Source organism: Acidovorax sp. LjRoot129, assembly GCF_964253765.1.
Classification (GTDB): domain Bacteria; phylum Pseudomonadota; class Gammaproteobacteria; order Burkholderiales; family Burkholderiaceae_C; genus Acidovorax.
On the sequence record NZ_CAXUSE020000001.1, the window covers coordinates 110,840 to 164,719 of the forward strand.

The window sequence follows — 53,880 nt, forward strand, 5'->3', positions numbered from 1 at the left end:
GAGATCCAGCCGATGGGGCGCGGCCCGACGATGGAGTTGAACGGGTCGTGCGGCAGCCCGTGGCCCTGCCGGGGCTGGTAGCTGTGGATGTCATCGCGGCGGGGTGGGGCGGTGTTCATGGGGGCGCAGGGGGGTGGATGGGGATGTGCACGCTGCAGCGGGTGGTTCTTCGCCGCGCAGCCGCCAGTTTGCACATTACCGGTGGTTTCTGCGGGAGGCAGTCGCCGGGTCTTCAAGGATGCTACAAAAACAATAGCTGAAGACGCTTATTGGTCAAGCGCTAGGCAGCTATTTCTATCAAAAATAGGCGGCCCCCACTGTTGCGGGGGCTTTGGCGGTGGTCGGGCGACCGGAGCACGGGCCGTCGGCCGCCGCCATGCCCAGGCGGCGGGGCCAACAAACATGTCCTCGCCGCGGCGAAGCAATCGAGGTAGCGGCTCCAAAAAAAAATGGACCCGCGAGGGTCCATTGGCAATCTAGCGATGTCCGGTCGCCGGCTAGGCGTCGGCAGCGCCTTATTTCTGGAACAGCACCAGCTGGGTCTCTGTCGCCACCATGCCGCCCCTTTCGGCGGTCATCGTCACTTCGTAGCGGGTGCCGGGCAGCGGGACCTGCGAGGAGAAGCTGAACGAGAAGTCACCGTTGCCATCCGCCTGGACACGCTGCGACAGCAATTCCTGGTTCAGGCCAAACACGCCAACGAGCGTGCCGACCGCATTCACCCTGGCATCCACCACCGCGCCAGGCACGGTGCGGCCGCGCACGACCACGGGGCCTCTTTCCACCGTGGCATGGTTGGCATGGCTGGTGACCTGCAGCTGCACCGTGGTGGGCGCGGCGTTCACTTGCGAAGCGACGTTGAAGGTCCAGTTCTGGCGCATGCCATTGCCCACCATGTCGCGGGCGGTCACGTCCACCGGATACCGGCCGGCGGGCAGGTCCGCGCGGTAGGTGAAAAACTGCGGAGTGATCTGCGAGGCGGACGTGACATCGCGACCCGCAATCACGATGCGGACGCTTTTGGGGTCCACACCCACACCGCCGACGTCATCAAACGTCCCGGACACCGAGGTGCCCGCGCTGCGCGGGATCGTCTCGCCGTCGCGCGGCGACACATGGCGAATCACCGGCGGCTTGGCATCGGCAATCAACGGCTGGGTCAGGGTTGAGGAAACCGTGCGGTCTCCCACACGCAAGGTGGCCACCGTGGGGCGCGACGGCGCCAGGTTGTCCATGCGGCGGATGGTGTACGCACCCTCATACACGCCCGGCGATACCTCGCGCATCGGCACGTTGTCGATGACACCGGGAATGTCGAAATCCGCCCTGCCGTCAGGTGCGCCGTTCAGCGTAAAGCGCAATTCGGCGCCGGGCTCCATCTTGTCGATGGGGGCGACCGAGAAACGGTCGATCTTCAGGCCGGTTGGCGGTGCTGCCACCACGTTCCGGCCACCAATGCCGGCCGGAAGCGCGTAGTTGCTGGTGATGGTGCGGTTGCGCACCTTGAGCGTGGCGCGCACGGCGCTGCCTTCATTGAGCCGGTCCTGGCGGCGGACGGTGTAGCTCCCCGTGTACACACCCCGCTCGGTTTCCTGCAGCACGATGGCGCGGGGTATGCCGGCCACCTGGAGCTGGACCCGGCCCCGCGGTGTGCCTTCAATCGTGAACCGCAGGTCGGCGCCGGCCCGCAGGCCGTCGTCTGTCACCACCTGCAGTGATTGCAATTCAGGGGCAGCGGGCTGCGCCATGACCGTGCCGGGAACGACCATCAGGGCGCTGGCGACGGGAAGAAGCAGGAAAAGGGCTGCCACATGGTGGCGAATCTGTTTTGTCATGGTGTTCAAACCTGGTGCTAGGGGATGAAGCCAGTCTGAGTGCAACAAATGTTTCTAAACGTAGGCGGTCTGCGCCAAGTTCGAAGGACAAGACGCCGTGGGCGTGTGAGGCTTACGCACTGTCTGGCCAGTTCCCGCGGCTGCTGTGGCCGCGGTGCAGTGTGGGAAATCTGCCTGCCTCACCGGGCGGAACCCGCTGGCGGAGTGGTTTCGCACGGAACGGCGCCGGGTACGGCTGCCCCAGGTGTCCGCATTTCCCTGCGATTGCGCTCCCCCTACTGCGCAGGCGCCGGCTGCTGCAGGCCCAAAAAACGCCGGGGCGACTGTCCCATTGCCGCCTTGAACATCGCTGAAAACGCGCTTTCGCTCGCGTAGCCACTGCCTGCCGCCACCTGCCCCACGGGCTCGCCGCGGGCCAGGCGGGGCAGGGCGTGGGCCAGCACCGCCTGGCGCCGCCACTGCGCAAACCCCATGCCGAACTGCGCGCGGAACAGGCGTGCCAGCGTCCGTTCGCTGGCGCCGCTGTCAGCCGCCCAAGTTTGCAGCGTGGCGTAGCGGCCGGGCTCGTGCAGCACGGCCTGGCACAGCGCACGCAGGCGCTTGTCGCTGTGGGGGCCGGGCAGGGGCACGCCCAGCGCCAAGCGCTCGGCCTGGCCGATCTCGTCGAGCACCAGCGCAGTCAGCGCGGCCTCACGCGCCGCGCCCGGGTGGGGGCCGCCCACCGGGTCCAGCGCCGAGACCAGCTCGCGCAGCAGCGGCGTGACGGCCAGCACGCGGCAGCTGGCACCGTCGGCCGGCACCACGCCCGGGTCGATGTACAGCGTGCGGAACGCCGCGGCCTCCAGCACCGCCACGGCGTGCAGCGCGCCGGGCGCGATCCACACCGCGCGCGAGGGCGGCACGATGTACGCCGTGGCCGCATCGGGCGCGTGCACGCTCACCTGGATGACCCCGCTGGCGCAGTACGCCAGCTGCCCCCAGGCGTGGCGGTGCGGCTCGAAATGCGTGTCGGCCGGCATGTCGCGCGCGCGCACCCGCACGGGGCTGGCGGGTGTGGGGGTGAACGGGTCGGTGTCGCCAAGCGGGGCGGCTTGGCTGGTGCGGGTGGCCATGGCTGTGGGGTGGATGAAAGTGGGGACCGGGAAATCACATGGGGTACTGACCGGTCGAAGCCGGGTCCAGGGGCTGGTTCTCAACAGCTGGGGGTGATGGCGGCACTGGGGCCGAGAGGCTAGCCCTGCTAGCCCCTGATGCCGATCAAGCATTTGGCGCAAATTCGCCGAAACCTGTCCTTCCGTCGCATTCCAGAAACACGGGCCCAATACTACGATGCCCGCATGACCTCCGCCCATGCCCCAAGCCTCCCGCCCGCCCCCACCCCGCTGCGCGCCGACGCCAGCGTCATCGGGCTGGTTGGCATCGCCCACCTGATCAGCCACTACAGCCAGCTGCTGCTGGCGCCGCTGTTCCCATGGCTCAAGGACGCATTCCAGGTCGGCTACACCGAGCTGGGTTTCCTCATGACCATCTTCTTTGTGGTCTCGTGTGCGGTGCAGGCGGGTTCGGGCTTTGTGGTCGACCGCTTCGGCCCCCGGCCCATCCTGTTCGGCGGCCTGGCGCTGCTCGGCCTGGCGGCCTTCGGCTTTGCGGCCAGTACCAGTTACGCCATGCTCGCCGCGTTCTCGGTGCTGGCGGGCATGGGCAACGGCGTGTTCCACCCGGTGGACTACACACTGCTCAACCGCCGCGTGAGCGCGCCGCGCCTGGGCCATGCCTACAGCGTGCACGGCATCACCGGCAGCCTGGGCTGGGCATTGGCGCCCGCGATGCTGGTGCCGATTGCCATTGCCACATCGTGGCGCGTGGCGCTGGTGTGCGCGGGCGTGCTGGCGTTCTCGGTGCTGCTGGTACTGCTGGTCAGCCGCCGCCACCTGGCGCTGGCGCCATTGCCCGCGCCCAGCGCGGCAGCGAAGTCTGCCGCAGCAGGCGCAGCGGGGCAGGGCGGCAACTTCGCCTTCCTGCGCATCCCGGCCGTGTGGATGTGTTTTGCGTTCTTCTTCTTCTACGCCGTGGCCCTCAATGTGGTGCAGGCCTTTGCGCCCGAAGCCGCACGCCAGCTGCACGCCGTGCCCGTGGCGCTGGCGGCGATGTGCCTCACGGTCTACATGGTGGCCAGCGCGGGCGGCATGGTGCTGGGCGGCTTCCTGGCGGCCGACCCGAGCCGCTGCGAGCGCATCGTGGGCGTGGGCTTTGGCCTCGCGGCCTGCGTGGCCGTGGTGCTGGCCCTGGCGCACCCGCCCGGCGTCCTGGTGCCGGTGCTGTTCGGCGTGATGGGCTTTTGCGCTGGTATTGCCGGCCCCTCGCGCGACCTGCTGGTCAAGCGCTCCACGCCCGAGGGCTCCACCGGCCGCGTCTACGGCATCGTGTACTCGGGCCTCGACATCGGCCAGGCGCTGTCGCCGCTGCTGTTCGGCGTGCTGCTGGACCAGGGCCGCTTCAGCGCCGTACTGCTGGGGCTGGCCGTGGTGCAGGGGGTGCTGATTGCCAGCGCGTTCAATGTGCGGCGGGTGCGCCGTACCGCGCTGGTGGGGGCCTGATCCTTGCCCCGCGCCGAGCTGCCACGGGCGGCCATTGAATCGATCGTCGCGGGCACGGTGGGGGCTCTGGCGATGATGCCGTTCGGCGCAGTGTTTCGCGCGCTGGAAATGCGGGTCGGCCACTACGGCCCCAAGTTTGCGGCGCTGTACCTGGCGGACCCGGGGCCCGTCGCGCTGTTCGTGCAGCATCTGGTGCTGGGCTGGGTTTCGGCGGTGGTGCTGGTGCTCCTGCCGTTGCACCGCATGTCAGCGGCCGTTGGGCTGGTGGTCGGGTTGGCGTACGGCGCGCTGTACTACGCCGCCGTCAACGCGCTGGCGCTGCCGCTGTACTTTGGCGACCCGCTGCCCTGGAATCTTGGCCCGGCCGTGGTGCTGCCCAGCCTGGTGGTGCACCTTGTCTTTGGCGCGGCGGTGGCGGTGGCGATCCAGGTGCTGCGGCGCAGGCGGGCCCGGGGCGCGCGCGGGCTCTGACACCGTGCTGCCCACCCGCGGGGCGGCCAGCGCGATCCAGGGCACCGGGCGTGCGCCAGCAAGGCCTTGGGCAATGTGTTGCAATGCGCCGGCAGCACCTCTCCCGCCCGCGCGGTAACGGCGGCAGGACGGGCCTGCACCCTTTTCTACCCAGCTCGCCGACCTCCGGCGCAACACCCATGACCTACCCCCTCTACAACGCCAGCGTCCCCGTTCTTCGCCAGATGCTGGGATCGCTCAAAGACATCCTGGCCAAGACCGAAGCGCACGCCACCGCGCGCAAGATCGAACCCGACGCATTGCTGCAGGCGCGGCTGTTCCCCGACATGTTCCCCCTGGCGCGCCAGGTGCTGATCGCCTGCGACTTCGCCAAGGGCGTGGCCGCACGGCTGGCGGGCGTGGACGTGCCCTCGTTCCCGGATGCCGAGCGTCCCGGCTTTGCCGATCTGAACAAGCGCATCGACGCGGTGCTGGGCTTCATCGAAGGCCTGCCCGCCGACGCCTTTGCCGAGGCCGCCACACGCACCATCGTCCTGCAGCCCGGCACACCGAAAGAGAAGCAGTTTGTGGGCGAGCATTACCTGCTGCACTACGGCCTGCCGCAGTTTTTCTTCCACGTGACCACGGCCTATGCGCTGGCCCGCCACAACGGCGTGGAACTGGGCAAGCGGGACTACATGGGCAAGCTGTAAGCCCCCTGAGCGGCTGCGCCGCTTCCCCCGCGGGGGAAGCACCCGATGGCCCGGCAAAGCCGGTTCCATGGGTGCACTGGCGTGGGCCGCGTCTGTGGCGAAACGGGGCTCTGGTCGGTGTCCCCCAGCCGTTCGGGCTGAGCCTGTCGAAGCCGCTGCGCAAACGTCGCACCACCCGGCCGGGGCCCGCGTGAACTGTGCGCTGCGGCTTTATCCGGCCGTGCCAGCGGGACTGGGCCGCACCCACGCCACCAGCACTGCTAGCACGCGGGGCCACCACGACAGCGTGAACGCGATGGTGAGCGCCGCACCCGCGAGTGCCATGAACCACACCAGCGAAGCCATGGATGCGTGGTCCACCGCCAGGCACAGGGCCAGCGCCACCACCAGGCCCGTGGCGCCCATCCAGCGCAGCGTGCGCACGGTGCTGCGCTGCAGCGGCTCGGCACCGCGCACTTGTTCCCAGTGCGCGTCCATCGACAAAGCCAGCCAGCCCAGGCTGATGACATTGACGGCAATGGCGGCGGTCAGCAGCACAACATCAGGCACTGGCGGTCTCCAGGGCCGCAGCTGTGCCCGCGTCCTCGCCCGCAGCTGTGCGCTGACCTTGGGCGCGCTGCTTGAGTTTGCGGGCGGCCAGCACGGCGATGGCGCTGCTTGCCAGCATGGCAAGGTCCACACCCGCCACGGGCCAGTAGCCGTTGCTGAGGGTGCGCAGCAGGTGGTCGCCCGTGGTCACCCCGTTGAGCAGCACCGCGGCCACGCCCAGCACCGCAATCGCCCAGCACTGTTCGGCCCAGGCCGGTGCCATGCGTGCGCTGACCACGGGCGCAGTGCGCCAGATGCCGTGCAAAAACGCCAGGGCCCACGCGCCCCAGAAGATGTTTTGTTCCCAGTCTCCACGGCCCGCCAGATCGGTGGGCAGCAGGCGGTTGCCAATCAGCATGGTCAGCGCGGCGATGACGATGCCGGTCACGGTGGACACCGCAAATGCGTCCACCCAGCGCGCGCCGCTCACGCCCTGCTTGGCGTGCTGGCGCTTGCGCTTTTCCACAAAGAAGATGAAGCCCGTGGCAATGCACACGCAGCCCGACAGGCCGCCCAGCACATACAGCCAGCGCAGCAGCCAGTGGCGAAAGTGCTGCAGGTGCAGGCCGGTGAGAAAGGTGTTGACGCTGGCCACCGCGGTCTGGGGCGGGTCTTCGCGCAGCAATTCGCCGGTGCTGGCCTTGAAGTGAATGCCATTGCCCACCAGCGCGATGCGGTCGGTGCCGGCGCGGTACACGCTCACATAGGCATTGGCGTCGCCCACGTGGTTCACGGTCAGAAAGCCCACGTCGCCCGCCATGCCCTGCGCAGCCCAGCGGCGTTGGGCTTCGGCCACCATCGCATCGACCGACGCGAGACTGCCGGCCACGCCGGCGCGCTCGTGCGGCAAGCCCGTCTCTGCAGCCTCGTGTTTTTCATGCAGCGCATGCAGGGGCGCAAGCTGCGTATGCGTCACCGGGAAGTAGGTGCCCCCAAAAATCACCAGGCCCGAGAACGCGAAGATGAAGTGAAACGGCAGCGCCACCACGCCCGTGAGGTTGTGCAGGTCGAGCGCGCTGCGCTGCGTGTGTTTCTTCGGCCGGAAGGTAAACAGCTCGCGAAAGATCTTGCGGTGCATCACCACGCCGCTGACCAGCGCCACCAGCATCATCAGCGCCGCAAAGCCCACGATCCAGGTGCCCAGGTCCTTCCATTTCCAGTTGAGGCTGTAGTGCAGCGGGTAGAAGAACTGGCTGCCGATCTTGAGGTGGTCGTCGGGCAGCGATGCGCCCGTGCGCGGGTCGATGGTGCGGGTGCCCCAGAGGGTGTCCTCGGGGTCCTTGGCGTTGGGCAGCTCGTAGCCGGTAAAGAGGCCCAGCACCGGGTCGCGGTGGGTGGTGTAGGCGCCCCAGCTCTTGGTGACAGGAAAGCTCTGCGCGATGGGGCCGTTCACACGGCTCTTGGCGGCTTCAATGTTTTCTGCGCTGGGCTTCATGTCCTCAAAGACCGGCTTGAGGATCTTGTCGAACGACGGCATGGGCTGCGGCGCAAATCGCGTCGAAGGAATCGCCCAGCGGTCGATCTCGCGGTCGAACACCGACAGCGAGCCGAAGAAAAAAACGACCATCAGCACAAAGCCCAGCACCAGGCCAAACCAGGTGTGCAGCCAGGCCATGGTGAGCCGGAAGTTTTGGAACATGGGGACCTATCTCCTCAATGCGTGCAGGTCACAGGATGGCGCGCTGCACCAGCCAGGCCGCGCCCGTCATCAGTGCACCACCGCCGGCGAGCACCAGCCACACGCGCCGCACGCTCGCCGCTGCAAACGCCCACAGAAACGCCACCAGGAAAACGATGAACCCCACGATGAAGCCCAGCGCCTCGGCATCGTGAAACTCCATCTGCGCCGCAAACAGCAGGCCAACAGCCAGGGCGATGAAGCCCCACGTGAAGGCGTACCCGCCCAGCACTCCCGCGGCAATGCGCGAAGCGATGTTCAAGCGGGAGACAGTGCTGGTGGCCATGGCAAAAAGATGAACGCAACTGTGGATGAGAGTGATTCGTAATTATGCAGTCCTTTTCCATCCGACCCCATGGGATGCAAGGGGATGGGGGTCCCGGACGGAGTAGGGAAAGGGGGAGCAGGGCTCGGGGGCGTGGCCGGCGGGCTGAAACAAGGAGCCCGGGTGAGAACGCAGGCCTCCGCGGCGCGGTGTCGGCGCAGTGCGCGCATGGTCCCGCCGAGCACGCCTTGTCAATTGAAACAAAAAACAGGCTAAGCAACGAAACGTGCGGCCTTGCAAACGCTTGTCCTCGATAGAGCGGTGAATGACCGAACGAACAGTTACACGCACTTTCACACGCAATCGAGAACGTTTCCGCGATAGTTGTACGACATCATCAAACCACGCCGAAGTGGTTATCTCGGGCCTTGTGATTGCCGGCCCCACCCCACCCACGATTTCTCCGCATGAGTGCCGCCCTCTGTCCACTGCAAGCGTTTTCGGGATATTTCACAGGCCATGAAATTTCACCCCAAAGCTCCTTCTTTCACGCCGCGCAAGCGCTCCGCTACCAGGTCTACTGCGAAGAGTGCGGCTTTCTCGCGCCCGGGGATTTCCCCGACCGGCGCGAACGCGACGAACACGACATTCACGCAGCCCACTTTGTTGCCTTGAATCGCAGCGATGAGATTGCCGGTTATGTCCGCCTGGTCCTGCCGGACGCCATTCGTACCTTTCCTTTTCAAACCCATTGCGTCACCTTGCTGGACGGTGTGGTCCTGCCGCCGCCGTCGCTCTCGGCCGAGATCAGTCGCCTGATCGTGCGACAAGACTATCGCCGGCGCCATGGCGAGCGCGCGCCCACGGGCGTTCCGACCGAACACAACCCGACGGCCGTGCCGCGGGAGATGCGAAACCCGTCGCCGCAGATTCTTTTGAACCTGTACCGCGAGATGTATGCCTACAGCCTGCAGCACGGCATTCGCTACTGGTACGCCGCCATGGAGCGCTCACTGGCCCGGATGTTGGCGCGCATGAATTTCGGTTTTCAGCAGATCGGGCCCGCCATCGACTACTACGGGCCGGTCGCACCCTATGTCGCAGACCTGCGGGTTCTGGAGCAGCAACTGGGCCGGCATGACCCCCGACTGTTCGCCTGGATGCGCAGTGTGCTCGACAGGCCCTGAACTGCCATGGGACTGCTATCCCTTCTGCCCGCGCCCGCACTGCGGGGCCTTCGCAAGCTGCTATTGCGCCAAGGCCGGCGTCTGGGCATCGGCCACATGCTGGCGCAATCGAAGCGCCGTGCATGGAAAGCCAGCGCCACTGCGGCGCAGCACAGCGCGGCCTACAGAACCCTGCTGGAGGAACGCGGCGTTTCGCTGGCAGAGCTCCCACAGCAAGGCGATTGGAGCCGGCTGCCCGTCCTGACCAAGGCCAACACCTTCGAGCGCTTTGCGCTGGCGCAGCTGTCCCGGCCCCTGCCCACGTCCGAGCTGGCCGACGTGCTCACCAGCTCGGGCCGCGACGGGCGCAGCTATGGCTTTCGGCTCACTTCGCGTGCGCAACATGCCGAGTCCTGGTTCTCCATCGACCTGGGCCTTCAGGATGTCTTCGCGGTGGATGAGCGGCCCACACTGCTCGTCAACTGCTTGCCAATGGGCGTGGTCTTCCACTCGCGCGCCGTGACCGTGGCGAACGTCAGCGTGCGCGAGGACATGGCCTGCTCCATCCTGCGCGACGTGGGGTCGGGTTTTGCGCAAACCGTGCTGTGCACCGACCCCTTGTTCATCCGGCGGCTGCTGGACGAAGCCGACCGTGCGCGCGTGGACTGGCGCCAGCTCAACACCAGTGTGATCGTGGGCGAGGAGGTGCTGGTCGAAGCGCAGCGCGACTACATCGCCGCGCGCATGGGCATCGACATCGAGCGCGACCCGCACCGGTTTATCGGCAGCTCCTTCGGAGTCGGCGAGCTGGGCCTGAACCTGCTGTTTGAGTCGCGCGAGACCCTTCGCATCCGCCGCGCCATGCGCAACCAGCCCGCACTCATGGCCGTGGTTTGCGGCTCAGCGGCGGTGGATGCCCTGCCGTCCGTCTTTTGCTACAACCCGCTGCGCAGTTACGTGGAAATCCTGAACCCCGGCCCGGATGGTTTCGGCGAGCTGTGCATCACCCTGCTCGACGACCGCGCCGTGATTGCGCTGCCGCGCTACGCCACCGGCGACCTGGCTCGGCTCCTCTCGCCCGAGGAGATGGCGAGTGCCGCCGAGATGGCGGGCACTGCCACCCCGTGGCTGCCCATGATTGCGGTGCAGGGGCGCATCAAGGACCGCCCCGCGGGGTGGCCTTCGGTCGAAAGCATCAAGGAGTTGATCTACGTGGACCACGGCGTCGCCGACCGGCTGACCGGGGCTTTCCGCCAGCAGGCCCACGCCGATGGGGGTGTGGAGCTGGTGCTGCAGGCACTGACGGGTGAAGCCGCAGCCCGCGCAGACCTGCGTGAACAACTGCTGGCGCTGGTCGCCCAGCGCGGGATCGCTGAGCTGCACGTGAACGTTGTTGCGCCGGACCAGTTCCCCTGGCGTCCGCTGTTGGACTACGAGCGCAAGTTCGCCTACGTGTCGCCATCGGGCCCTGGCGTACCTGCGGGCCCTGCGTACTAGGGTAACAACTTGCGCAGAAAAAGCGTTCGCCCCGCCGTGGACCTGTGGCGAGTTCACACCACGCTGCGGTGCCGCGCAATGCAGGTGTCCAGGGTCTCTTCGCCCGTGCGCTGCCACCAGTCCAGCGCTGAAAAGATTTCCACCTCGGCGTAGCCCGCAAAGCCTGCGGCCTCGACCCATTGGCGGATTTTTTTCAGCTCGATCACGCCGTCGCCCATCATCCCCCGGTCGCTGAGCAAGTCGCGTGTGGGCAGGCGCCAGTCGCAGACGTGGAAGGCCAGCAGGCGCTCCTTGCCGGCGCGTGCAATCTGCTGCTGCAGCTTGGGGTCCCACCACACGTGGTACACGTCCAGGGCCACGCCCAGGCTGCCGCTGTGCTGGGGGGCCAGCGCATCGCAGATGTCCAGCGCGTGCTCCAGCGTGTTGATGCAGGCGCGGTCGGCCGCCTGCATGGGGTGCAGCGGCTCGATGGCCAGCGGCATGCCCACTTGGCGCGCGTACTCCAGCGATGCGGCGATGCCGTCGAACACCTCGCTGCGTGCGCGGGCGAGGTCGGTGTAGTGCGGTGTGCCGTCGAGCGCGCCGGGCAGGGCGCCCACCACCAGCACCAGGCAGGCGGCGTTGAGGGTCTTGGCTTCGTCGATGGCGCGGCGGTTGTCGTCCAGCGCAGCGCGCAGACCGGCCGCATCGGCCGCCGGGAAAAAGCCGCCACGGCAGTAGCCCGACAGCGCCATGCCATGGGCGCGCAACTGGCGCGCGGTGGCGTCAAGCCCCGCAGCCGCCACCTGGTCGCGCCAGGGGCTGATGGCGCGGATGCCGCGCTCGGCGCACTGGTCGATGATGCGCGCCAGCGGCACCTCCGCACCCTGCTGCTTGCGCACGGTGGCGGTGTTGATGGAGAGCCAGCGGTGGTCTTGGGAGAAGTCGCGCATGGTGGTCACGCGCTCACGCCGTGCAATGCCAGCAGATGGCCCATGCGCTGCACGGCCAGCTCAGGCTGCTCCAGCAGGTTGGCTTGGTCGGCCAGGCGGAACAGCTCGGCAAAGTGCACCAGCGAACGTGTGCTCTGCTGCCCGCCCACCATGGTGAAGTGGCTCTGGTGCCCGTTGAGCCAGGCCATGAAGACCACACCGGTTTTGTAGAACCGCGTAGGTGCCGCAAAGATGTGGCGCGACAGCGGCACCGTGGGCCCCAGGATGGCGTGAAAGCGCTCGGTATCGCCGGCCGCCAGTGCGGCCAACGCAGCGCTGGCTGCGGGCGCGATGGCGTCGAAGATGCCCAGCAGCGCGTCGCTCTGGCCCTGGCGTGGCGTGCTGCCCGTGCCATCACCGGCGATGAGCTCCGCGTAGTTGAAATCGTCGCCCGTGTACATGCGCACGCCCTGGCCGTCGGTGCCGCCCGTGGTGGGCAGGCGGCGGCGCATAGCGACTTCCTTGTCCTTGTCGAGCAGCGAGATCTTGATGCCGTCGACCTTGTCCGGGTGCGCGGCGATCACGGCCAGGGCGGTGTCCATGGCCGCATCCACGTTGCGAGAGCCCCAGTAGCCTGCGAGCGCCGGGTCGAACATGTCGCCCAGCCAGTGCAGCACCACGGGCTGCTGTGCCTGCGAGAGGATGCGGTCGTACACACGCTCGTAGTCGGCGGGGCTCTGCGCCACGCGCGCCAGCGCCCGGCTGGCCATCACGATGAGCTTGCCGCCGAGCTTTTCGATGGCCTCCATCTGCTCCTCATAGCCGCGGATCACGTCGTCCACCGACTTCACGTCGTCGAGCACCAGGTGGTCCGTGCCGCAGCCCGAGGCCACGAGCGCGCCCGGCCCGAAGTCGCGCGCCGCGTCGAGCGAGCGGCGGATCAGCTCCAGCGACGTCGGCCAGTCCAGCCCCATGCCGCGCTGCGCGGTGTCCATGGCCTCGGCCACCCCCAGGCCCAGCGACCACAGGCGCTGGCGGTAGGCAATCGTCGCGTCCCAGTCCACCGCGCACTGCAGCCACGGGTCGATGGCCGCCAGCGGGTTGGCCACCACGTGGGCGGCCGAGTAGGCAATGCGGTTGAACGCCGCGCCCTGCTGCGGCACGACCGGCGGGCGGCCTTGCAGGGTGTAGGGGCTGATGCGGCCATCGGCCGTGGGCAAGGGGAGGCTGAGGGCCATGGTCTGCTCGCAATATTTGAATGAAAATGGCCTCTAGCGCTTAACCTGTAAGCACTATTAGCTATCAAAATAGTAGTAAACGGGCTTTATGCCGCCAGCGGCGCCACGTCCACCCAGCGGCGTTCCTTCCAGCTTTCCAGCGCGGCTTCGACCAGCTGCACGCCCTTGGCGCCTTCGGGCAGGGTCCAGCGGTACGGCGCGTCTTCCACCACGTGGCGGATGAAGTGCTCCCACTGGATCTTGAAGCCGTTGTCGTACACCTGGGAGTCCGGAATCTCCTGCCACTGGTCGAAGAAGTTCATGGTCTGCTTCTCGTCAGGGTTCCACACCGGGCGCGGCGTGGCCACGCGGCTCTGCGCGCGGCAGCTCGACAGGCCCGCGACGGCCGAGCCATCGGTGCCGTCCACGTGGAAGGTGACCAGGTCGTCGCGCCGCACGCGCGTGGCCCAGCTCATGTTCAGCTGCGCGATCACTGGCTCGCCGTTGTGGCCGGTGAGCTCGCAGGTGGCGTAGGCCGCGTCGTCGGCGGTGGCCTGGTACGGCTGGCCGGCTTCGTCCCAGCGGGTGGGGATGTGCGTGGCGCCGATGCAAGACACCGACTTCACCTCGCCGAACAGGTTGTCCAGCACGTAGCGCCAGTGGCACATCATGTCCAGGATCATGCCGCCGCCGTCCTCGGTGCGGTAGTTCCAGCTCGGCCGCTGGATGGGCTGCAGGTCGCCTTCGAACACCCAGTAGCCGAACTCCAGGCGCACGCTCAGCATGCGGCCGAAGAAGCCCGCGCGGCGCAGCATGTCGAGCTTGCGCAGGCCGGGCAAAAAGAGCTTGTCCTGCACCGCGCCGTGCTTGAGGCCCGAGCCCGAGGCCAGGCGCGCAATCTCCACCGCCTCGTTCAGGTTGGTGGCGATGGGTTTTTCGCAGTACACATGCTTGCCCGCGCGGATGGCCTTGGCGAGCAGGGTGGGGCGCATCTGCGTGGTGCCGGCGTCGAAGAACACCGTGTCCTCGGGGTTGGCCAGGGCGGCATCGAGGTCGGTGCCCCAGCGCGCGATGCCGTGGGCTTTAGCCAGTGCTTCCATCTTCTCGGCGTTGCGGCCGATGAGGATGGGGTCGGGCATCACGCGGTTGCCATTGGAGAGCACCACGCCGCCCTGCGCGCGGATGGCGCAGATGGAGCGGATCAAATGCTGGTTCATGCCCATGCGGCCGGTGACGCCGTGCATGATGAGTCCGAGTCGTTGGGTTGCCATGGCGGTGGTGCTTTCGTTCAGTTCAAAGGTTGCGAATAGAGAAGAAAAAATGGGCAAAGCGCGGCCCGCACGCCATGCCAATGAATGGCGCTGCTGCTGACGGGGTCGCTGTGTCGCCGTACTCACCGCGCGCTGCGTGCCCGCCACCGTTCGGGCCGGGCTTGTCGAAGCCAGGGCGCCTGCCCTGGCCGGCCGCGCTACTGCGCGGGCTGCAAGCCTGCGGCCTTCACCAGCGTGGCGTTGCTCTTGATCTCGTCCTTGATGTAGGCATCGAACTGCTCGGGCTTGAGCGTCCAGGCGTCGGCACCGAGCTTGAGGAAGCGCTCTTTCACCTCGGGCGTGGCCAGCGCCTTCACCACCTCGTCGTGCAGGCGGTTCACGATGTCGCGCGGCGTCTTGGCCGGCACCATCATTCCGATCCAGAAGTTGAACTCCGAACCGGGCACGCCGGCCTCGGCCGTGGTGGGCACATCGGGCAAGGCGGCCGCGCGCTTGGGCGAGCCCACGGCCAGCGCCAGCAACTGGCCGTCCTTGATCTGGCCGATGACGGGTGCAATGGGAGAGAAGTAGTAGTCCACGCGGCCCGACAGTACCTCGGTCACGGCCTCGGCGGAGCCTTTGAAGGGAATGTTTTGCGCGTCGATCTTGGCGGCCAGCTTGAATTTTTCGGCGTTCAAATGCGTGGCGCTGCCCTGGCCGGCCGAGGCGAAGTTGATGGTGCCCGGCTTGGCCTTGGCCGCGGCCACCAGGTCCTGCAGCGTCTTGATGCCTTTGGCGGGCGAGATCACCAGCGCATTGGGCAGCGACGAGATCGGCGTCACGCCCGCGAAGTCGCCTGTGGTGTCGAACGGCAGCTTGGCAAAGGTCGAGGGGCTCACCGTGTGCGACGACGAATGGATCATCACCGTGTAGCCGTCCGGCGCGGCCGTGGCCACCGCCTGCTGCCCGATGGTGCCGCTGGCACCGCCGCGGTTGTCCACCACCAGCGTCTGTCCCATGCTCTGGCCCATCTTGTCGGCAATGGCGCGCGCAATGATGTCGGTGGTGCTGCCCGCCGCAAACGGCACGATCACGCGCACCGGCTTGGTGGGGTAGCTACCTTGCGCCAGGGCGCTCAATGACAAAGAGGTGAACGCGACCGCCGCCAGGGCGGTGGCCGCAGCGCGGCGGGTGGTGCGGGTGATGGGCATGGATTTGTCTCCGTTGGCAGGCTGGGCTTGCTCTTTAATTCACTGAATGGTGAATAAAGCTGATTTTTAGGCATTGCTGCGCCTGCGTCAACGCAGACGCATTCAACAGAGCTAGGGGTTTACCCGTGGACCGGGTGAGAAAGACGACGCCTGCGCAGCGTTGCTCCGCACTCAAAGGGAGCGCGCTGCGGCTGCAGGTCAGCGAGGCGGCTTCCTGCGCAGCCTGGCGAGTGCGTACCCAGTGAAGCCCTGGTGCACCAAGCCGCCGAGTGCCATGAGCGGGATCCACGCGGCCGCGTAGTGTGGAAGGCAGAGCAGCAGGCAGAGGGCAAGCAACAGGCTTGCGGCAAAAAGCAGGTCGCGCCATGCAAACAGGCGCGCGCAGCCTTCGATCCCTTCGGGCGGGCGCACGATCCACTGGCGCGTGAGTTCGACACGCTTCCCGGTGCCCATTTGGTAGGCACGCCACAGGAGAAAGGCCGCCATGGCGGCGGGTGCAACGAGGAAGATCAGGACGGTCGCGATTTGCATGGTGCGGGCCCGTTAGGCCCTCAGCACGTACCCGAGGATCACATCGCACATGTGCGACAGCCGCTCGTTGCACGCCTTGGGCGCCATGAGGTCGCGGCCGAAGATGGCCGACAGGGTGTGGTTGTTGGACAAATAGAAGTACGACAGCCCGGCGATCGACACATACAGCTGCAGCGGGTCCACCCCGCCGCGAAAACTGCCCTCGCTGCGGCCGCGCTCCAGCACCTCGGCCAGGGTGGCGATCAGCGGCGAGTTCATCTCGCGGGCGCGCTGCGACTCCTGCAGGTGGCGCGCCTTGTGCAGGTTGGCGCTGTTGAGCAGGGTGAGGAACTGCGGGTTCTCCAGGTAGTACGTCCAGGTGAACTCCACCAGCCGGCGGATGGCGGTGGCGGGCGCCAGCTCCAGCAGGTTGAGCTTGCGCTCCTCCTCGCGGATGTGCAGGTAGGCCTGCTCCAGCACCGCCTGAAAGAGCTTTTCCTTGTCTTCGAAGTAGTAGTAGATCAGCCGCTTGTTCAGGCCCGCGCGCTCGGCGATGCGGTCCATGCGGGCGCCGCCCAGGCCGTGCTCGGCAAACTCGTCGCGCGCGGCGCTGAAGATCACGCCCTGCGAGCGGTCGGCATCGCGCTGGCGTTCCTTCACAGGGCTTTCGGGTTCTTTGGTCATGCCGAATAGTTCACTATCTGGTTAACAAAATCCAGCCTTGCTCGGAAGCTGGGTTGCTGGAGGGGGCAGGGCTGCGGCGGTCGCGATTGTGCCGTGCGCGTGCGGGGCCCCTGCATCAGTCGGCGTAGTCCAGGGGCAGGGCGGTGGTGAACTTGATCTCTTCCATCGCGAAGCTGGAGCTCACGTCGGACAGCGTCACCGCCTGGGTCAGGCGCTTGTAGACCGAGTCGTACGCGCGGATGTCGGGCACCACCACGCGCAGCAGGTAGTCCACGTCGCCGCTCATGCGATAGAACTCGACGATCTCGGGGATGGCCATCACCGCGTCGCGCAAGGTGTCGAACCACTGCTGGTGGTGCTGGCTGGTCTTGACCGCGACGAACACCGTAACCCCCACGTTGACCTTGCGCGGGTCTACCAGCGCGACATGCCGGGTGATGTAGCCCTTCTCGCGCAGCCACTGAATGCGCCGCCAGCACGGCGTGTTGGACAGATGCACCGCCTCGGCCAGTTCCGCCAGCGGCGTCTCGGCGTTTTGTTGCAGCAAGGCCAGGAGCTGGCGGTCGGTGGAATCCAGTTTCTGTTTCACGGCGAATATGAAAAATCGTTTCTCCTATTTGGCGCTGAAGCGGTCATAAAAGCAAAATGATTTTCCTCAGGTCGTTTCATACTGGATGGCGCGCTGACCACGCCCCTGCCGCAGCGCGGGGCGCCCGTTTTTATCCTTCACCCAACCCAAGGACTTCATCCATGACGGCTTCTGCTTTTCGACGCCAACCCGCCCTCTGGGGCTTGAGCATTGCCGCCCTGGCCGTGCTGGCCGCCTGCGGCGGCAATGACGGCCCCGCCACGCCCGTCGCCACGCCGGAGCCCGTCGAGCAGTACGTGCCGCCCGAGCCGCCTTCGGGCTACACGCCCAAGGCCATCAGCTACGCCAACAAGGACATGGTGGCGACGGCCAACCCGCTGGCCACCAAGGCCGGGGTCGACATCCTGGCCAAGGGCGGCACGGCGCTGGATGCCGCCATTGCCGTACAGATGGTGCTGAACCTGGTGGAGCCCCAGTCGTCGGGCATCGGCGGCGGCGCGTTCATGCTGCACTTCGACAAGGGCGCCAACAAGCTCTTGGCCTATGACGGCCGCGAAACCGCGCCCAAGGCGGCCACGCCCAATCTCTTCGTCGGTGCGGATGGCAAGCCATTGGCCTTTCTGGCGGCGGTGGACGGTGGCCTCTCGGTGGGTACGCCCGGCGTGCTGCGCATGCTCGAAGCCGCGCACAAGGTGCACGGCAAGCTGCCCTGGAAGGACCTGTTCGAGCCCGCCATCCAGCTCAGTGAAAACGGCTTCGCCATCTCCCCGCGCATGAGCGTGTCCATCGCCGGCTCGGCCGCGCGCATCAAGGCGCAGGGCGAGCCCGGCGCCAGCTACTTCCTCAACAGCGACGGCACGGCCAAGGCTGCTGGCATGCTGCTCAAAAACCCCGAGCTCGCCGCCACGCTGCGCGCCATTGCGGCCGGCGGTGCCGATGCGTTCTACAAGGGCGACATCGCCAAGGACGTCGTGGCCAAGGTCACGGGCCACCCCACCAACCCCGGCAAGCTCTCGCTGGACGACCTGAACAGCTACACCCACAAGGTGCGCGAGCCCGTCTGCGGCGTGTACCGCACCCAGTACCGCGTCTGCGGCATGCCCGCGCCGAGCTCGGGCGGCATCGCCGTGCTGCAGACGCTGGGCCTGCTGCAAGGATTCGATCTGGCGGCCATGAAGCCCAACACGCTGGACTCGGTGCACGTGGTGTCCGAGGCCTACCGCCTGGCGTATGCCGACCGCGCCGTGTACGTGGCCGACCCTGATTTCGTCAACGTACCGCAGGCCGGCCTCATCAACGCCGACTACCTCAAGGACCGCGCCAAGCTCATCAGCCTGACCAAGAGCATCGGCACCCCTACCGCCGGCACGCCTCCCGGCGTGAGCGGCGCCAAGGGCCTCGACAACTCGGCCGCGCTGCCGTCCACCACCCACCTGTCCATCATCGACAACGCGGGCAATGCGGTGTCCATGACGACCACCATCGAGAACGGCTTCGGCAGCCTGCAGATGGTGCGGGGCTTCTTGCTCAACAACCAGCTGACCGACTTCTCGTTCACCGCCACCGACGCTGCAGGCTTGCCCATTGCCAACAGCGTGCAGCCCGGCAAGCGCCCGCGCAGCTCCATGGCGCCCACCATCGTCTTCAACGCCACCACCGGCGACCTGGAAGGCGCCATCGGCTCGCCCGGCGGCAGCGCCATCATCCAGTACACCGCCAAGTCCATCCTGGGCATGACGGACTGGGGGCTGAACGTGCAACAGGCCATCAACCTGCCCAACTTCGGCGCGCAGACCAACGCCACCACGTCCATCGAAAAGGGCTCGGTCATCGACACCGCGACGATCCGCGACGGCCTGAAGGCCCGCGGCCACACGGTGGCACAGACCGACACCTTCACGAGTGGCCTGCACGGCGCGGTCTACAACGGTGTGCGTGGCAACGGCACCCCTGGCCTGTTCGCACGCAACCCGGGCGCAGGCACCTTTGCCGGTGGTGCAGACCCACGGCGCGAGGGCACGGCGCAGGGCAACAACTGAGCGGTTGATATGCAAAAGGCCGCTGCGCTCTGATGGAGCGTGGCGGCCTATTTTTGCGACCGGAGCTTTGGGTTGCGATGGTGTGCGGTGGGCAGGCATCGGCCCACCAGCACGCGCTCAGCGCGGCGGAACGACCCGCTGCAGATAGTCCGTGACTGCGCTCTCCCACAAAGTTCTTTCGGTGTGGATGAAGTGCCCGTTGCCGCCCGCGGGCGCGGGCAGTGCGATGAATTGGCCCGTGCCGCCGGCTGCTTCAAAGGCCGCGAAACTCTGCCGGCTGTGCTGCAGCGAGTAGTACGGGTCCTTGTCCCCATAGAGCCACAGCGTCGGCTTGCGAAAGGCAGCGCCCCGGCGGAACGCCACCGGGTTGATCTGGTCTGCCGCAGGGCACAGGTCGCCCACCCAGCCGCCCACGAAGTTGATCACGCCCGCAAACATCTGCGGCTGGCTGCCTGCGTACGCCACCGACAGGATGCCCCCGCGCGACACGCCGCCGATGAGCAGGCGGGTGGTGTCGACATCCGGGCGCAGGCGCAGGTAGGCCATGGTGGCGTCGAGGTCTGCGATGGCACGGTCCACGCCGGGCAGGGACCGCTCGGGCAGGCACGAATAGCGCGAGCGGTCGGCTTCGAAACCCTCGTCGTACAGCCCGTCGGACTGGCCGCGTCCGCGCCGCTGCGGAAACACCACCTGCCAGCCGCGCTCGGCGAAATAGCGGCCGACGTCCGGGCTGGTGGATGTGAACTTGAACCACGCGGGCTGGTTGCCCTCGCCGGTGGAGCCGTGGTTGAAGACCAGCGTGGGCCAGGGCCCGGGCGTCGACACGGGCCGGTACACCACCATCTCCAGCGTCTGGGCCTTGCCGCCCTCCGCCCAGGACGTGGGCACGCGCTCGGTGCTGCGGCGGTACGGCCGGGCCTGCGCCTTCTGCGTCAACACACCCGCAGACAGCAGCTGCGCATTCGGGCGCCACAGCGACATCTCCATGTCGCCGTCAGCCCGCAGGCGCAGCACCAGCTTCGTGCCGGTCTTGAGCTGCGCGACGAGCTCCTCGTCGACAAAGCGGGCGTCCGTGCGTTCGGTGAAGACCGGTTGCCCGCTGCTGGCCGCTGCGTAGGCCAGGGTGGCGCCCGTGGGCGATAGTTTCTCGACGGCCAGCTTCACATCGCACACCTGGGAGATACAGGCCCAGCCCTGCCACACGCCGCTCCAGCGTGCGATGCCGGGCGGCACGGTGCTGTCGGGCGCGACCACCGCCACATCGGCCGGCAGTGCGGCGTCGATGGGGCTTTCCGACACGCCAGCGGACAGTCGGGCCATGTAGTCCGGCCACGCCGTGGGTTGTGCGTGCACCGCGCCCGCGCCAGCCCACAAGGCTGCTGTAGCGACCATGGCGGCCCTCAGCCGCCAGCCCTGTCCTGCCATCGTTGTCCTCCTGTCGAATTATCGAACGACTATAGCAACGGCACTGTGCGCCCCGGCACTACCGGCGCGGCGTTGTCCGGCGTGGTGCCGCCGCCGGCAGCGCGCCCGCCAGTGTCTTGAGCAGCGCGGTAAATGTCGCCGTAGGCCCCACGTTGTCGTCGCTGCGGTAGACCAGCGTCAGCGGCACTTCGAGCCGGCCGTGGTCCACCAGGGGCCGGTACGCAATCGCATGCCGGTGCACGCCCAGCATCGACGACGGCACGACCGAAATGCCGGTGCCTGCAGCCACCAGGTTCAGGTTGGTCAGCATGCGCGCCACTTCGGCCACCACGCGGGGCTGCACGCCGTGTTCGGCGCACAGGGCCAGCAGGTTGGCGTACAGGCCGGGCGCGCCGGGGCGGCGCACCAGGATCATGGCCTCGCCGTGCAGGTCGGCCACCTGGATGGGCAGCGGCTTGCCGCGGCGCTGGCGCAGCGCGAGCGGATGGTCGATGGGCAGCGCCACCATGGCGGGCTCATGCTGCAGGGTGTCGAACGCCAGGCCCGCAGGCTGCGCCACGGGCACACGCAGCAGGCCGCAGTGCAGGCGGCCGTCGGCCACGGCCTCGGTAATCTCGGCAGCGTTGTTCTCGCCGATCTCCAGCACCAGGTCGGGGTGCCGTGCGCGGCACTCGCGCAGGGCAAACGGCGTGAACTCGTGGGCGGCTGCCGAGCTGGTGAAGGCAATGGACAGGCGCCCCGTTTTGCCCTCGGCCAGCAGCTGCATGCGGCTTTGCAGCGCATCGAAGTCGTGCACCAGGCGCATGGCGTCGGCCTGCAGCACACGCCCGGCCTCGGTGAGCGCCACACCCTTGGCATGGCGTTTGAAGAGGACCAGGCCCACCGCTCTCTCCAGCGCCTTGATCTGCTGGCTCAGCGGTGGCTGGGCCATGCCCAGTTGTTCGGCCGCTCGTGTCATGTGGCCCGCTTCGGCGACGGCCAGAAAGTAGCGCAGTTGGCGGATGTACATGTCAGTGACGGCAGGGCGTGGTGGAGCAGTTCATATGCAAATCGTATGGCATGCCGCAAATCAGCATATTTGACGTATGGAACGTGCGTTCCTACGATGCGCTGCGACAGCCGATTCCATGACCATTCCAACGGAGACACACCGCATGACTGCAACGCAGCCGTATCCCCTGATGACGCGCCTGGGCCTCGCCGCGCTGGCCAGCCTGGGCGCTGCTTGTGCCCCGGTGCAGCCAACACCCCCGTCGGCCGCGCGTACCGCACCGGCATTGGCAACGCGCGAGGCGGCGCCCACGGCCACAGCCTGCCCCAAAGAGCTGGCTGCCGTCGCGCGCTGCCTCGCGGGCCAGGACTCCGCCGGTGCCTACTACCTCATCGCCATTCCCCAACAGTGGAACAAGGTGCTGGTGATGCATGCGCATGGCGGCCCGACCCTTGGCGCGCCCAAGGCCGAGCGTGCGGTGGAGGATCTGGAGCGCTGGTCCATCATGGTCCGCGCGGGCTATGCCTGGGCGGGCAGCACGTTCCGCCAGGGCGGCGTGGAAGTGCGTGCCGCGGCTGAAGACACCGAGCGCCTGCGCCAGATCTTTGTGCAGCATGTGGCCCAGCCGCAGCGCACCATCCTGCATGGCCAGTCGTGGGGCGCCGGCGTGGCCGCCAAGGGCGCCGAGATGTTCCAGCGCACGGCCGACGGCAAGCGGCCGTACGACGCCGTGCTGCTCACCAGCGGCGTGCTGGCCGGCGGCACCCGGTCGTACGACTTTCGCACCGACCTGCGCGTGGTCTACCAGTACCTGTGCGGCAACCATCCCCGGCCGACGGAGGTGGCCTACCCGCTCAACACCGGCCTGCCGCACGATGCGGCGATGACGCAGGGCGACCTGCAGGCGCGGCTCAACGAATGCCTGGGGCTGAACAAGCCCGCGGCAGAGCGCACGCCAGAGCAGCAGCGCAAGGTACAGACCATCGTGGAGGTGATCCGCATCCCGGCCAGCTCGATCCAGGGCCACATGAACTGGGCCACCTTCCACATGCGCGACGTGGTGCACCACCGCACCGGCGGCGCGAGCCCGTTCGGCAACCGGGGCGTGGTCTACAAGGGGTCTGCGGACGACGCTGCGCTCAACGCGGGTGTGCTGCGCTACCGGGCCGACCCGAAGGCCGTCGCGCGCTTCGCCGAAGACACCGACCCCACCGGCCGCATCCCCGTGCCGGTGCTCACTGTGAAAGGCGTCGATGACCCCACCGCGTTCGTCGAGCTGGATGCGCAGTTCAAGGCCACGATGGAGCAGGGTGGCAGCGGTGCGCGGCTGGTGCAGACCTTCACGCGCCACAACGGCCACAGCTACCTGAGCGACCCAACCTACCCCACGCTGATGACCGCGCTGCTGCGCTGGGTGGACGAGGGCGCCAAGCCCACGCCGGAAGGCATCGCCCAGCAGTGCCCCGCCAACGAAGCTGCATTCGGCAAGGGCTGTGCCTTCCTGCCGGCCTATGTGCCTGCACCCCTGGCCAGCCGGGTGTACGAGCGCGAACGGCCCTGAGGCCACTGAGAGACGCTACAAAGCACAAAGGCTCTGCCTTGCAGCAGAGCCTTTGTTTAGTGTGCTATGAAAATAATAGCTACTTGCGCTTATAGGATAAGCGCTGGCGGCCTATTTCACTCAAAAACCGCTGTGCACACCGCGCCGTACGACCGGCCCGGCCCACGCCAGCGCCGCGGTGCAAGGGCCGCCTCGCCGCAAGGGCGGGGGCCCCTCGGGGGAGGGCGCGCAGCGACTCCGGGGAGCTTCGTTTCTTCAGGCCTTGACGGAGGCGAGCGCGTCGTTCAGCGTCTTGCTGGGGCGCATCACGGCATCGAGCTTGGCGGTATCGGGCAGGTAGTAGCCGCCGATGTCGGTGGGCTGGCCTTGCACAGCATTGAGCTCTTCCACAATCTTCTGCTCGTTCTCGGCAAGCTGCTTGGCCAGCGGCGCGAACTTGGCGGCCAAGTCCGCGTCGGCCGTTTGGGCGGCCAGTTCCTGGGCCCAGTACAGCGCCAGGTAGAACTGGCTGCCGCGGTTGTCCAGCTGGCCGGTCTTGGGCGAAGGGTTCTTGTTGTTGTCCAGCAGCTTGCCCGTGGCGGCGTCCAGCGTCTTGGCCAACACCTTGGCCTTGTCGTTGCCGGTCTTCAGGCCCAGGTCTTCAAACGACACGGCCAGCGCCAGGAACTCGCCCAGCGAATCCCAGCGCAGGTGGTTTTCTTCCACCAGTTGCTGCACGTGCTTGGGGGCCGAGCCGCCCGCACCGGTTTCGTACATGCCGCCACCGGCCATCAAAGGCACGATGGACAGCATCTTGGCCGAGGTGCCCAGTTCCATGATGGGGAACAGGTCGGTCAGGTAGTCGCGCAGGATGTTGCCGGTGGCGCTGATGGTGTCCTGGCCGCGGATCACGCGCTCCAGCGTGTAGCGCATCGCACGCACCTGGCTCATGATCTGGATGTCGAGGCCGACGGTGTTGTGCTCGTGCAGGTACATCTTCACCTTGGTGATGAGTTCCTTTTCGTGCGGACGGTACGAGTCGAGCCAGAACACCACGGGCATGCCGGAGTTGCGGGCGCGGTTGACGGCCAGCTTCACCCAGTCGCGGATCGCAGCGTCCTTGACCTGGCACATGCGCCAGATGTCGCCGGCTTCCACGTTCTGGGAGAGCAGCACTTCGCCCGTGGCCAGGTCGGTGATGTTGGCCACGCCGTCTTCGGCGATCTCGAAGGTCTTGTCGTGCGAGCCGTACTCTTCGGCCTGCTGCGCCATCAGGCCCACGTTGGGCACCGTGCCCATGGTCTTGGGGTCGAACGCGCCGTGCCACTTGCAGAAGTTGATGATCTCCTGGTAGATGCGGGCGAAGGTCGACTCGGGCATCACGGCCTTCACGTCCTTCAGGCGGCCGTTGGCGTCCCACATCTTGCCGCCGTTCCTGATCATCGCGGGCATGGAGGCGTCCACGATGATGTCGTTGGGCGAGTGGAAGTTGGTGATGCCCTTGGCCGAATCGACCATGGCCAGCTCGGGGCGGTGTTCGTGGCAGGCGTGCAGGTCGCGCTTGATCTCGTCGCGCTGGCTTTGCGGCAGCGTCTCGATCTTGCTGTACAGGTCGACCATGCCGTTGTTCACGTTCACGCCCAGCTCTTCAAAGGTCTTGGCGTGTTTGGCAAACGCGTCCTTGTAGAAGATGCGCACGCAGTGGCCGAACACGATGGGGTGCGAGACCTTCATCATCGTGGCTTTGACGTGCAGCGAGAACATCACGCCAGTCTTGCGTGCGTCTTCGATTTCCTTCTCGTAGAACTCCAGCAGCGCCTTCTTGCTCATGAACATGCTGTCGATCACCTCGCGGTCGAGCAGCGCGACCTTGGGCTTCAAGACGATGGTCTTGCCGCTCTTGGTGATCAGCTCCATCTTGACTTCCCGGGCGCGGTCCAGGGTCATGGACTTTTCGCCGTGGTAGAAGTCGCCGGCGTGCATGTGCGACACATGCGAGCGCGATGCCTGGCTCCACTCGGCCATGCTGTGCGGGTTCTTGCGCGCGTATTCCTTGACGGCCTTGGGCGCGCGGCGGTCCGAGTTGCCTTCGCGCAGCACAGGGTTCACGGCCGAGCCGGTGCACTTGCTGTAACGGGCCTTGATGTCCTTTTCCTTGTCGTCCTTGGGCTGGTCCGGGTAGTCCGGCAGTGCGTAGCCCTTTTCCTGCAGCTCGGCGATGGCTGCCTTGAGCTGCGACACCGAAGCGCTGATGTTGGGCAGCTTGATGATGTTGGCATCGGGCTGCAGCGTCTTCTTGCCCAGCTCGGCCAGCGTGTTCGGCGCGCGCTGGTCTTCCTTCAGGTACTCAGGGAACTCGCCCAGCACGCGGGCGGCCACGGAGATGTCCGATTCCGCCACGTTGATGCCGGCAGGCGCGGCAAAGGTGCGGATGATGGGAAGAAAGGAAGCCGTGGCCAGGCGAGGTGCCTCGTCGGTCAGGGTGTAGATGATGGTCGGTTGCTGGGTCGTCATGGCTTGTCTCACGAAACGAGTGTGTGGACGGCCCCTACCGGTGCAGGACAGAGGCCAAACGCGGATGCTCTCGCATTCTCCTTCCTTGGCGCTTTCCCGGTCCACGGTTTTTGCAATTGAATTCCACGATGCAAAATTTGCCGGCGGGTAGGACCATTTTTTTATCTCCGGTGCCCCTGTATGAGAGCGGTGCGCCACCCAATGCGGGTGCATGCAAGCTGCAAAGGCCTCACTCGTTCAAGGGCCAAGCAGGACGGTTGCAAGGTGCAGCCTGCCTCAAAAACGGATCTTCAAGCTCAGGAGCGTCGGTAGCTCAGGCTCTGCAAAACGCCTTGGACGCGCAGCAGGGCTTTCGCCTCCTCGCGCCCCGCGGGTGTGATGAACCGGGAGCGCATCGCGCGCCTCAGGCACTCCCTGGCGCGGGCTGCGGACAACGATGTTCCTGAGCCCTTCAAGTGGCACTTTGCCAGTTCCACCCAGGCGTCGCCATCTCCGTCCAGGGCTGCTTTGCGGAACCAATGGAAAGAGCTGCGATGAGCATGCCGCTCACGAAACAAGATGGCCAAGTTGTTGGAGGCCACAAAGTCGCCTGCGTGTCGCGCTTTGCGGTACCAGATCTTTGCCAGGTATTTGCTGGCAGGTGTACCCAGGCCTTCGTCGTAAAAGAACCCCAGATTCATCATCGCGCTCCTAAAACCCTCGTATGCGCAGGACCGGAACAATTGGAATGCGCGCGGCAGATCGCCGGCGTCCCACGCCTCGTGGGCCTGTTCTTCCCTGGCATCAACAGGAGTCACTGCAAAGGCTCCTGAGCATGTCGAATGTCTGTGCATTCGATCCGAAGTGTTGACCCGCGTTCGAACACCATATCGTGCACCAGCATGCCCGCGGGATTTACCCAAATCGCATGGGCGAGCAGGTCTCCATGGGCCGTATGCGAGTAGCGAGGCTCGCCATGCCGCGCAGGGCTCTGAAAGGCATATGCCTCCACCCCGGTGTAGTGCAGATGGATGCGTCGATCGTGGTATGGGCCCAAGAGGCACAACCGTACTTCCGTTTGCCGCATTTCCTGCCTGCTTCCCTCTGCTGTTTCGCCAATGGTCAGTGACTGCAGCCATGCATCGTGAAGCGAACTGCGGGCGTTGAGATCGTGGTGCGCAGGATCGGACGCGAATTCATAGACATGGACAGGCATGCGCGCCTGGATGGAATCCAGATAGCGCAGGTAACCGGTGAAATCGATGTAGCCTGTGTGAAGGCTGAAAAGGTGTTCGATGGCCATACGTTCTGGGCGGAATGTGACCATGTTAAATCCCGTTCGCGTAAGCCCAGTGCCTCGTGGACGGTCATCCTGGGTCTGTTCGCGCAGGAACAGCCAGCACTTGGTCCCCCACCACCGCGAACCGCCGCGCCATCGGCGGTACCGATTGGCTCGACGTGCCCGTGAAGGCGCCGAATGCTGGCAGCACCAGCAGCCCGGGTGTCAGGGCATAGCAGGGCAGGCGCATGGCATCGCGCGCCGGGCCGTACAGCGTGGTGGTGGGGTGTAGATGGCCTGCCAGCACGGTGGCGCCTTCCACGGTCTGCGGGTGGTGGCAGGCGGCCACCGGGGCGCCTGTCACGGGTTGCCACGGCTCGTCGGCCAGGTCGATGCCCAGGGCGCGCGGCGGGTCGCCTGCGTGCAGGTCGTGGTTGCCGCGCACCAGGGTCATGGCGATGTGCGCGTGGTGCTGGCGCCAGGGCAGCAGTTGCTGCCACAGCCGCTCGTCGGCGCCGCTGCGGGCGTGCAGGAAGTCGCCCAGAAAGACCAGGTGCTCGGCGCCCGTGGCCGCCAGCACCGCGTCGAGCCGCGCGAGATTGTCGGCCGTGGTGCCATGGGGCACCGGCTGGCCTGCGCGACGGAAGGTGGCCGCCTTGCCGAAGTGCACGTCGGCCACGAAGGCCATGCGTGCGGCGGGCCACCACACGGCGCGCTGGGGCAGCAGCCACAGGGCGGTGCCGCAGGGCAGGGTGATGGCGTGGGCGCCAGCAGGTGGGGACGGGTGCGTAGGGGCGGGGGCGGTGTCTGCGGTCACTGGCAGGTGGGGCGTGGTCAAAATCCGTGGCGTCCTCGGGGGCGGCGGGGTGCGCCATCGGTGTCGCCGCGGCGTGAGCGCCGGGGGGATGCGGTGGCCCCGTCGGGGACGTCCCAGGCCATGTCGGCCGGGGCCACGGTATTGTCGGCGAGGTGGGTGCCGGTGGTGTCGTCGGCGGCCTTCTCCAGCGCTATCACCATGCGCGCCAGGCGGTCGGCCAGGGTCTCGGTGCTCAGGCGCTCGCGAAAACGCTCCACCATCAGCGGCAGGGCGAACGGGGTGGGGCGTTCCAGCGCATGGATGGACAGGGTCTGCGCCTGCATGCCGCGCAGGGTGCGGGCCAGGCGCTCCATGTCCAGCTCGTTGGCCAGCAGCTCGGCGCGGGCCTGGGCCAGCAGCAGGTTGTCGGGGTCGTACTGGGCGAACACGTCGTAGTACAGCGAGGACGAGGCCTGCAGCTGGCGGCTGCTGCGCTGCTCGCCGGGGTGGCTTTGAAAGATGAGGCCCGCGATGCGCGCGATCTCGCGAAAGCGCCGGCGCGCCATCTCGGTCGCGTTCAGGCTGGCGAGCACTTCGTCCTCCAGCCCGCTGCCGATGGTGGTGTGCGTGCCCTCGCCGATCAGACGCGGCAGCAGCGCGGCCCAGTCCACGGGCTTGGCGGACAGCAGCTCCAGCCCATAGTCGTTGACGGCGATGGAGAAGGTGTTGGGCACCTGCTCGGACGCGCGCCAGGCCAGCAGCCCCGCCAGGCCCAGGTGCACCAGGCGGCCCGCCAGCGGGTACAGATACAGGTGCCAGCCCTCGCGCGTGTGCAGCGTCTCGGCCACCAGGCGGCTGGGCGTGGGCAGGGCCGACCAGGCGTGCTGCAGCGCCAGCAGCGGCTGGGCGCACAACATCTCGGGCGATGCGTAGACGCCGCGTTCGGCCTGCTCCAGCATCTCGAGCATGGCGTCGGCCAGCGTGTTCGACAGCGGCATGCGCCCGCCGTTCCAGCGCGGCAGCGCGGCGCTGCCCTTGGGGGCAATGCGCACGTAGGCCGTCATCTGCTGGGTGCGCACCAGCTCCAGCAGGCGGCCCGCGAACATGAACACGTCGCCCTTGCGCAGCCGGGCGATGAAGCTCTCTTCCACCGAGCCCAGGCGACCGCCGCTCACGAACTGCACCTGCATGCTGGCGTCGCTCACGATGGTGCCGATGTTGCTGCGGTGGCGACGCGCCAGCCGTGCATCGGGCACGCGCCAGATGCCTTCTTCATCGGGCGCGGCGCGCTGGAAGTCGGGGTAGATGGCCAGCGATGCGCCGCCCTGGCGCACAAACTGCAGCGCCCACTGCCAGTCGTTGTCGGCCAGCTGCGCATAGGCGGGTGCGCGGCGCACCTCGGCCAGCAGCGCATCGGGATCGAAGCCACCGCCCAGGGCGATGGTGACCAGGTGCTGCACCAGCACATCGAGCGGCGCGCGCGGCGTGTGCCGGTCTTCGATGCGGCCCAGCGCCAGCGCATGGCGCGCGGCGGCGGCTTCCACCAGCTCCAGGCTGTGCGTGGGCACCAGCGTGATGCTGGACGTGCGCCCCGGCGCGTGGCCCGAGCGGCCCGCACGCTGCACCAGCCGCCCCACGCCCTTGGCCGAGCCGATCTGCAGCACCTGCTCCACCGGCAGAAAATCCACGCCCAAGTCCAAACTTGACGTGCAGACTACGGCCTTGAGCAGGCCGGTTTTCAAGCCGTTCTCCACCCAGGCCCGCACGTCCTGGCTCAACGACCCATGGTGCAGGGCGATGGTGCCGGCCCAGTCGGGCCGCGCCTCCAGCAGCGCCTGGTACCAGCGTTCGGCCTGCGAGCGCGTGTTGGTGAAAACCAATGAAGAGGCGCAGGACTCGATGGACTCCACCACCTGCGGCAGCAATGCCAGGCCCATGTGCCCGGCCCAGGCAAAGCGGTCCACCTTGGCCGGCAGCATCACCTGCACCTTCAGCGCCTTGTCCACGCGGCCCTGCACCAGCACGGCCGGTGGGGCAGTGGGGGCGCCCGGGGCAGGGCAGGGCTGCAGGGTGTCGAGCGCGTCCTGCAGGTTGCCCAGCGTGGCCGACATGCCCCACACCTGCAGCGCAGGGTTCCAGCCCGACAGGCGCGCCAGCGCCAGCTGCGCCTGCACGCCGCGCTTGTTGCCCACCAGCTCGTGCCACTCGTCCACAACCACCAGTTGCACATGGCGCAGGCGCTCATGGGCGTCGGCGCGGGCCAGCAGCAGCGACACGCTTTCGGGCGTGGTCACCAGCAGTGTGGGCAGGCGGCGGTCCTGCGCGGCGCGCTCGCCGCTGGCGGTGTCGCCGGTGCGCAGGCCGCTGGTCCAGGCGGGCGCCAGGTCGGGCATTGGGGCCTGCAGCGCGCGCAGCGTGTCGGCCGCCAGGGCGCGCATGGGGGTGATCCACAGCACGGTCAGGGGCGGTGCGGCTGCGCGGCGCTTGCGCAGGGCGGTGCGGTCGCTGGTGCCGTCCGACGGCGTTGTAGCCTCCGTGGAACCGACCCCGGCTTCGACAGGCTCAGCCCGAACGGGTGGGGATGTGGTCTGTCTGGTCGATCCGGCTGCCGTCGCCAGCGCCAGGTGCTGCAGCGCGCCCAGCCACACCGCATAGGTTTTGCCCGCACCGGTGGTGGCGTGCAGCAGGCCCGAACGGCCCTCGCCCAGGGCGCGCCACACCTCTTGCTGAAAGCCGAAGGGTTGCCATCCGCGCGCTGCCATCCAGCGCGCTGCAGCACCCAAGGCGGCTGTGTGCAACGGCTTGCGCGGACGGCGGGGCGGGGCCTTGGCGGCGGTGTTCATTCCGCTGCGTCCTGCCCCGGCAACAGCGCCATCAAGGTTTGCAAAGTGTCCGCCTCGGCCACGGTCTTGTCCTTGCGCCAGCGCAGCATGCGCGGAAAGCGCACTGCGATGCCGCTCTTGTGGCGCGGGCTCTTGCCGATGCCCTCGAAGCCCAGTTCGAACACCATGGTCGCATCCACGCTGCGAACGGGCCCGAAGCTCTCGCGCGTGGTCTTGCGCACGATGGCGTCCACCTGGCCGATCTCCACATCCGTAAGCCCCGAGTACGCCTTGGCAAACGGAACCAGCTGCCGTTCAGGGTCGTCCGGCGGGCCGTTCCAGACGGCAAAGGTGTAGTCGCTGTACAGGCTCGCGCGGCGGCCGTGTCCGCGCTGGGCGTAGATCAGCACGGCGTCCACGCTCATGGGGTCAATCTTCCACTTCCACCACACGCCCACGTCCTTGGTGCGGCCCACGCCGTAGTGCGCCTGGCGGTTCTTGAGCATGAAGCCCTCGGTGCCCATGCCCCGCGCGGCCTCGCGCTGGCGCGCCAGGTCGGTCCAGTCTGCGCCGTGCAGGAGCGCGCTCAGGCGCAGGGTGTGTTGCGCTGCGGTGGTGGCCGAGGGCTTGGGCGCGGGTGCGGGTGCGGGTTCGAGGTCAAGCTCCACTATCCGTTCGGACTGAGCCTGTCGAAGGCCCGCGTCGCGCTTCGACGGGCTCAGCGTGAACGGTTCTGTGTTGGGTGTGGTCTCGGCACGCGGACTGAGCCCCTCGAATGGAAGTTCCGACGTTCCCGCCTCCCCAGCCCGTTCAGATTGAGCTTGTCGAAGTCCAGTATCGCGCTTGGACAAGCCCGCCGTGAACGGTTCGGTGGTTGGGAGTGTTCCTTGCGCTGCATCGGCCGGCGGCGGCAGCAGCGTCTCCAGCAGCGCGCGCCGCGCCTGCTGGGGCTGCTGGCGCAGGTCTTGCCCCGCGTGCTCCAGCAGGTCGTAGACGACCAGCACCACCGGCAGTTCGCGCAGCAGCTTGGCGCCCAGCGTCTTGCGGCCCAGGCGCTTTTGCAGGTCGGCAAAGGGGCGCGGCTGGGGCTCGCCCGGCAGCCACACCAGGATCTCGCCATCGACCACTGTGCCGTCGGGCAGCTGCGCCATCGCGGCTTCGGCCAGCTCGGGGAAGCGGTCGGTCACCAGCTCTTCGCCGCGCGACCAGACCCACACCGCGCCGGCCCGGCGCACGATCTGCGCGCGGATGCCGTCCCACTTCCATTCCACCAGCCAGTCATCGGGCGTGCCCAGCAGCGCGGGCATCTCGGCCACCGGCTGGTTGAACGGGTGGGCCAGGAAGAAGGGGTAGGGCTGGCCCGCCATGCCGGAGTCGCCCGTGCCGGGCACGCTGCCATCGACGGCGTCGTCCACTGGCGCGATCAGGGCGGCGTAGTCGTCTGCTGCGGGCTGCCGGCCGATCTGCGTGTAGCCCATCAACCGGTGGGCAATGCGCTTGGGATCGAGCGCGCTCACGGTGGCCAGCGCCTGCGTCACCTGCAGGCGCGACACCCCCACGCGGAAGTTGCCGGTGATGAGCTTGAAGTACACAAACCGCTGTTCCGGCGCCAGCATGTCCCACTGCGCGCGCAGGCGGGCATCGGCCTCGTCGGGCGGCAGGGTGCGCAGTGGCAGCAACTGGGCCATCCATTCGGCCAGCGGTACATCGACCGGCTGGGCAGGCGGGGGCAGCAGCAGGGCCAGCGTTTCGGCCAGGTCGCCCACGGCCTGGTAGCTCTCTTCGAACAGCCATTCGGGCAGGCCCGCCGCCTCTTGCGCCAGGGCTTTGAGGCGCTTGGTAGGGACCATCTGGCGCGGCTTACCACCGGCCAGAAAGTAGGTCGCCCAGGCCGCATCGGCCCGCGGCGCCACGCGCAGGTAGGCCACCAGCGCCGCCAGCTTGGCCGACTGCCCGGTGGTGGCATCCAGCGCCTGGAACAGCTCGGCAAATGCCCTCATGGCGTGGGCTCCGGGGGCTTGGCGCTGTCCTGCTCAGCGTTGTCAGGCGTGGCAGAGGTAGCAGATCCGGAAGCGTCAGAGCCCGAGGAGTCAGAGGCGGAAGAGGGCGCTCCCGCGTTGCTGTCATCCTCGTTATCGTCCGCCCCGTACTCTGTGGCAAACACCTGCGCGTCCAGGCCCTGCTCGCACAGCCAGCGCACCATCACCTCGGTGCTGCCGTGGGTCACGATGACGCGCTCGGCCCCGGTGGCGCCGATGGCCTTTTGCAGGCTGGGCCAGTCGGCGTGGTCGCTCATCACGAAGCCCCGGTCCACGCCGCGGCGGCGGCGTGCGCCGCGCACCAGCATCCAGCCGCTGGCAAAGGCATCGGAATGCTCGCCAAAGCGCTTGAGCCAGGGCGTGCCCGCGCCCGAGGGCGGCGCCAGCACCAGCGCGCGGCGCAGTTCGGCCTTGGTGACGCCCGGGTCGGTCACGCGCATGGTGGGTGGCAGTGCCACGCCGGCTGCGCGGTACACGGCGTTGAGCGGGTCTACCGCGCCGTGCACGACGATGGGGCCGATGTTCGGGTCCACCCCGTGCAGCAGCCGCTGCGCCTTGCCGAAGGCGTATGCGTACAGGATGCTGGCCTTGCCCGCGGCGGCATTCGCTGCCCACCAGGCATTGATGTCGGCGAACAGCACCGGCTGCGACGGCCAGCGGTAGATGGGCAGGCCGAAGGTCGACTCGGTGATGAAGGTGTGGCAGCGCACCGGCTCGAACGGCGGGCAGGTGCCGTCGTCTTCGAGCTTGTAGTCGCCCGACGCCACCCACACTTGGCCGCCGTGCTCTATGCGCACCTGCGACGACCCCAGCACATGCCCCGCGGGGTGCAGCGACACGCGCACGCCCTGTTGGTCAATCACGTCGCCGTAGCCCAGCGTCTGCAGGTCGATGTCCGCACCCAGGCGGTTGCGCAGCGTGCCTTCGCTGTCCTGGTGCGCCAAATAGTGGGCCGAGCCCATGCGCGCGTGGTCTGAATGTGCATGCGTGATCACGGCCCGGCTGACCGGCCGCCAGGGGTCGATGTAGAAATCGCCGGGGGGGCAGTACAGGCCTTCCGGGCGGTGGACGATCAGGTCACTGGGCATGGTCAGCACATCGTAGGCGGCACGCCAAAGCCGGGGAGCGGGCTGGGGAATGGAGAGTGCGGTCTGGCATGAGAATTTGAATAATAACGGCCTCCAGCGCTGGATGTATAAGCGCTGTGTGCTATGAATATGTGAGTAATCCGTGCGCGCCCGTCGCCGGGGCTTGCGCGGCTTTGCTTCGCTGGCATCATCCGGCGCAGGCCGCCCCCGGCTTGCAGGCCAACACCGCTTTTTCATGCACATCGAATTCGCCCGCCCCTCCGACAGCGCCGCCGTGGCAGCCACGCTGCGCGAAGCTGCGCAGTGGCTGATCGACCACCGGATGCCGCTGTGGTCGGTGGCCGATTTTGGCGATGACGCTGTGCAGCAGGATGTCGCCGGCGGCCACTATGTGGTGGCGAAAGTGCACCATGACGAAGTGGGGAGCGAGGTGGTGGGGGTGGTGCGATTTCAGCGCGAAGACGTTGTCTTCTGGCCGGATGTCGAACCGGGCACTTCCGCTTTTTTGCACAAGTTGGCGGTGCGGCGGGCATGGGCCGGGCAAGGGGTGTCAGCCGCACTTCTGGCCTTCAGCCGCGAACACGCCCGAAGCCTGGGACTGCGTTATCTGCGGCTCGATTGCGTGGCCGACCGGCAACCGTTGCGCGCGCTGTACGAAGGCTTTGGTTTTACCCTGCATGACTGCGTGTTCAAAGGCGCCCGGGCGTTTGCGCGCTATCAGATCGCGCTCGATGCGCCCAGTGGGCCGCCGGACATCTGATCCACACACCACACCTCGCGCGGCGCGCTGCCGTCCGCGCACATCCAGGAGTTCCCCATGCGCAGTGTTCATGCTTTCTGTGTGCTCGTTGGGTGGATGTGCGCGGCGATGGCCCCTGCGGTCACCTCAGCCCAACACCCCGCCAACCCCATCCGCCGCACCAATGCCTTCAACGACCCGTTCGTGCAGGTCACGGCCGCATTGCCGCAGTGCCCGGTGCCCGAAAGCCCGCTGTACACCGAGGCCGAGGTGCGCGACCTGGCGCATGTGCGCTCGCAGCATGGCGGCAGCTGCCACCGTGTGGGGCGCTGCCGCCTGCCCAATTCCTATCTGTACGACGCCGAGATCATCCCCCGCGTGCAGCGCTACATCCGCGAAGACGGCCGTTTTGACGGCACCAGCGTGTGGGTCCTTGGCGAGCGGCGTCTCGTCACGCTGATGGGCTGCGTGCGCTCGCAGGAAGAGGCCGATGCGCTGGAGAAGGCGGTGGCGCTGGTGGACGACGTGATGGGGGTCATCAACCTTTTGCAGGTGGGAACTGCGCGCGAGGGGCTGCGGTATCCGGTGGCGGCAACGCCGCCGTAGTCGCCTCGGACAGGCCCCGGCTGTTGCCAGGCGCCTATCGCAGCGGCGTCATCAGCGCAAGCGGTCTCGGCGTCTTGCTGAATCGCCCGCGCCACACCAGCGCTGCAGCGCTTGGGCGGCAGGGCGTCCTGCTGCATATTGCCGGTTTCCCCTTCATCAAGGAAACCTGTCATGCCATTTACGCGTTCTTTGCTGGCGGCCACCGCCGTGGTCCTCACAAGCTTTGCCGTCCCTGCGGTCGTGTCGGCCAAGCCTTTCAAATGGGCTGGCTCCAGCGATATCCAGACCATGGACATCCACTCGCAAAACAGTGCGCTGGGCAACGGCATCCATGCGGCGGTGTACGAGTCGCTGGTGATGTTCAACAGCCGCACCCTTAAGGTCGAGCCGCTGCTGGCCACAGCGTGGCAGCAGGTCAGCCCCACGCAGATGCGCGTCAAGCTGCGGCAGGGCGTGAAGTTTAGCGACGGCTCCACCATGACGGCGGACGACGTGGTCTATTCGCTGCAGCGCGCCATGAGCAAGACGTCCACCTATGCGATCTACACCCAGGGCATGGACCGCATCGCCAAGGTGGATGGCGAGACCATCGACATATTTCTGAAGAACCCCAATCCGGTGCTGCTCAACCAGTTGACCGAGCTGCGCGTGATGAGCAAGGGGTGGGCCGAGAAAAACAACTCGGTGGAACCCAAGGACATCAAGGGCAAGGACGAGACCTTCTCGCACCGCAATGCCATGGGCACCGGCCCTTTCGTGCTCAAGGAATGGGTGCCCGACCAGAAGATCGTGTTTGCCACCAACCCCTACTGGTGGAACGCCGGCAAGGCCGAAGGCAACGTGACCGAGATCACCTACACCCCGATCAAGTCCGAGGCCACGCGCATCGCCGCGTTGCTCTCGGGCGAGGTGGACATGGTGCGCGACACCAGCATCCAGGACCTGGGCCGGCTCAAGGCCAACCCCAACCTCAAGGTCATGGAGATGGTCGAGAACCGCACCATCTACCTGGCCATGGACCAGTTCCGAGACGAACTGCCGGGCAGCAATGTCAAGGGCAAGAACCCGCTCAAGGACCTGCGCGTGCGCAAGGCGCTGTACCAGTCCATCGACAGCGCGGCGCTGCAGCGTGTGACCATGCGCGGGATGGCCAAGCCCACCGGCGCCATCGTCTCCCCGCTGGTCAACGGCTGGACAGACACCGTGGACAAGCGCCTGCCGTACGACCCGAATGCAGCCAAGGCATTGCTGGCCGAGGCGGGCTACAAGGAGGGCTTCGAGGTGGACTTCGCGTGCAGCAACAACGCCATCATCCAGGACGAAGAGCTGTGCCAGGCCATCACCTCCATGTGGTCACGCATCGGCGTCAAGGCCCGGCTGCGCACGCTGCCGGCCGTCACGTACTACCCCATGGCCCAGCGGCATGAGGCCAGCATCGCAATGCTCAGCTGGGGCGTGCCCACGTTCGACGCGCTGTACACCCTGCAGTCGCTGGTGCGCACCAAGACCACCGGCGGCGACGGCAACTACAACCTGGGCCGGTACAGCAACGAACGCATGGACTACATCGTGGACCGCGTGAAGACCGAGATCGACCTGCCCGTGCGCAACCGCCTGCTCACCGAAGGCCTGCAACTGCAGAACGACACAGTGGCGAACATCCCGCTGCACAACCAGATGCTGGCCTGGGCGATGAAGAAAAACGTGGAGCTGGTGCAGCGGCCGGACAACCGGATTGATTGGCGGTTGATCAAGGTGAATTGACAGCGCGGGCCGGCGGCCGCACACGATCTCGGACAGTACGGCCGCTGCGAACGGCGCGAGATCTTCGTCAGCCGCGTCGGCCGCGTCCCCCTCGCGCAGGCTGGGCAGGGGCGTCGTTGCTGGCGGCTTCGCCGGCGGCAGGCGCCGTCCACGCGCGCAAGGCCAGTTCCCCCTCGGCCGAGAAATGCACCACACGCGAGTCCTTGTCGCGCCGCGCCCAGCCGCGCTCCACCAGGCGCTGCAGCAGCGCAGCGCCCAGTGCGCCGCCCAGGTGGTGGCGGCGCTCGCTCCAGTCCAGGCAGGGGCGGCAGAGCATGCGCCGCTGGCGCGCCACGCCGGCGGTGTCGATGCCCTGGTGCGCAAACCACTCGGCGCCCACCTCTGTCAACGCCAAGCCCTCGTCTGCCGCGACCAGGTAGCCCTGGCGCAGCAGCGCTTCGTGCAACTGCACCCCCACTTCGCCCGCCAGGTGGTCGTAGCACATGCGTGCGCGCCTCAGCGCCGGCTCCCGCGGGCTGGAGCGCAGGCGCACGGCTCCTGCGCGGAAGGCCACGTTCATCAGCGACTCCAGCAAGTGCGCCACGTCGCGGTCGGCCAGGCGGAAGTAGCGGTGGCGCCCCTGGCTTTCCACAGACAGCAGGCCCGCATCCAGCAGCTTGGCCAGGTGGGCGCTGATGGTCTGCTTGGTGACCCCGGCAATGTCGGCCAGCTCGGTGGCCGTGAGCGCGCGGTCGGCCATCAGGGCCGTGAGGACTTCGGCGCGCGCGCTGTCGCCGATGAGCGCGGCAATGCGCGCGATGTGAGGGCCGTCTTTCATGGTTCGATGTTGGGCGAACCATCTCGGGACGTCAAGCGCCTATCGTGATGGCTTCACTCACACAACGCATCCCACGCCGGGCCCTCACACCATGATCACCTGCTTCATCCGCTACGAAATCGACCCCTTCCAGCGCGAGCTGTTTGCCGAGTACGCGCGCCGCTGGGGCCAGATCATCCCCCGCTGCGGCGGCCATCTGCTGGGCTACTTCCTGCCCCACGAGGGCAGCAACTACGAGGCCTGGGGGCTGATAGGATTTGATTCGCTGGCCGCGTACGAGGCCTACCGCGCCCGCCTGCGCACCGACCCCGAAGGCCGCGCCAACTTTGCCTTGGCGCAGGAGAAGCGCTTCATCCTGCGCGAGGAGCGCAGCTTCACCCAGGGCGTGCAAGGCACGCTGGGCTTGCCCGCGCACCCGCAGGAGGTCGCCGCATGATGGCGGTGATCTTCGAGGTGGAGCCCGCCCCCGGCCAGAAGGCCGCCTACCTGGGCGCTGCCGCGGCGCTCAGGCCACTGCTGGAGCAAATCGATGGCTTCATCTCCATCGAGCGCTTTGCGAGCCTCAGCACGCCGGAAAAGCTATTGTCGCTGTCGTTCTGGCGCGACGAGGAAGCCGTGGCGCGCTGGCGGCAGATGGAGGCCCACCGCGCCACGCAGCAGGCGGGGCGGGATCACATTTTTGCCAACTACCGGCTGCGTGTGGCCGACGTCGTGCGCGATTACGGAATGCACGACCGCGCGCAAGCGCCAACGGACTCGCGGAGCGTGCACGGCTGACCGAAGGCGCAGCGGGCAGCTCGCTCCCACGCTACCTCGTCAGGGCATGTAGCCGGTGCGCAGGGCGTGCGCCCAGTCGGGCCGTCCGCGCTGCTCGGCCAGCGCGGCCATCGACCCGTGGTCGTACGGCACCGCAAAGTGCTCCACCTGCCAATGCCCTCCGCGCTGTGCGATGAACGCGTAGCGCGCGTCCGGCGACCCGATCTGCACCGCATGGGCCACGGGGTGGTCGTCGCTGTAGGCCTGCAGACCGACGCTGCCGGGGTTGACGAGCAGGCTCGCGCCCAGTCGCACAGCGCGCGGCACATGGGTATGGCCGCACGCGATGACCGGGGCGCCCTCGCCGTGGAGCCGGGTGGTGATCTCAGGCGCTGTGGCCAGGCGCAGCGCGCTGCCGTCCAGTGTTTCGAGCAGGTATTCGTGGTCGCTGCGCGGTGACCCGTGGCACAGATAGACATCGTCGCTGAGCCGGTGCCAGGGCTTGAGCGTGCGCAGCCACGCGAACTCCGGCTCGGTGAGTTGCGCGTGGGCGTACTGGTCCGACGGCCCGCCGCGCCCGGGGCGCAGTTCCAGCACCTGGCGCTCGTGGTTGCCAGCGAGCGACAGCCAGTCCGAGGCCATGAGCCACTGCGCCGTCTCGCGCGGCAGCAGCGGACCCGAGAGGTTGTCGCCCAGGTTCACCACCTGGTCCGCACCGCGACGGCGGATGTCTATGGCGACGGCCTCCAGGGCGGCCAGGTTGCCGTGGATGTCGGAGACGAGGGCGATGCGCATGGATTTTTGCTTTCAGCAGGGTGACAAGGCGCCGCTCATGCTGCCCTGGCACAGCTGCAGGCTGACGCGTGCGCGGTTGAACAGCAGGTCGCACAGCCACGCGTACACCAGCGCGATGTAGGCCAGCTGGGCCCAGCCCACATAGCTGCCGAACACGATCGTGTGCAGCCAGTTCTGGCCCCAGAGGTAAATGGCGCTACTGGCCAGGGTGGCCATGACAAGCGTTGTGGCGGCCGGCACCAGCGCCGCACTGGGCGCACGGTTTGCACCCCGTGGCGTGCGCCATGCCGCCACGCCCAGTAGCGCAAACGCCAGGGCATTGGCACCGGTGAAAATTCGCAACTCGCGCAGCAGCTTGGCGGCGGTGTCCAGGTAGGCACTGCGGATCAAGTCGTCCAGCTGGGCCTGCATTTGCTGCGCGGTGCCGATCTGCAGCTCCAGCCGCTGCTGGCGCCGCTGGCGGCATTCGCACGCGGGGATCCCCATCTCGGCGGCCAAGGCCGCGACCCGTGCCGGCAGGCCTGCGGCCAGTGCCTTGCGTGTGGCGTCAATCTCTTGCGCCTTGTTGTGCCAGAGGACCCTTGCCTGTGCGCTCAAGAAGCGGTCGTCCAGAGCCTGCAGCTTCTGACCGGTCTTGTGCTCGATCTGCTGGCGGATCAGCTCGCGTGCGCCGCGTTCTACCCAGGTGGGTTGCACCAAAGACATCAGCAGCAAGCCACCAAAGACGGCACTGCCCAACGCCGACAGCAGGAGTACAAGAAAGCGAAGCAAGGTGCGGCCCGGCGTGTTGAAAACCGTGTGCGCGTCAGCGGAAGCTACCGCTTTCACCGGCCAGCCGGCCCAGCGCGGGTTCGGTCAGCCGATAGCTGAGCCTCTCGGTCACACGTTTGGCGCCCAGGCTTTCATAGAAAAGGATTCCGCGGGCATTGGATTCCTTCACCGGCCAGTCGATGCGGTGGCAGCCGTGGTCAAACGCGTACCGCGCGACACCCGCCATGAGCGCACGCCCGACGCCCTGGCTGCGCTGGGATGCGCCCACATACAGCTCCTTGAGCTGGCAATGCCGGCGCGTGTCGGGGGCAAAGTCGACCAGCGAAAACACGAGCGAGATGGCAGCAAACCCTAGAACCGGACCATCACCGCGCGAAGCCACCAGCAGCCGCTGCGACGAGCCGGGTGCGAGCAGGTTCTGCTCAAGGTGCTCCTTCACTGCGGTCTGCGACGGCGTGGCGCCCTCGTTGTAGAACACATGCAGTTCGCACAGCAGATCGGCCAGCGAAGTGTGCTGGGGCTCGGCGACGAGGGCTACGTGGAGCGATTGTTCTGGGGCGCTGGCTTTGTGCATCGGCTGTCGGGTGCGGGCGATAGGGAAAGACGCAGTGGCCACTGCGCCGGGGTCCTCGCGCATAGACAGGCGCGGGACACAAATTCAAGTCGAAAATGGCTCTAGCGCTTTATCTATAAGCGCCAGATGCTATTAATTTAATAGCAATTCATTTCCGCACCCATCACATGGCAAAGATTTTCCCCGGATTCAGGATGTTCTTCGGATCCAGCGCCCGCTTGATCGAACGCATCATGTCCACGGCGCCGGCGCCGGTCTCGTCCAGCAAGAAGCCCATCTTGTGCAGGCCCACGCCGTGCTCGCCGGTGCAGGTGCCGCCCATCGACAGTGCGCGGGCCACCAGCTGGTGGTTGAGTTGTTCGGCGCGGGCGCGCTCGTCGGCGTCGTTGGGGTCGATCAGGTAGCCGAAGTGGAAGTTGCCATCGCCCACGTGGCCGACGAGGAAGTAGGGGATGCCGCTGGCTTCGACCTCGTCGATCGATTCGAGCAGGCAATCGGCCAGGCGGCTGATGGGCACGCAGGTGTCGGTGCTGATGGCGCGGCAGCCGGGGCGGCTTTGCACGGCCGCAAAGTAGGCGTTGTGCCGCGCGGTCCACAGGCGGGTGCGTTCTTCGGGCGTGCTGGCCCATTCAAACGCGTTGCCGCCAAACTCGTTGGCGATGTCCTGCACGGTCTCGGCCTGCTCCTTCACGCTGGATGGTGAGCCGTGGAATTCCATCAGCAGCATCGGCTCTTCGCGCAGGGTGAGCTTGCTGTGGGCGTTGACCATGCGCACCGTGTGGTGGTCAATAAGCTCCACGCGCGCGATCGGCACGCCGAGCTGGATGGTCTGGATGACGGTGTGCACCGCTGCCTCGATGCTCGGAAATGAGCAGATGGCGGCGCTCACGGCCTCGGGCAGCGGGTACAGGCGCACGGTGATTTCGGTCATGATGCCCAGCGTGCCTTCGCTGCCCACCAGCAGGCGCGTGAGGTCGTAGCCCGCGCTGCTCTTCTTGGCGCGTGTGCCGGTGTGGATGATGTCGCCGCTGGCGGTCACCACCTGCAGCGCGAGCACGTTCTCGCGCATGGTGCCGTAGCGCACGGCGTTGGTGCCGCTGGCGCGCGTGGCGCTCATGCCGCCGATGCTGGCATCGGCGCCCGGGTCGATGGGGAAGAACAGGCCTGTGTCCTTGATGGCGTCGTTGAGCTGCTTGCGCGTGATGCCGGGCTGCACGGTCACCGTGAGGTCTTCGGCGTTGATGCTGAGCACCTGGTTCATGCGGCTCACGTCGATGCTGATGCCGCCTTGCACGGCCAGCAGGTGGCCTTCGAGCGACGAACCCGCGCCGTAAGGAATCACCGGCACGTCGTACTGGCTGGCCAGCTTCACGGCGTCGGCCACCTCCTGCGTGTTTTCGGCAAACACCACGGCCGAGGGCGGTGGCGCTTCGAAAGAGCCCTCGTCCCGCCCATGCTGCTCGCGCACCGCCTGCGCCAGCGAGCACCGCGAGCCAAAGCGGGTCTGCAGCGCCTCGAGGAGGGCCTGCGGCACGTTGCGCAGGTTGATTTCGGGCAAGAGGTGGGCGGCGGCGGTGGGGGCGTTCATTTGTTGTCTCCGAGGTGGTCAAAAAGAATACCACCGGCTCCCGCAGCGCGCCATGGCAGTGGTCAGACTGGTGCAAGCTCGGCCACAAGAGGGCCGGTCTGGGCGCGCAATGCACTGGTTTGAACCAGTGGTGCGCCACGCTGGTGCATCCATCTTGTATACCAGTTGGCACGGAACCTGCAATCGATGGACGGCAATGACCACCGCCACCGAGATCAGCAACCGCATCATCGAAGCCGTGATGGCGCAAAAGCTTGCCCCCGGCTCTCGCCTGGGCGAGCAGCAGTTGGCCATGCTGTTCGACTGCAGCCGGACCATCGTGCGCGAGGCGCTCACGCGGCTGTCCACGCGTGGCATCGTCACCGTGAGCGCGCGGCGTGGCTGGTATGTGATCGAACCTTCGGAAGACGAGGCACGCGAGGCCTTCGAGGCGCGCCGCGTCATCGAACTCGGGCTGCTGCACCAGCTCAAGACGGTGGACAAAGGCGCCGTGCGCCAACTCAAAGCCCACCTGCAGCGCGAGAAGGCGGCGCTCGCAGGCAGCGACGTGGGCGTGCGCAGTTTCCTGCTGGGCGACTTCCACGTGTGCCTGGCCGAGTGCCTGGGCAACAGCCTGCTGGCCGATACGCTGCGCGACTTCACGGCGCGCACCACGCTGATCGCCATGCTCTACCAGTCGTCGCACGACGCGGCGCAGTCCTGCGCCGACCACGTGCGCATCGTCGAGGCGCTGGAGGCGGGCGACATCGCCCAGGCCGAGGCGCTCATGTCCGAACACATCGGCTCGGTGCAATCCGCGCTGCGCCTGCAGGCCAGCACCGACCCGCTGGCCGGGCTGCGCGATGCGCTGGCCCCGGTGCGCAAGACCACCACCGCCGCAGCGGACACCACCGCGCCGCCCCGGCAACGCAAGCCCCGCGCTGCGTCCCAAAGTCCCACCCCGAAAGCGTCCGACCAGGGCGCAGCACCCGCCGACGCATCCACCTACCTAGGAGCCCTGCTATGACCGCCCACCGTGCCTTTGTTTCTTCGACCCGCCGCCTGACACTGGGCATGCTCGCCGCCACGGGCCTGTCGGCCGCGCTGATGGCCCCTGCCGCCCACGCGCAGAACGCGCTGGACAACATCCTCAAGGCCAAGGAAATCAAGATCGCCATCCCCACCGACTATCCGCCCTACGGCTTTGTCGGCACCGACCTCAAGCCCCAGGGCCTGGATGTCGAGATGGCCAACTACATCGCCACCAAGCTGGGCGTGAAGGTCGAGCTGATCCCCGTGACCAGCGCCAACCGCATCCCCTACCTGCAGACGCAGAAGGCCGACCTCGTCATCTCCACGCTGGGCAAGAACCCCGAGCGCGAGAAGGTCATCGACTTCACTGCGGCCTACGCGCCGTTCTTCCAGGCCGTGTTTGCCAGCAAGAGCCTGAACATCAAGAGTTTTGCCGACCTCACGGGCAAGTCGGTGGCCGTGACCCGTGGCGCCATGGAGGACCAGGAACTGGCCAAGGTCGCGCCCGCGGGCGTGGACGTGAAGCGTTTTGAAGACCACGCGGCCAGCATCTCGGCCTTCGTGTCGGGCCAGACGCAGGCCATTGCCACCAGCGCCTCCACGGCCGGCACCATCATGGTCAAGAACCCCAACCTGCAGACCGAATACAAGCTGCTGCTCAAGGACAGCCCCAACTTCATTGGCGTGGCCAAGGGCGAGGACAAGCTGCGCCTCAAGGTGAACGAAATCATTGCCGAAGCCCGCAAGGCCGGCGACATCGACAAGATGTCCAGCAAGTGGCTCGGCCGCCCGGCAGGCGATCTGCCCCTGTGATCGCCTTCTTCGCCCTTCGCTGAACGAACCGAACAGGCCCGTGGCGTGACAAGCGCCACGGGGCATCCGCACCATGCTGATTGCGCTTGATTTTTCTGCCGTGCTGTCCTCCTGGCCGTTGCTGGTGCGCGGCGTGGTCTGGACCATTGGGCTCACCATCGTGGGCACCGTGCTCGGACTGCTGCTGGGCACGGCCTGTGCCTGGGCACGCGCCCGCAACCTGGGGCCACGTGCGCTGCCGCTGCGCTGGGCCGTGGCCGCCTATGTGGAGCTGGTGCGCAACACCCCCTTCATCGTGCAGCTGTTCTTCCTGTTCTTCGGCCTGCCGGCGTTGGGGCTCAGGCTCTCGCCCGAGGTGGCCTCGGTGCTGGCCATGGTGATCAACTTGGGCGCGTATTCGGCCGAGATCATCCGCGCTGGCATCGAGGCCACGCCGCGTGGCCAGATCGAGGCCGCGCAGAGCCTGGCACTCACGCCCGGCCAGACCTTCCGGCGCGTGGTGCTGCCACCGGCGCTGCTCAAGGTGTGGCCCGCCATGGTGAGCCAGATCATCATCGTGATGCTGGGTTCGGCGGTGTGCGGGCAGATCTCCACCCCCGAGCTGAGCTACGCCGCCAACCTGATCTCCAGCAACACCTTTCGCGCATTCGAGGCGTTCATCCTGGCCACGCTGGTGTACCTGGCGCTGTCGATGCTGACCCGCCGCCTGCTGATGTGGGTGGGGGCGCGATTCTTGGTGGGGAGGTAAGTCGCAATGGTTGATTTTTCGTTGTGGGACATCCTGCGCAACCTGCTGATGGCCGCGCGCTGGACGGTCAGTCTCTCGCTCATTGCTTTCATCGGCGGTGGGTTGGTAGGCCTCTTGCTGCTGGTGCTGCGCCTGTCCAAGGTGCGGGGCACCGAGCGCTTGATCGGTGCCTATGTGCAGGTGTTCCAGGGCACGCCGCTGCTGATGCAGCTGTTCCTCGCGTACTTCGGCATTGCGCTCTTTGGCATCAAGACATCGCCGTGGACGGCTGCGGCGTTTGCGCTCACGCTCTACACCAGCGCCTACCTCACCGAGATCTGGCGCGGCTGCGTAGCGTCCATCCCCAAGGGCCAGTGGGAGGCCGCGCAGAGCCTGGCGCTCAACTTCGGCGAGCAGCTGCGCCACGTGGTGCTGCCCCAGGCGCTGCGCATTGCGGTGCCGCCCACGGTGGGTTTCCTTGTGCAGGTGATCAAGGGCACGGCGTTGGCGTCGGTGATCGGCTTTGTCGAGCTGACCAAGGCCGGCAGCATGATTTCCAACGCTACCTACCAGCCCTTTTTGGTGTACGCCTGCGTGGCCCTGCTGTACTTTGTTTTGTGCTTCCCGGTGAGCCTGGTGGCGCAGTCGCTTGAAAGGAAACTCCATGACAACCGCAGTTGAAAAAGCTCCCACCCCCGCCCACGACGGCATCGTGGTGGGCGAGCCGCCCATCGTGGACATCACGGCCCTGCGCAAGTCCTATGGCACGAACGAGGTGCTCAAGGGCATCGACCTCAAGGTGCAAAAAGGCGAGGTGATTGCCATCATCGGCAAAAGCGGCTCGGGCAAGAGCACGCTGCTGCGCTGCGTGAACGGGCTGGAGGTTTTTCAGGAGGGCGCCCTCAGCGTCAACGGCAAAAAGCTCATGCACGACAGCCCCACGGCCATGCGTGAGCTGCGCCAGCAGGTGGGCATGATCTTTCAGAGCTTCAACCTCTTTCCGCACCTTTCGGTGGGACGCAACATCATGCTGGCCCCTACGCTGGTGAAGTCGCGCGATGCCGCCACGGCTGCAGCGCAGGCGCGCAAGCTGCTCGACCGCGTGGGCCTGGCAGAAAAGTTTGATGCCATGCCCGACCAGCTTTCAGGTGGGCAACAGCAGCGCGTGGCCATAGCGCGCGCCCTGGCCATGGAGCCGCAGGTGCTGCTTTGCGACGAGATCACCTCGGCCCTGGACCCGGAGCTGGTGGGCGAGGTGCTGCGTGTGGTGGAGTCGCTGGCGCTGGAAGGCATGACGCTGATGATGGTCACGCACGAAATGGCGTTTGCCCGCAAGGTGAGCGACCGAGTGATCTTCATGCACCAGGGGCGTGTGCATGAGACCGGCGCGCCAGCTGAACTGTTTGGCAATCCGCAGACGGCGGAGCTGCAGCAGTTTCTGTCGTCGCTGCACGATTAACTGACTGACCCGAATCCCAATCTCGCCCCTTTGGAAAGCTCACGCACAAGAGCCCGCCCACGCCCTGGAGTTCCAGCGCGGGCGGGCTCACGGACCTCTTGCTGATGCAAGGGCCCGCTAGCGCGTGGTAGTTGGCACCGTCGCTACGGACTTGGCGGCCCGTTGTAGCGTTGCCAGTGGAGGGTCATCAGGAGTTCGCACCTTTCTCGAATTCGGAGCGGGACAGCGTGCCGTTCTGGTCGGCATCCAGCTGCTTGAAGCGTTGGCTGATGGCGGGCAGCTTCGCAGCTTCTTGGGCGCTGAGCTGTCCATCTTTGTTGGTGTCGGCGCGATCAAACGCTGCAGACGCGGTCGTGGCCTGTGCGGCGGGTGTGCTGCTCGGGCCGGCGGTGAATTTAGAACCTGTCTGGGGAGCGGTCTTTTCGGCCGGGCCAAACTGGGGCGAAGAAGAAGGGGTCTGTGCCTGCAATGCACCCACACCGCCCAGGGAAAGGGCGGCGAAGAGCATCACGCTGCGCGTGTCGAACTTGTAGCTGCGTCGTTGCAATGCTTTCATGGAAGCTAAGCTCCTTTGAAGTTGAACAGGACCTTATTGCACTGCAGCATGGCGCCTGACGCCAGCACTCTTGCCTGCTGTTGCCCTCGCCAACATTTGCCAGCCCGGTGTAACGCCCAGGCCCCCCTTTGTGTCGCAATGCCGTGCGGATGTACCCAAAGGTAGAGAGCGTCGCCAGTGCGCGCAGCGGCAAGACCCTTACGCCGCCTGGCGGACGCGGGATGACTGGCATGGCGGGGCATGTCCTACAGGCCCCCTGCCGCTTCTTCAAAACAATGAAGTTCAGCATCCCGCTGGGGATGTTCCTCTTTATTGTTTTGTCAGCCAAAGGAGTCACCCATGCGCAAGCACACCCTCATTGCCGCCCTCGCCACCCTGGCCTGTTCCGCCGCCTTCGCCCAGGCGCCCGCCGCCACCAACGCCCGCCCACCTTCTGAAGTGAACCCCGCAGCATCGGGCGGCCCCGCCGCCGCCAATGCACAGAACAAGGCCGACAGCCGCGCCAGCAACAGCGCCGCCGCTCCGATGGACCCCGCCAAGGGTGATGGTCGCGGCAAGCCAGCTGCCGAGATCAACCCCAGCGCATCGGGCGGCAAGGCCGCTGCCAACGCAGACGCCCGTGTGAACGCGCGCCTGATGGACACCAACAACGATGGCATGGTCTCGCGCCAGGAATGGGACGCGTACCACACCAGCGCCTGGAACAACATGAAGCCCACCAACATTGGTGTGTCCACGGCCGATGTGGACAAGGCCAACCGCACGTCCAGTACCCACTGACGCTGACGCCATCGCAGGCACCTTGCCTGCGAACGCGCAATGCGGCGCCCCTTGCATGGAAACACGTGCAAGGGGCGCTGTGCTTTGGGGTGGCGCAAGGCAACTAGTGGTCGCATGGGCATTGCACCGGCCGCGCCAGCGAGCGTTGGCGGAAAATCAGGTGATCTCTTCTGCTCCGTCTTTCTTGCGCACCCCGCATTGGCTGCGCACCACTCACCACCAAGGCACTCCATGGGCAACCGACTTACGCAAATCGCCACCCGCACCGGCGACGCCGGCACGACCGGCCTGGGCAACAACGAACGCGTCTCCAAAGACAGCCTGCGCATCCATGCGCTTGGCGACGTGGATGAGCTCAACTCCCACCTCGGCCTGCTGCTCTGCGAGCCCCTGCCCGACGAAGTGCGCGCCTTGCTCGTCGAGGTGCAGCACCAGCTGTTCAACCTGGGGGGCGAGTTGTCGATCCCAGGCTTCGAGCTCCTCAAGCCCGCCGCCGTGCTGGAACTCGACGAGGCTCTGGCCCACCACAACGCCGCGCTGCCGCGCCTGCAGGAATTCATCTTGCCCGCCGGCACCCGCGCCGCCGCCCAGGCCCACGTGTGCCGCACCGTCGCGCGCCGCGCGGAGCGGGTGGTGGTGGCGCTGGGCAACGCCGAGCCGCTGAACGACGCACCCCGGCAATACCTGAACCGCCTCTCCGACCTGATGTTTGTATTGGCCCGCGTGCTCAACCGCATGGATGGCGGGGATGACGTGTACTGGAAAAGCGAGCGTCTGGCGAGGCAGAATGCTACTGAATAGATAGCTTCTGACGCTTATGTATCAAGCGCTGGAGCCCAATTTGGCCTCAGATGCTTGAAACTGGCGCGACCCAAGCGAGGACCGCCGCGCAAGGGCCGCCCCGCCGCGCTGGCGGTGTCCCCCTTCCCGGAGCGCGCAGCGCGCAGCGCGTAGAGAGAAGAGAAGGGGCTGAGGCCCACGGCGCCAAGCCTGCCTGCGCAGGCTTGGACGGGCGTAAGAGCTGCCGCCTCTAGCGGCCAGCACCGGGCGGCAGTACGCCTCAGGGGGATGAACTCTATTTGGGCGCCAGGATCGCCATGGTGAGCCGCGACACGCAGGTCAGATCGCCCGCGTCGTTGTGCAGGTCGATGTGCCAGACATGGGTCGTGCGCCCGATGTGCACGGGGCGTGCGGTGCCGGTCACCCAGCCGCTGGTGGCGGAACGCAGGTGGTTGGCGTTGATGTCCAGGCCCACGGCCCGGTAGCCTTCGGCCAGGGTGTAGTACGCGCCGGTCGAGCCAAGCGATTCGGCCAGCACCACGCTGACGCCGCCGTGCAGCAGGCCAAAGGGCTGGACCGTGCGGTGGTCCACGGGCACCCGCGCGCGCAGGAAGTCATCACCCACCTCGACGAACTCGATGCCCAGGTACTCTACGGCGGTGTTGCGGTTGGCGGCCTCCAGCAAGGCCAGGTCAATGGGTTTTTTCCAGATGGGCATGGTGGCTTCGGTCGGGCAGAGGGGGATGAATCTGATCGGACCGGCCATTGTGCCCATCTTGCCTTGCAGGGCACAGGGCGTGAGCGGCTGCACTGCGCCATGCAGTGCACTGAGCGAGCAGGCTGAGGTCAGCCCACCATCCGGCCGTTGGCCCCCATCACGCCCAGGTCCAGGAAGCGCGAGCCTACATACGGCGCGCTGCCTGCATAGTCGATGGTGAGCCCGCCCAGGTCGTTGGCCCGGATGCCCGCGAGCGCATTGCGCAGCTTGCCGCGGGTGAGCTCGCGGCCCGCGCGCTCCAGGCCGTCGGCGAGCACGCGGGCGTTGACGTAGCCCTCGAAGCTGCGGGCGGAGAACTCCTGGAAGCCCACGGCCTTCATCGCGCGCTGGTAGTCGCGCACCAGGGCCACGCTGGTGCGGCTCGCATCCGGCAGCACCATCGACAGCGCAATGCCCGCCGCCTTGCCGCCCAGCTGGCGCAGGTTGTCGCCCGAGAGCGCAACGCTGGTGGCAGCCAGCGGGGTGCTGGGCGATGCTTTCTTGAACTCGCTGATCAGCGCCGCCGAGACATCCCCCGCCGTGCCCAGCAGCACCGTGTTGGGCTTGGCTGCCACGGCCTGCTTGACCACGTCGGCCACCTGCGTACCCTGCGCGTCGAGCTTGAAAGCCTTGGGCGCGGGCTGCTTGGCGACTTTCATCGCGTTGTTCACATCGGCCAGGAATTCGCGGCCAAATGCGGTGTCCTGGTAGACGATGGCCAGGTCGGTGATGCCCATGGCCACCAGTTTTTGCGTGAGGCGCTGGGCTTCGTCGGAGTAGCTGGCGCGCACGTGGAACACCGAGCGGTATTCCGGCTTGCGCAGCGACGTGGCGCCGCTTTGGGGGGCCACATACGGGATCTGCGCCTCGTCCACCAAGGGCAGGATGCGCTGGTTGTTGGCCGTGCCCATGCACGACAGCAGCGCCACCACGCCGCTGTCGGCGATCAGCTTGCGCGCGTTGTCTTCCGAGCGGCCGGCGTCATAGCCGTCGTCCAGGGCCAGCAGCCTGAGCTCGCGGCCATGGATGCCACGCGTGTTGGCCTGCGCGATGCCCGCATCGAGCCCCTGCTTGAGCTCCTTGCCCAGGCTGGCCAGGGGGCCCGTCAGGCCCACCGAACAACCAATGGTCACGCTCTTGGCGTCCATCGGGTCTTGCACGCCCACGGCGCGCGCGGGGTGGGTGATGAGGAGGCCGGCGCTGGCGGCGATGAGGGACTGGGAGAACTGGCGGCGTTGCATGACGGAAAAACTCGCGGACAAAAAAACAACCAGCCCCGTGCGGGGCTGGTGTCGGATGAATCGGGAAAGGCCTGGATCGGCGGCCTAGGGTTAACCCTGATTCTAGCCACGATGTATGACAACCCTTCGCGCCCGCCCCAAGCCGGCATCCGCATCCACCGTCTGAGCGCTCCGCAAACCCGCCGCGGCAGGAAATCGCCGCCACGCCCTCCTGCTGGGCAGGCCGGTTAGCATCCGCCGGTCGGCCACTGCTGCGCCGTGACTTTCTCCTTCACACCATGACCTCAGCACCGTCCTGCCCCTCCTGCCGCCAGCCGATGGAGGTCCACCAGTTCGCCAGCAACCTGGGCGGGGCGCTAGAACTGGACATCTGCTTTGCCTGCCAGGGCCTGTGGTTTGACCGGCACGAGAACCTCAAGCTCACGCCCGCGTCGGTGGTCGAGCTGTTTCGCCTGCTGCACGAGCACCGTACCGACCAGCACCACGCGCTGCGCGACAGCATGGACTGCCCGCGTTGCGCGCGCACGCTCGAAAAGGGCTTCGACCTGGTGCGCAGCGGCCGCTACATGGTCTACCGCTGCGCGCGCGGCCAGCACGGGCGCTTCAGCACCTTCTCGTCCTTCATGGTCGAAAAAGGTTTTGTGCGCCACATGACGCGCCCCGAGATCGACAACCTTGCCAAGCGCGTGGGCGCCATCTATTGCACCAGCTGCGGCGCACCGGTGGACATCCGCAAGGACCACGCCTGCCCCTATTGCCGCGCCGCGTTTTCGCTGATCGACCCCGAGGCCGTCGTGCGCGCCATGGAGGGCTATGCCAAGGCCGGCAGCCCGCAGGCCACACAGCCCGCCCCCGTGGATATCGGCGATGCGCTCGTGTCGCTCGAGCGCGACCGCAGCCGCGCCGAGCGCGAGCGCCAAAAGCAGGCTTTTACCGGCGCGGCCGATGCGGGGGACTCGTCCTTCACCGGCGATCTTCTGTCCGCCGGGGTGTCGCTGGTGTGGGCGGTGATCAACACGCGGAGCCACCATTGACGCTTGCTGGCGCAGCGGTGCCAGGCGTGGTCGGAGCAAGCGCCTGGCACGCAGCCGCCAGCAGTGCAGGGGCGAGTTACCGAGGCGGGCCGGAAGGACGCACCAGCAACAGCGCCAGCCCACCGACGACCTCGATGATGAACATCACAAAAAGCGTGCCCTGCGGCGGCCCCCACTCGGGCAGCGCCAGCAACCTGCCGGCCGGCTGCGCCAGGACGAACATGGCGAGCAGGTCGCCCGGCAGGGCGTCCTTCACCTTATAGGCCGCCACCAGCGCCAGGGCCGCTGTGGCCACCCAGATGCCGATGTACACCGCAAAAAGCTCGCTGTAGCCATTGGGTGCGCGCAGCGTGTAGCCGAGCCCCGCGGCCATCTTCTCAGGGGCCAGCCAGGCCCGGGTGGCAATGGCCAGGAACACGGCCGCGGTGATGCCGAAAAAGATTTGGCGGGTGGTGTCGCTTTTGATCATCCGTGGGTGCTCTCCATGCAAAGCGCGGGATTCTGGCAGCTCGGCGCGGGGTGCGCGCCGGGGCAATGCGGGCCGCCGCGCACCGCCTGTTCCCCTTCAAGCCTGTAGCCCTTCCACCGCGGCAGGCACTGATCCGTTCACAATGGCGCAGGCGTGGCTCTCCGTGGGCTCTGCCCCGTGCAACCACCCAACGTGGCGCCCCGGCCACAGAAGGACAGACTGTGCAGCTGCAGACGCCCCGAACCCGGCACCGATCCGTTCGATCCCCCGCCACCCCCACCCCCACCCCCACCAGCACTGGTGCGCCATCGCCGCGCGCCAAAGGCCAAGCCCCCTTGCTTCAGCAAGCGCGGCTGCCCGCCGTGCCCAGCACCTTGCTGATCCCGCTGGCGGCGCGGGCGCGGGGCGACCGCTACTTCCCCTGGCTGGCCTGTGGCGATGCGGTGGCCGCCGATCTGCTGGAGCGCCTGGGCGCCGATGTGGAGCCGTACCTTGATGACCTGCCCACGGTGCTCAATGTGCTGTGGCGCACCCGGTTCATCCGCGACACCGCGCAGGGTTTTTTCCTCATGCACCCCCAGGGCCAGGGCGTGAACCTGGGCTGCGGCTTGTCGCACCATTTCCAGTGGCTGGACACCGGTGCCAACCATTGGGTTGACGCCGACCTGCCCGAGGTGGTCGCGCTGCGCCAGCAGTTGCTGCCCGCACACAGCCCGCGCACACGCCTGGCCGAGGTGGACATTTCGCAACCCGGCTGGTGGCAGCGGCTGGGGCTGCCGGCACGCGATACGAAGGGCGGCACGCCCGCGCAGCCCGTGCTGGTGCTGTGCGAAGGCGTGCTCATGTACCTGGAGCCTACGCAGGTGGAGGCCGTGCTGCACGAGTTTGCGCAGTGCGCGCCTGCGGGTTCGCGCCTGGTGCTGGACGTGTTGACCCACCGGGCCGTGGGCAGGGCCTGCCGGCACCCCAGCGTGGGCCCGACGGGGGCAGAGTTCCGCTGGGGCGTGGCGCGGCTGGCCGACCTGCCTGCAGCGCACCCGCGGCTGGCGCTGCTGCACGCGCACAGCGTGGCCGAGTGTTATGGCTGGGCAGGCCTGGCGCTGGAAACGCTGTGGTGGCCCTGGCTGGGCGCGCCGCTGTATGGCATGGCGACGCTGGGGGTGGAAGGGGTCTGATCGGCGGGAGATCGGTGGGTAGCGAACCAGTGGACGCGCCGGAGGATGCCTCGACTTACTGCATTGCCGCTGCGGCCAGAAAAATGAGCTCACGGGCCGTTGCCGACCCCACGCTGGCTGCCCGCCGCCGCGGGCTCAAGTGTCTGCCGGCGCACGGAATGTGCTATTAAATTAATAGCTACAAGTGCTTATAGATCAAGCGCTAGCGGCCAAAAAGACTCAAAAAAAGCCGCCCCTCAAGCCCGCGCCGATTTCCGGCCGCCCTTGGCGGGCTTCTTCTTTTTGGCGCTGCCGCCACTGCCCCCGCCGCGCAGGTGCAGGACCCAGGCGACCAGGATCCACCCATACGACAGCAGCACGCTGTACGCCGCCACGGCGGCCAGCGACAGCGGTGGCGCGGCAATGGAGCGTGGGTTGGCCATGGTCTGCAGCAGCTGGCGTGTGCCCGTGCCGAGCTCGGGCACCGACTGTGCGCGGCCCGGGGGCGCCATGCGCGCGCCCATGAAGACGAAAAATTCCATCAGCAGCGCGCCGATGAGGAAACAGGCCGCAAGGGCCATCAGCATCCCCAAGGCACGCCGGTTGCCCTTGACCAGAAAAAACACAGCAGAGAGCAGCCACAGTGCAGGCAGCGTCAGGGCCAGCACAGGCCAGGCGGAGATGAGATAGAGCATCGAAAACAGTGGCGCAGGTAGGAGGTGGCAATGGGGCGCAAGGATGCGCACGCCCCGCAATGGGTAAGTGGTTAGCAGCGCCGCCTCTGGGGCACGCGCGCAGTGCTTCGCATGATAGGCCTCTCGGTTTGGTGGCCCGCCCGCGGCTACTGCCGTTGTGCGCGGTGCAGTGCGGGTGCCGCTACAGCCCCGCTCCCCCGTCGTCGCTGGTTTGCCCTTGCCGAAAAGCGTTGGGCGTGCAGCCCAACAGCTCGCGGAAAGATGCCGAGTACGCCGCAGCGCTCTCGAAGTGCAGGGTGTGCGCAATGGCCTTCACCGGGC

At 67.1% G+C, this 53,880-nt stretch carries 54 protein-coding genes (2 of these 54 only partly in view); 21 read left to right on the top strand and 33 right to left on the bottom strand.

Going from position 1 to position 53,880, the window contains the following annotated elements:
- From ACSQ3Q_RS00540 to ACSQ3Q_RS00550, 3 genes are all read right to left on the bottom strand, one after another.
- Positions 1 to 119: the 5' portion of a flavin reductase family protein gene (locus ACSQ3Q_RS00540; protein WP_436132491.1), read on the bottom strand. It extends 520 nt beyond the left edge of the window; 119 of the gene's 639 nt are visible here — the first part of the coding sequence; the start codon lies at positions 117 to 119; its stop codon lies off the left edge, out of view.
- Between the two features lie 396 nt (positions 120 to 515).
- Positions 516 to 1,835: a hypothetical protein gene (locus ACSQ3Q_RS00545; RefSeq protein ID WP_436132492.1), complete on the bottom strand. Its 1,320-nt coding sequence runs from the start codon at positions 1,833 to 1,835 to the stop codon at positions 516 to 518.
- A 275-nt stretch (positions 1,836 to 2,110) separates the two neighbouring features.
- Positions 2,111 to 2,947 (bottom strand): AraC family transcriptional regulator, encoded by an 837-nt coding sequence (locus tag ACSQ3Q_RS00550; RefSeq protein WP_436132493.1) that lies wholly within the window; start codon positions 2,945 to 2,947, stop codon positions 2,111 to 2,113.
- 225 nt (positions 2,948 to 3,172) lie between these two features.
- Between ACSQ3Q_RS00550 and ACSQ3Q_RS00555 the strand changes: the two genes are divergently transcribed.
- From ACSQ3Q_RS00555 to ACSQ3Q_RS00565, 3 genes are all read left to right on the top strand, one after another.
- Entirely contained in the window at positions 3,173 to 4,432 is a 1,260-nt protein-coding gene (locus ACSQ3Q_RS00555; protein WP_436132494.1) for an MFS transporter, read from the top strand.
- A 3-nt stretch (positions 4,433 to 4,435) separates the two neighbouring features.
- Complete coding sequence (locus ACSQ3Q_RS00560; RefSeq protein ID WP_436132495.1) at positions 4,436 to 4,903, top strand: hypothetical protein; 468 nt, start codon at positions 4,436 to 4,438, stop codon at positions 4,901 to 4,903.
- 179 nt (positions 4,904 to 5,082) lie between these two features.
- Positions 5,083 to 5,595: a DUF1993 domain-containing protein gene (locus ACSQ3Q_RS00565; RefSeq protein WP_436132496.1), complete on the top strand. Its 513-nt coding sequence runs from the start codon at positions 5,083 to 5,085 to the stop codon at positions 5,593 to 5,595.
- 210 nt (positions 5,596 to 5,805) lie between these two features.
- Here ACSQ3Q_RS00565 and ACSQ3Q_RS00570 read toward each other — a convergent pair whose 3' ends face one another.
- Genes ACSQ3Q_RS00570 through ACSQ3Q_RS00580 form a run of 3 tightly spaced genes read right to left on the bottom strand, consistent with a single transcriptional unit; the run spans position 5,806 to position 8,147 of the window.
- A complete protein-coding gene (locus ACSQ3Q_RS00570) occupies positions 5,806 to 6,144 on the bottom strand; it encodes a DUF3325 domain-containing protein (RefSeq protein ID WP_436132497.1) in 339 nt (112 codons plus the stop codon).
- The gene (locus ACSQ3Q_RS00575) at positions 6,137 to 7,822 is read right to left on the bottom strand and encodes a PepSY-associated TM helix domain-containing protein (protein ID WP_436132498.1); all 1,686 of its coding nucleotides are present in this window, start codon (positions 7,820 to 7,822) and stop codon (positions 6,137 to 6,139) included. Before ACSQ3Q_RS00575 ends, ACSQ3Q_RS00570 begins: the two co-directional genes overlap by 8 nt.
- Positions 7,823 to 7,850: 28 nt before the next feature.
- Positions 7,851 to 8,147 carry an iron uptake protein gene (locus ACSQ3Q_RS00580; protein ID WP_436132499.1) on the bottom strand — a complete coding sequence of 99 codons (297 nt, stop codon included), beginning with the start codon at positions 8,145 to 8,147 and terminating at the stop codon, positions 7,851 to 7,853.
- A gap of 446 nt (positions 8,148 to 8,593) precedes the next feature.
- Here ACSQ3Q_RS00580 and ACSQ3Q_RS00585 point away from each other — a divergent pair, with 446 nt between their 5' ends.
- Entirely contained in the window at positions 8,594 to 9,313 is a 720-nt protein-coding gene (locus tag ACSQ3Q_RS00585) for a PEP-CTERM/exosortase system-associated acyltransferase (RefSeq protein WP_436132500.1), read from the top strand.
- A 6-nt stretch (positions 9,314 to 9,319) separates the two neighbouring features.
- Entirely contained in the window at positions 9,320 to 10,789 is a 1,470-nt protein-coding gene (locus ACSQ3Q_RS00590) for a hypothetical protein (protein WP_436132501.1), read from the top strand.
- A 53-nt stretch (positions 10,790 to 10,842) separates the two neighbouring features.
- Here the strand turns inward: ACSQ3Q_RS00590 and ACSQ3Q_RS00595 are convergent, their stop codons facing one another.
- The 7 genes from ACSQ3Q_RS00595 to ACSQ3Q_RS00625 form a co-directional block, all read right to left on the bottom strand.
- A complete protein-coding gene (locus ACSQ3Q_RS00595) occupies positions 10,843 to 11,721 on the bottom strand; it encodes a sugar phosphate isomerase/epimerase family protein (RefSeq protein ID WP_436132502.1) in 879 nt (292 codons plus the stop codon).
- A gap of 5 nt (positions 11,722 to 11,726) precedes the next feature.
- Positions 11,727 to 12,938 (bottom strand): dihydrodipicolinate synthase family protein, encoded by a 1,212-nt coding sequence (locus tag ACSQ3Q_RS00600; RefSeq protein ID WP_436132503.1) that lies wholly within the window; start codon positions 12,936 to 12,938, stop codon positions 11,727 to 11,729.
- An 86-nt stretch (positions 12,939 to 13,024) separates the two neighbouring features.
- On the bottom strand, positions 13,025 to 14,188 hold the full coding sequence (locus tag ACSQ3Q_RS00605) for a Gfo/Idh/MocA family protein (RefSeq protein WP_436132504.1): 1,164 nt from the start codon (positions 14,186 to 14,188) through the stop codon (positions 13,025 to 13,027).
- Between the two features lie 197 nt (positions 14,189 to 14,385).
- Complete coding sequence (locus ACSQ3Q_RS00610; protein ID WP_436132505.1) at positions 14,386 to 15,378, bottom strand: tripartite tricarboxylate transporter substrate binding protein; 993 nt, start codon at positions 15,376 to 15,378, stop codon at positions 14,386 to 14,388.
- Positions 15,379 to 15,576: 198 nt separating this feature from the next.
- Positions 15,577 to 15,909 carry a hypothetical protein gene (locus ACSQ3Q_RS00615; protein ID WP_436132506.1) on the bottom strand — a complete coding sequence of 111 codons (333 nt, stop codon included), beginning with the start codon at positions 15,907 to 15,909 and terminating at the stop codon, positions 15,577 to 15,579.
- 12 nt (positions 15,910 to 15,921) lie between these two features.
- Complete coding sequence (locus tag ACSQ3Q_RS00620) at positions 15,922 to 16,572, bottom strand: TetR/AcrR family transcriptional regulator (RefSeq protein ID WP_436132507.1); 651 nt, start codon at positions 16,570 to 16,572, stop codon at positions 15,922 to 15,924.
- Positions 16,573 to 16,687: 115 nt separating this feature from the next.
- Positions 16,688 to 17,149 (bottom strand): Lrp/AsnC family transcriptional regulator, encoded by a 462-nt coding sequence (locus ACSQ3Q_RS00625; RefSeq protein WP_436136908.1) that lies wholly within the window; start codon positions 17,147 to 17,149, stop codon positions 16,688 to 16,690.
- 173 nt (positions 17,150 to 17,322) lie between these two features.
- Here ACSQ3Q_RS00625 and ggt point away from each other — a divergent pair, with 173 nt between their 5' ends.
- Positions 17,323 to 19,200 carry a gamma-glutamyltransferase gene (ggt, locus tag ACSQ3Q_RS00630; RefSeq protein WP_436132508.1) on the top strand — a complete coding sequence of 626 codons (1,878 nt, stop codon included), beginning with the start codon at positions 17,323 to 17,325 and terminating at the stop codon, positions 19,198 to 19,200.
- 117 nt (positions 19,201 to 19,317) lie between these two features.
- Here the strand turns inward: ggt and ACSQ3Q_RS00635 are convergent, their stop codons facing one another.
- Together ACSQ3Q_RS00635 and ACSQ3Q_RS00640 are read right to left on the bottom strand one after the other, a co-directional pair.
- Positions 19,318 to 20,625 carry an alpha/beta hydrolase family protein gene (locus ACSQ3Q_RS00635; RefSeq protein ID WP_436132509.1) on the bottom strand — a complete coding sequence of 436 codons (1,308 nt, stop codon included), beginning with the start codon at positions 20,623 to 20,625 and terminating at the stop codon, positions 19,318 to 19,320.
- Between the two features lie 58 nt (positions 20,626 to 20,683).
- Positions 20,684 to 21,634 carry a LysR family transcriptional regulator gene (locus tag ACSQ3Q_RS00640; protein WP_436132510.1) on the bottom strand — a complete coding sequence of 317 codons (951 nt, stop codon included), beginning with the start codon at positions 21,632 to 21,634 and terminating at the stop codon, positions 20,684 to 20,686.
- Between the two features lie 145 nt (positions 21,635 to 21,779).
- Between ACSQ3Q_RS00640 and ACSQ3Q_RS00645 the strand changes: the two genes are divergently transcribed.
- A complete protein-coding gene (locus ACSQ3Q_RS00645; RefSeq protein ID WP_436132511.1) occupies positions 21,780 to 23,177 on the top strand; it encodes a hypothetical protein in 1,398 nt (465 codons plus the stop codon).
- Between the two features lie 255 nt (positions 23,178 to 23,432).
- Here ACSQ3Q_RS00645 and ACSQ3Q_RS00650 read toward each other — a convergent pair whose 3' ends face one another.
- The 7 genes from ACSQ3Q_RS00650 to ACSQ3Q_RS00680 form a co-directional block, all read right to left on the bottom strand.
- Positions 23,433 to 25,670 carry an NADP-dependent isocitrate dehydrogenase gene (locus ACSQ3Q_RS00650; protein WP_436132512.1) on the bottom strand — a complete coding sequence of 746 codons (2,238 nt, stop codon included), beginning with the start codon at positions 25,668 to 25,670 and terminating at the stop codon, positions 23,433 to 23,435.
- Between the two features lie 296 nt (positions 25,671 to 25,966).
- Entirely contained in the window at positions 25,967 to 26,467 is a 501-nt protein-coding gene (locus ACSQ3Q_RS00655; protein ID WP_436132513.1) for a tetratricopeptide repeat protein, read from the bottom strand.
- Positions 26,464 to 26,952, bottom strand: coding sequence for a hypothetical protein (locus tag ACSQ3Q_RS00660; protein ID WP_436132514.1), 489 nt, complete (start codon positions 26,950 to 26,952; stop codon positions 26,464 to 26,466). Before ACSQ3Q_RS00660 ends, ACSQ3Q_RS00655 begins: the two co-directional genes overlap by 4 nt.
- Before the next feature lie 64 nt (positions 26,953 to 27,016).
- A complete protein-coding gene (gene pdeM / locus ACSQ3Q_RS00665; protein ID WP_436132515.1) occupies positions 27,017 to 27,745 on the bottom strand; it encodes a ligase-associated DNA damage response endonuclease PdeM in 729 nt (242 codons plus the stop codon).
- 17 nt (positions 27,746 to 27,762) lie between these two features.
- Entirely contained in the window at positions 27,763 to 30,567 is a 2,805-nt protein-coding gene (locus ACSQ3Q_RS00670) for a ligase-associated DNA damage response DEXH box helicase (RefSeq protein ID WP_436132516.1), read from the bottom strand.
- Complete coding sequence (locus ACSQ3Q_RS00675) at positions 30,564 to 32,546, bottom strand: ATP-dependent DNA ligase (protein WP_436132517.1); 1,983 nt, start codon at positions 32,544 to 32,546, stop codon at positions 30,564 to 30,566. The genes ACSQ3Q_RS00670 and ACSQ3Q_RS00675 overlap by 4 nt, the downstream gene beginning before the upstream one ends.
- Positions 32,543 to 33,673 carry a ligase-associated DNA damage response exonuclease gene (locus ACSQ3Q_RS00680; protein WP_436132518.1) on the bottom strand — a complete coding sequence of 377 codons (1,131 nt, stop codon included), beginning with the start codon at positions 33,671 to 33,673 and terminating at the stop codon, positions 32,543 to 32,545. Before ACSQ3Q_RS00680 ends, ACSQ3Q_RS00675 begins: the two co-directional genes overlap by 4 nt.
- Positions 33,674 to 33,908: 235 nt before the next feature.
- Between ACSQ3Q_RS00680 and ACSQ3Q_RS00685 the strand changes: the two genes are divergently transcribed.
- The 3 genes from ACSQ3Q_RS00685 to ACSQ3Q_RS00695 all read left to right on the top strand — a co-directional run bounded on the left by ACSQ3Q_RS00685 (position 33,909) and on the right by ACSQ3Q_RS00695 (position 36,782).
- Positions 33,909 to 34,433 carry a GNAT family N-acetyltransferase gene (locus ACSQ3Q_RS00685; protein WP_436132519.1) on the top strand — a complete coding sequence of 175 codons (525 nt, stop codon included), beginning with the start codon at positions 33,909 to 33,911 and terminating at the stop codon, positions 34,431 to 34,433.
- A gap of 96 nt (positions 34,434 to 34,529) precedes the next feature.
- The gene (locus ACSQ3Q_RS00690) at positions 34,530 to 35,018 is read left to right on the top strand and encodes a BON domain-containing protein (protein ID WP_436136909.1); all 489 of its coding nucleotides are present in this window, start codon (positions 34,530 to 34,532) and stop codon (positions 35,016 to 35,018) included.
- Positions 35,019 to 35,189: 171 nt separating this feature from the next.
- Entirely contained in the window at positions 35,190 to 36,782 is a 1,593-nt protein-coding gene (locus ACSQ3Q_RS00695) for an ABC transporter substrate-binding protein (protein WP_436132520.1), read from the top strand.
- Positions 36,783 to 36,849: 67 nt separating this feature from the next.
- On the opposite strand, the gene ACSQ3Q_RS00700 is transcribed toward ACSQ3Q_RS00695, so the two are convergent.
- Entirely contained in the window at positions 36,850 to 37,599 is a 750-nt protein-coding gene (locus ACSQ3Q_RS00700) for an ArsR/SmtB family transcription factor (RefSeq protein WP_436132521.1), read from the bottom strand.
- A 91-nt stretch (positions 37,600 to 37,690) separates the two neighbouring features.
- Here ACSQ3Q_RS00700 and ACSQ3Q_RS00705 point away from each other — a divergent pair, with 91 nt between their 5' ends.
- Complete coding sequence (locus ACSQ3Q_RS00705) at positions 37,691 to 38,035, top strand: NIPSNAP family protein (protein ID WP_436132522.1); 345 nt, start codon at positions 37,691 to 37,693, stop codon at positions 38,033 to 38,035.
- Complete coding sequence (locus ACSQ3Q_RS00710) at positions 38,032 to 38,376, top strand: antibiotic biosynthesis monooxygenase family protein (RefSeq protein WP_436132523.1); 345 nt, start codon at positions 38,032 to 38,034, stop codon at positions 38,374 to 38,376. Before ACSQ3Q_RS00705 ends, ACSQ3Q_RS00710 begins: the two co-directional genes overlap by 4 nt.
- A 39-nt stretch (positions 38,377 to 38,415) precedes the next feature.
- Here the strand turns inward: ACSQ3Q_RS00710 and ACSQ3Q_RS00715 are convergent, their stop codons facing one another.
- The 4 genes from ACSQ3Q_RS00715 to ACSQ3Q_RS00730 form a co-directional block, all read right to left on the bottom strand.
- Positions 38,416 to 39,150: a metallophosphoesterase family protein gene (locus tag ACSQ3Q_RS00715; protein WP_436132524.1), complete on the bottom strand. Its 735-nt coding sequence runs from the start codon at positions 39,148 to 39,150 to the stop codon at positions 38,416 to 38,418.
- Between the two features lie 12 nt (positions 39,151 to 39,162).
- Complete coding sequence (locus ACSQ3Q_RS00720) at positions 39,163 to 39,921, bottom strand: hypothetical protein (protein ID WP_436132525.1); 759 nt, start codon at positions 39,919 to 39,921, stop codon at positions 39,163 to 39,165.
- 34 nt (positions 39,922 to 39,955) lie between these two features.
- On the bottom strand, positions 39,956 to 40,495 hold the full coding sequence (locus tag ACSQ3Q_RS00725; protein ID WP_436132526.1) for a GNAT family N-acetyltransferase: 540 nt from the start codon (positions 40,493 to 40,495) through the stop codon (positions 39,956 to 39,958).
- Positions 40,496 to 40,658: 163 nt separating this feature from the next.
- Positions 40,659 to 42,083: an FAD-binding oxidoreductase gene (locus tag ACSQ3Q_RS00730; RefSeq protein ID WP_436132527.1), complete on the bottom strand. Its 1,425-nt coding sequence runs from the start codon at positions 42,081 to 42,083 to the stop codon at positions 40,659 to 40,661.
- Positions 42,084 to 42,279: 196 nt separating this feature from the next.
- On the opposite strand from ACSQ3Q_RS00730, the gene ACSQ3Q_RS00735 reads away from it, so the two are divergent.
- From ACSQ3Q_RS00735 to ACSQ3Q_RS00755, 5 genes are all read left to right on the top strand, one after another.
- Entirely contained in the window at positions 42,280 to 43,089 is an 810-nt protein-coding gene (locus ACSQ3Q_RS00735; RefSeq protein ID WP_436132528.1) for a GntR family transcriptional regulator, read from the top strand.
- A complete protein-coding gene (locus ACSQ3Q_RS00740) occupies positions 43,086 to 43,907 on the top strand; it encodes a transporter substrate-binding domain-containing protein (protein WP_436132529.1) in 822 nt (273 codons plus the stop codon). Before ACSQ3Q_RS00735 ends, ACSQ3Q_RS00740 begins: the two co-directional genes overlap by 4 nt.
- Positions 43,908 to 43,980: 73 nt before the next feature.
- Entirely contained in the window at positions 43,981 to 44,655 is a 675-nt protein-coding gene (locus ACSQ3Q_RS00745; protein ID WP_436132530.1) for an amino acid ABC transporter permease, read from the top strand.
- Between the two features lie 6 nt (positions 44,656 to 44,661).
- A complete protein-coding gene (locus ACSQ3Q_RS00750) occupies positions 44,662 to 45,315 on the top strand; it encodes an amino acid ABC transporter permease (protein WP_436132531.1) in 654 nt (217 codons plus the stop codon).
- Entirely contained in the window at positions 45,299 to 46,093 is a 795-nt protein-coding gene (locus ACSQ3Q_RS00755; protein WP_436132532.1) for an amino acid ABC transporter ATP-binding protein, read from the top strand. Before ACSQ3Q_RS00750 ends, ACSQ3Q_RS00755 begins: the two co-directional genes overlap by 17 nt.
- A 187-nt stretch (positions 46,094 to 46,280) precedes the next feature.
- On the opposite strand, the gene ACSQ3Q_RS00760 is transcribed toward ACSQ3Q_RS00755, so the two are convergent.
- Positions 46,281 to 46,649, bottom strand: a complete 369-nt coding sequence (locus tag ACSQ3Q_RS00760; RefSeq protein WP_436132533.1) for an EF-hand domain-containing protein — start codon at positions 46,647 to 46,649, stop codon at positions 46,281 to 46,283.
- A 339-nt stretch (positions 46,650 to 46,988) separates the two neighbouring features.
- Here ACSQ3Q_RS00760 and ACSQ3Q_RS00765 point away from each other — a divergent pair, with 339 nt between their 5' ends.
- The gene (locus tag ACSQ3Q_RS00765; protein WP_436132534.1) at positions 46,989 to 47,429 is read left to right on the top strand and encodes a hypothetical protein; all 441 of its coding nucleotides are present in this window, start codon (positions 46,989 to 46,991) and stop codon (positions 47,427 to 47,429) included.
- A gap of 231 nt (positions 47,430 to 47,660) precedes the next feature.
- Positions 47,661 to 48,230: a cob(I)yrinic acid a,c-diamide adenosyltransferase gene (locus tag ACSQ3Q_RS00770; RefSeq protein ID WP_436132535.1), complete on the top strand. Its 570-nt coding sequence runs from the start codon at positions 47,661 to 47,663 to the stop codon at positions 48,228 to 48,230.
- A 274-nt stretch (positions 48,231 to 48,504) separates the two neighbouring features.
- Here the strand turns inward: ACSQ3Q_RS00770 and ACSQ3Q_RS00775 are convergent, their stop codons facing one another.
- Positions 48,505 to 48,927, bottom strand: a complete 423-nt coding sequence (locus ACSQ3Q_RS00775) for a hotdog fold thioesterase (protein ID WP_436132536.1) — start codon at positions 48,925 to 48,927, stop codon at positions 48,505 to 48,507.
- A gap of 128 nt (positions 48,928 to 49,055) precedes the next feature.
- Positions 49,056 to 50,207, bottom strand: coding sequence for an ABC transporter substrate-binding protein (locus ACSQ3Q_RS00780; RefSeq protein WP_436132537.1), 1,152 nt, complete (start codon positions 50,205 to 50,207; stop codon positions 49,056 to 49,058).
- Positions 50,208 to 50,485: 278 nt separating this feature from the next.
- Between ACSQ3Q_RS00780 and ACSQ3Q_RS00785 the strand changes: the two genes are divergently transcribed.
- Positions 50,486 to 51,241, top strand: a complete 756-nt coding sequence (locus tag ACSQ3Q_RS00785) for a zf-TFIIB domain-containing protein (RefSeq protein WP_436132538.1) — start codon at positions 50,486 to 50,488, stop codon at positions 51,239 to 51,241.
- Between the two features lie 76 nt (positions 51,242 to 51,317).
- On the opposite strand, the gene ACSQ3Q_RS00790 is transcribed toward ACSQ3Q_RS00785, so the two are convergent.
- Complete coding sequence (locus ACSQ3Q_RS00790) at positions 51,318 to 51,710, bottom strand: DUF4345 family protein (RefSeq protein ID WP_436132539.1); 393 nt, start codon at positions 51,708 to 51,710, stop codon at positions 51,318 to 51,320.
- Positions 51,711 to 52,045: 335 nt separating this feature from the next.
- On the opposite strand from ACSQ3Q_RS00790, the gene ACSQ3Q_RS00795 reads away from it, so the two are divergent.
- A complete protein-coding gene (locus ACSQ3Q_RS00795) occupies positions 52,046 to 52,885 on the top strand; it encodes a class I SAM-dependent methyltransferase (RefSeq protein ID WP_436132540.1) in 840 nt (279 codons plus the stop codon).
- A gap of 236 nt (positions 52,886 to 53,121) precedes the next feature.
- Here ACSQ3Q_RS00795 and ACSQ3Q_RS00800 read toward each other — a convergent pair whose 3' ends face one another.
- Both ACSQ3Q_RS00800 and ACSQ3Q_RS00805 read right to left on the bottom strand, forming a co-directional pair.
- On the bottom strand, positions 53,122 to 53,559 hold the full coding sequence (locus ACSQ3Q_RS00800; RefSeq protein ID WP_436132541.1) for a hypothetical protein: 438 nt from the start codon (positions 53,557 to 53,559) through the stop codon (positions 53,122 to 53,124).
- 181 nt (positions 53,560 to 53,740) lie between these two features.
- Positions 53,741 to 53,880: the 3' end of an AraC family transcriptional regulator gene (locus tag ACSQ3Q_RS00805; RefSeq protein WP_436132542.1), read on the bottom strand. Its footprint extends 673 nt past the window's final position; only the last 140 of its 813 coding nucleotides appear in the window; the start codon falls outside the window, past its right edge; the stop codon is at positions 53,741 to 53,743.

What these genes read in the sequence shown, in the direction of transcription:
- ACSQ3Q_RS00545 (WP_436132492.1), bottom strand. Translation starts at nt 1,835, where the DNA reads ATGACAAAACAGATTCGCCACCATGTGGCAGCCCTTTTCCTGCTTCTT.
- ACSQ3Q_RS00550 (WP_436132493.1), bottom strand. Translation starts at nt 2,947, where the DNA reads ATGGCCACCCGCACCAGCCAAGCCGCCCCGCTTGGCGACACCGACCCG.
- ACSQ3Q_RS00555 (WP_436132494.1), top strand. Translation starts at nt 3,173, where the DNA reads ATGACCTCCGCCCATGCCCCAAGCCTCCCGCCCGCCCCCACCCCGCTG.
- ACSQ3Q_RS00565 (WP_436132496.1), top strand. Translation starts at nt 5,083, where the DNA reads ATGACCTACCCCCTCTACAACGCCAGCGTCCCCGTTCTTCGCCAGATG.
- ACSQ3Q_RS00575 (WP_436132498.1), bottom strand. Translation starts at nt 7,822, where the DNA reads ATGTTCCAAAACTTCCGGCTCACCATGGCCTGGCTGCACACCTGGTTT.
- ACSQ3Q_RS00580 (WP_436132499.1), bottom strand. Translation starts at nt 8,147, where the DNA reads ATGGCCACCAGCACTGTCTCCCGCTTGAACATCGCTTCGCGCATTGCC.
- ACSQ3Q_RS00585 (WP_436132500.1), top strand. Translation starts at nt 8,594, where the DNA reads ATGAGTGCCGCCCTCTGTCCACTGCAAGCGTTTTCGGGATATTTCACA.
- ACSQ3Q_RS00590 (WP_436132501.1), top strand. Translation starts at nt 9,320, where the DNA reads ATGGGACTGCTATCCCTTCTGCCCGCGCCCGCACTGCGGGGCCTTCGC.
- ACSQ3Q_RS00595 (WP_436132502.1), bottom strand. Translation starts at nt 11,721, where the DNA reads ATGCGCGACTTCTCCCAAGACCACCGCTGGCTCTCCATCAACACCGCC.
- ACSQ3Q_RS00600 (WP_436132503.1), bottom strand. Translation starts at nt 12,938, where the DNA reads ATGGCCCTCAGCCTCCCCTTGCCCACGGCCGATGGCCGCATCAGCCCC.
- ACSQ3Q_RS00605 (WP_436132504.1), bottom strand. Translation starts at nt 14,188, where the DNA reads ATGGCAACCCAACGACTCGGACTCATCATGCACGGCGTCACCGGCCGC.
- ACSQ3Q_RS00610 (WP_436132505.1), bottom strand. Translation starts at nt 15,378, where the DNA reads ATGCCCATCACCCGCACCACCCGCCGCGCTGCGGCCACCGCCCTGGCG.
- ACSQ3Q_RS00615 (WP_436132506.1), bottom strand. Translation starts at nt 15,909, where the DNA reads ATGCAAATCGCGACCGTCCTGATCTTCCTCGTTGCACCCGCCGCCATG.
- ACSQ3Q_RS00620 (WP_436132507.1), bottom strand. Translation starts at nt 16,572, where the DNA reads ATGACCAAAGAACCCGAAAGCCCTGTGAAGGAACGCCAGCGCGATGCC.
- ggt (WP_436132508.1), top strand. Translation starts at nt 17,323, where the DNA reads ATGACGGCTTCTGCTTTTCGACGCCAACCCGCCCTCTGGGGCTTGAGC.
- ACSQ3Q_RS00635 (WP_436132509.1), bottom strand. Translation starts at nt 20,625, where the DNA reads ATGGCAGGACAGGGCTGGCGGCTGAGGGCCGCCATGGTCGCTACAGCA.
- ACSQ3Q_RS00640 (WP_436132510.1), bottom strand. Translation starts at nt 21,634, where the DNA reads ATGTACATCCGCCAACTGCGCTACTTTCTGGCCGTCGCCGAAGCGGGC.
- ACSQ3Q_RS00645 (WP_436132511.1), top strand. Translation starts at nt 21,780, where the DNA reads ATGACTGCAACGCAGCCGTATCCCCTGATGACGCGCCTGGGCCTCGCC.
- ACSQ3Q_RS00650 (WP_436132512.1), bottom strand. Translation starts at nt 25,670, where the DNA reads ATGACGACCCAGCAACCGACCATCATCTACACCCTGACCGACGAGGCA.
- ACSQ3Q_RS00660 (WP_436132514.1), bottom strand. Translation starts at nt 26,952, where the DNA reads ATGGCCATCGAACACCTTTTCAGCCTTCACACAGGCTACATCGATTTC.
- ACSQ3Q_RS00670 (WP_436132516.1), bottom strand. Translation starts at nt 30,567, where the DNA reads ATGAACACCGCCGCCAAGGCCCCGCCCCGCCGTCCGCGCAAGCCGTTG.
- ACSQ3Q_RS00675 (WP_436132517.1), bottom strand. Translation starts at nt 32,546, where the DNA reads ATGAGGGCATTTGCCGAGCTGTTCCAGGCGCTGGATGCCACCACCGGG.
- ACSQ3Q_RS00680 (WP_436132518.1), bottom strand. Translation starts at nt 33,673, where the DNA reads ATGCCCAGTGACCTGATCGTCCACCGCCCGGAAGGCCTGTACTGCCCC.
- ACSQ3Q_RS00685 (WP_436132519.1), top strand. Translation starts at nt 33,909, where the DNA reads ATGCACATCGAATTCGCCCGCCCCTCCGACAGCGCCGCCGTGGCAGCC.
- ACSQ3Q_RS00690 (WP_436136909.1), top strand. Translation starts at nt 34,530, where the DNA reads ATGTGCGCGGCGATGGCCCCTGCGGTCACCTCAGCCCAACACCCCGCC.
- ACSQ3Q_RS00695 (WP_436132520.1), top strand. Translation starts at nt 35,190, where the DNA reads ATGCCATTTACGCGTTCTTTGCTGGCGGCCACCGCCGTGGTCCTCACA.
- ACSQ3Q_RS00700 (WP_436132521.1), bottom strand. Translation starts at nt 37,599, where the DNA reads ATGAAAGACGGCCCTCACATCGCGCGCATTGCCGCGCTCATCGGCGAC.
- ACSQ3Q_RS00705 (WP_436132522.1), top strand. Translation starts at nt 37,691, where the DNA reads ATGATCACCTGCTTCATCCGCTACGAAATCGACCCCTTCCAGCGCGAG.
- ACSQ3Q_RS00710 (WP_436132523.1), top strand. Translation starts at nt 38,032, where the DNA reads ATGATGGCGGTGATCTTCGAGGTGGAGCCCGCCCCCGGCCAGAAGGCC.
- ACSQ3Q_RS00715 (WP_436132524.1), bottom strand. Translation starts at nt 39,150, where the DNA reads ATGCGCATCGCCCTCGTCTCCGACATCCACGGCAACCTGGCCGCCCTG.
- ACSQ3Q_RS00725 (WP_436132526.1), bottom strand. Translation starts at nt 40,495, where the DNA reads ATGCACAAAGCCAGCGCCCCAGAACAATCGCTCCACGTAGCCCTCGTC.
- ACSQ3Q_RS00730 (WP_436132527.1), bottom strand. Translation starts at nt 42,083, where the DNA reads ATGAACGCCCCCACCGCCGCCGCCCACCTCTTGCCCGAAATCAACCTG.
- ACSQ3Q_RS00735 (WP_436132528.1), top strand. Translation starts at nt 42,280, where the DNA reads ATGACCACCGCCACCGAGATCAGCAACCGCATCATCGAAGCCGTGATG.
- ACSQ3Q_RS00740 (WP_436132529.1), top strand. Translation starts at nt 43,086, where the DNA reads ATGACCGCCCACCGTGCCTTTGTTTCTTCGACCCGCCGCCTGACACTG.
- ACSQ3Q_RS00745 (WP_436132530.1), top strand. Translation starts at nt 43,981, where the DNA reads ATGCTGATTGCGCTTGATTTTTCTGCCGTGCTGTCCTCCTGGCCGTTG.
- ACSQ3Q_RS00750 (WP_436132531.1), top strand. Translation starts at nt 44,662, where the DNA reads ATGGTTGATTTTTCGTTGTGGGACATCCTGCGCAACCTGCTGATGGCC.
- ACSQ3Q_RS00755 (WP_436132532.1), top strand. Translation starts at nt 45,299, where the DNA reads ATGACAACCGCAGTTGAAAAAGCTCCCACCCCCGCCCACGACGGCATC.
- ACSQ3Q_RS00760 (WP_436132533.1), bottom strand. Translation starts at nt 46,649, where the DNA reads ATGAAAGCATTGCAACGACGCAGCTACAAGTTCGACACGCGCAGCGTG.
- ACSQ3Q_RS00765 (WP_436132534.1), top strand. Translation starts at nt 46,989, where the DNA reads ATGCGCAAGCACACCCTCATTGCCGCCCTCGCCACCCTGGCCTGTTCC.
- ACSQ3Q_RS00770 (WP_436132535.1), top strand. Translation starts at nt 47,661, where the DNA reads ATGGGCAACCGACTTACGCAAATCGCCACCCGCACCGGCGACGCCGGC.
- ACSQ3Q_RS00775 (WP_436132536.1), bottom strand. Translation starts at nt 48,927, where the DNA reads ATGCCCATCTGGAAAAAACCCATTGACCTGGCCTTGCTGGAGGCCGCC.
- ACSQ3Q_RS00780 (WP_436132537.1), bottom strand. Translation starts at nt 50,207, where the DNA reads ATGCAACGCCGCCAGTTCTCCCAGTCCCTCATCGCCGCCAGCGCCGGC.
- ACSQ3Q_RS00785 (WP_436132538.1), top strand. Translation starts at nt 50,486, where the DNA reads ATGACCTCAGCACCGTCCTGCCCCTCCTGCCGCCAGCCGATGGAGGTC.
- ACSQ3Q_RS00790 (WP_436132539.1), bottom strand. Translation starts at nt 51,710, where the DNA reads ATGATCAAAAGCGACACCACCCGCCAAATCTTTTTCGGCATCACCGCG.
- ACSQ3Q_RS00800 (WP_436132541.1), bottom strand. Translation starts at nt 53,559, where the DNA reads ATGCTCTATCTCATCTCCGCCTGGCCTGTGCTGGCCCTGACGCTGCCT.